Here is a 54,897-nt window from a genome sequence, read left to right on the forward strand (position 1 = left end):
TCTGGACGAGCGCCGGGCGGCCATCGAGGGCGGCATGGAGAAGGCCGAGGCCGCCCAGGCCGAGGCTCAGCAGGTCCTTGAGGACTACCGGGCTCAGCTGGCCGACGCACGCCACGAGGCTGCGCGTCTGCGCCAGGAGGCTCAGGAGCAGGGCGTCGCGCTGATCGCCGAGATGCGGTCTGAGGGTCAGCGGCAGCGTGAGGAGATCATCGCTGCCGGCCACGCTCAGATCGAGGCCGACCGCAAGGCCGCCTCGGCCACCCTGCGTCAGGACGTGGGCCAGCTGGCCATCGACCTGGCCGGCCGGATCGTCGGCGAGTCCCTCGCGGACTCGGCCCGGCAGAGCCGGACCATCGACCGCTTCCTCGACGCCCTTGAGGAGAAGTCGGTGGACGTGACGAAGGCCGAGGCGACCCGATGAGCCTGGCGAGCCGGGAGGCCCTGGCCTCCGCACGTGAGAGCCTCGACGCGCTGGCGGACAACACGTCCGTGGACGCGGCGAAGCTCGCCGGCGAGCTCGCGGCCGTCACCGCGCTGCTCGACCGTGAGGTGTCGCTGCGTCGGGTCCTCACCGACCCGGCGCAGTCCGGCGAGGCCAAGGCCGAGCTGGCACGACGCCTGCTGGGCGGCCAGGTCGGCGGCGAGTGCGCCGACCTGATCGCGGGCATGGTCCGCTCCCGCTGGTCGAGCTCGCGCGACCTGGTCGACGCGACCGAGGAGCTGGCGGCCGGTGCCGACCTGGTCGCGGCCGAGCGCGCCGGCGACCTGGACGACGTCGAGGACGAGCTGTTCCGCTTCGGCCGGATCGTCACCTCGAACCCGGAGCTGCGCGCCGCGCTGACCGACAAGGTCGCGGACCGGTCCGCCAAGGCGGCCCTGCTGCGCGAGCTGCTGGGCGGCCGGGCCAACCCGGTCACCGAGCGCCTCGTCGCCCGGCTGGTGACCGCGCCGCGTGGACGTAGCCTGGAAGGCGGGCTGAACGCCCTCTCCAAGCTGGCGGCCGACCGCCGCGACCGCATGGTCGCCGAGGTCGTCTCCGCGGTGCCGCTGAACGAGCAGCAGAAGCAGCGCCTCGGTGACGCGCTGGCCAAGCTGTACGGACGGCGCGTCCACCTCAACCTGGACGTCGACCCCGAGGTCCTCGGCGGCATCCAGGTGCGGATCGGCGACGAGGTCATCAACGGGACCATCGCGGACCGGCTCGCCGAGGCGGGCCGCCGGATGGCCGGCTGACAGCCACCAACTCAAGAGCATGTACTGACGGCCCGAGTTGGGTCGACGGTGTCCTCTGGGGGCCCAGAGCAGCGCGGCTGCTGTGGGAGCAAGTCCCCAGACCCCCAGAATTACTTCGGGCCCAACAAGGAGAGCAGGGAACCCAGATGGCGGAGCTCACGATCCGGCCGGAGGAGATCCGGGACGCACTGGAGAACTTTGTCCAGGCGTACAAGCCGGACGCGGCCTCGCGCGAGGAGGTCGGTACGGTCAGCGTTGCCGGCGACGGCATCGCGAAGGTCGAGGGTCTTCCCTCGGCCATGGCGAACGAGCTGCTGCGGTTCGAGGACGGAACCCTCGGTCTCGCCCTCAACCTCGAGGAGCGCGAGATCGGTGCGGTCGTCCTCGGCGAGTTCAGCGGCATCGAGGAGGGCCAGCCGGTGCAGCGCACCGGTGAGGTGCTCTCCGTCGCGGTCGGCGAGGGCTACCTCGGCCGCGTCGTCGACCCGCTGGGCAACCCGATCGACGGCCTCGGCGAGATCGCGACCGAGGGCCGCCGCGCCCTCGAACTGCAGGCCCCCGGCGTCATGGTCCGCAAGTCGGTCCACGAGCCGATGGAGACCGGCTACAAGGCCGTCGACGCGATGACCCCGGTCGGCCGTGGCCAGCGTCAGCTGATCATCGGTGACCGTCAGACCGGCAAGACCGCGCTGGCCGTCGACACGATCATCAACCAGCGCGACAACTGGCGCTCCGGCGACCCGAAGAAGCAGGTCCGCTGCATCTACGTCGCCATCGGCCAGAAGGGCTCCACCATCGCGTCCGTGCGCGGCGCCCTGGAGGAGGCCGGCGCCCTGGAGTACACGACGATCGTCGCGGCTCCGGCGTCCGACCCGGCCGGCTTCAAGTACCTCGCGCCGTACACCGGCTCGGCCATCGGCCAGCACTGGATGTACCAGGGCAAGCACGTCCTGATCGTCTTCGACGACCTGTCGAAGCAGGCCGACGCCTACCGCGCCGTCTCCCTGCTGCTCCGCCGCCCGCCGGGCCGCGAGGCCTACCCGGGTGACGTCTTCTACCTGCACTCCCGCCTGCTGGAGCGCTGCGCCAAGCTCTCCGACGAGATGGGCGCGGGTTCGATGACCGGTCTGCCGATCGTCGAGACCAAGGCGAACGACGTGTCGGCGTTCATCCCGACCAACGTCATCTCCATCACCGACGGCCAGTGCTTCCTGGAGTCGGACCTCTTCAACGCCGGTCAGCGCCCCGCGCTGAACGTCGGTATCTCGGTCTCCCGTGTCGGTGGCTCCGCCCAGCACAAGGCCATGAAGCAGGTCTCCGGCCGCCTCCGCGTGGACCTCGCCCAGTACCGCGAGCTGGAGGCGTTCGCCGCCTTCGGTTCCGACCTGGACGCCGCCTCCAAGGCTTCGCTGGAGCGCGGTAAGCGCATGGTCGAGCTGCTGAAGCAGTCGCAGTACGCGCCGTACGCCACCGAGGACCAGGTCGTCTCGATCTGGGCCGGCACCACCGGCAAGATGGACGACGTCCCGGTCGAGGACATCCGCCGCTTCGAGCGCGAGCTGCTGGACTACCTGCACCGCGAGCACAAGGGTCTGATGGACAGCATCCGCGAGGGCGGCAAGATGTCCGACGACACGCTGCAGTCCGTGGCCGACGCGATCACGTCCTTCAAGCAGCAGTTCGAGACCTCGGACGGCAAGCTGCTGGGCGAGGGCTGAGCATGGGTTCCCAGCTCCGGGTCTACAAGCGACGGATCAAGTCCGTCACTGCGACCAAGAAGATCACCAAGGCGATGGAGATGATCTCCGCCTCGCGCATCGTCAAGGCACAGCGCAAGGTGGCCGCGTCCACTCCGTACGCCAGTGAGCTCACCCGGGCAGTGACCGCGGTTGCCACCGGCTCCCACACCAAGCACGCCCTGACCACCGAGGTCGAGAACCCCGCCCGGGCCGCGGTCCTGCTCGTCACGAGCGACCGCGGTCTGGCCGGCGGCTACTCCTCCAACGCGATCAAGGCCGCCGACCAGCTCACCAACCGCCTGAAGGCGGAGGGCAAGGACGTCGTCACGTACATCGTCGGCCGCAAGGGCGTCGCGTACTACGGCTTCCGTGAGCGCCCGGTCGTCGACTCGTGGACGGGCTTCACCGACAGCCCGACCTACGCCGACGCCAAGAAGGTCGCCGGCCCGCTGATCGAGGCCGTCGTCACGGACACGGCCGAGGGCGGCGTGGACGAGCTGCACATCGTCTTCACGGAGTTCGTGTCGATGATGACGCAGACGCCGGTGGAGAAGCGGTTGCTGCCGCTGAGCCTCGAAGCGACGGCCGAGGAGTCGGAGGCGGTCAAGGACAAGATCCTGCCGCTGTTCGACTTCGAGCCGTCGGACGAGGGTGTGCTCGACGCACTGCTGCCGCGGTATGTCGAGTCCCGGATCTACAACGCCCTGCTGCAGGCCGCCGCTTCCGAGCACGCGGCCCGCCGCCGGGCGATGAAGTCGGCGACCGACAACGCCGAAGATCTCATCAAGTCGTTCACGCGGCTTGCCAACGCGGCCCGACAGGCCGACATCACCCAGGAAATCAGCGAGATCGTCGGTGGCGCGAGCGCCCTGGCCGACGCGACCGCGGGGAGTGACCGATAAATGACCACCACTGTTGAGACGGCCGCCGCGACGGGCCGCGTCGCCCGGGTCATCGGCCCGGTCGTCGACGTGGAGTTCCCCGTCGACGCGATGCCGGAGATCTACAACGCCCTGACCGTCGAGGTCTCCGACCCGGCCGAGGCCGGCAAGAAGAAGACCCTGACGCTTGAGGTCGCGCAGCACCTGGGCGAGGGCCTGGTGCGCTCCATCGCCATGGAGCCCACCGACGGCCTGGTCCGCCAGGCCCCGGTGACCGACACCGGCGACGGCATCACCGTGCCCGTCGGCGACGTCACCAAGGGCCGGGTGTTCAACACCCTCGGCAAGATCCTGAACGACCCCGAGGCCGAGTCCGAGGTCACCGAGCGCTGGTCCATCCACCGCAAGGCCCCGGCGTTCGACCAGCTCGAGTCGAAGACCGAGATGTTCGAGACGGGTCTGAAGGTCGTCGACCTCCTCACCCCGTACGTCAAGGGCGGCAAGATCGGTCTGTTCGGTGGTGCCGGTGTCGGCAAGACCGTTCTGATCCAGGAAATGATCATGCGTGTGGCCAAGCTGCACGAGGGCGTTTCCGTCTTCGCCGGCGTCGGTGAGCGCACCCGTGAGGGCAACGACCTCATCCACGAGATGGCGGACTCCGGCGTTCTGGACAAGACCGCGCTGGTCTTCGGCCAGATGGACGAGCCCCCGGGCACCCGTCTGCGCGTGGCCCTGGCCGGTCTGACCATGGCGGAGTACTTCCGCGATGTGCAGAAGCAGGACGTGCTGTTCTTCATCGACAACATCTTCCGCTTCACCCAGGCCGGTTCCGAGGTCTCGACCCTGCTCGGCCGCATGCCGTCCGCGGTGGGTTACCAGCCGAACCTGGCCGACGAGATGGGCCTCCTGCAGGAGCGCATCACCTCGACCCGTGGTCACTCGATCACCTCGATGCAGGCGATCTACGTCCCCGCGGACGACCTGACCGACCCGGCCCCGGCGACGACCTTCGCCCACCTGGACGCCACGACCGTTCTGTCGCGTCCGATCTCGGAGAAGGGCATCTACCCGGCGGTCGACCCGCTGGACTCGACGTCCCGCATCCTGGACCCGCGCTACATCGCGCAGGACCACTACGACGCCGCCATGCGCGTCAAGGGCATCCTGCAGAAGTACAAGGACCTCCAGGACATCATCGCGATCCTCGGTATCGACGAGCTCGGCGAAGAGGACAAGCTGGTCGTCCACCGCGCCCGCCGTATCGAGCGCTTCCTGTCGCAGAACACCCACGCCGCGAAGCAGTTCACCGGCGTCGACGGCTCCGACGTGCCGCTGGACGAGTCCATCGCCGCGTTCAACGCCATCGCCGACGGTGAGTTCGACCACTTCCCGGAGCAGGCCTTCTTCATGTGTGGTGGTCTCGAGGACCTCAAGAAGAACGCCAAGGAGCTGGGCGTCTCCTGATCCACGGGCCCGCAAGGGCCCTGCGATCGGCTGTCCGGGGGCGGGGCACTCCCGCCCCCGGACCGCACGTCCCCTATTCTTTGACCCAACGCCCGCCGCGCCCGGCGGGTGGAGACCCGAGGAGCCACGTTGGCTGCTGAGCTGCACGTCGAGCTGGTCGCGGCGGACCGAAGCGTCTGGTCCGGCGAGGCCACCCTGGTCATCGCGCGTACCACATCGGGTGACATCGGCGTCATGCCCGGGCACCAGCCGCTTCTCGGTGTGCTGCAGTCCGGCCCGGTGACCATCAAGACCACCGACGGAACCACCGTCGTCGCGGCGGTGCACGGCGGGTTCATCTCGTTCGCCGACGACAAGCTCTCGCTGCTCGCCGAGATCGCGGAGCTTGCCGACGAGATCGACGTCGAGCGTGCCGAGCGGGCGCTGGAGCGTGCGAAGGCGGAGGCCGACGCCGCCGCCGAGCGCCGCGCGGACGTCCGGCTGATGGCGGTCACGGGCGTTCGCTAGCCCGACCCGCTTCGAGTACGTCCCTCAGCCGCGGACCGGCCTGGAACAATTCCAGGGCGGTCCGCGGCTGAGGCAATAACGCAGGTGTCGCAGGTGCGGTTGCTCTAGATGATGCGAGGAGGTCGGTGGAGATGGTCCTCGCTCTGCTCGTGAGCGGCATCGCCGTGCTGCTGGTGCTGGTGGGGCTCTTCGTCTTCGGGCTGCGCAGACGGCTGATCCAGCGGTCCGGCGGCACGTTCGACTGCAGCCTGCGCTGGAACGTTCCCGAGGACGACCCCGAGCCGGCCGGCAAGGGCTGGGTGTACGGCGTCGCCCGCTACAACGGTGACCGGATCGAGTGGTTCCGGGTGTTCTCGTACGCGTACCGGCCCCGCCGGACGCTGGACCGGGACTCCATCGAGGTGCTGCAGCGCCGGACGCCGCAGGGCGAGGAGGAGCTGGCGCTGCTGTCCGACGCCGTCATCCTGGCCTGCCTGCACCGTGGCACGCGCCTGGAACTGGCGATGAGCGAGGACGCCCTGACCGGCTTCCTGGCCTGGCTGGAGGCGGCCCCGCCCGGGCAGAGGGTCAACGTCGCGTGAGCGGTTGCTCCGTGGTCTCCTGTTCGGTTTTCCGTGCGGCCTCGGGCTTGGGCTGCTTGGGCCAGATCGTGTAGCTCAGCGCGATGACGACGTTGATGCCGATCACCCACAGCATCTTCGACTGCCACATCCGCAGCGAGCTGACGTCGCCCGACCCGCCGATGTACATGATCGCGGCCTGCAGCAGCCCCATGGCGACCGCGGCGGCCAGCACCCACTTCCCCGCCGTCTTCCACTCGTGCACCGTGCGGGCCGTGCCGTACTTCGGCGGCTTCACCGGCGGCGGGCCCCCGGCGAAGCGGTGGGCGAAGCGCTGGTCGGCCCACTTGATGGTGGAGTGGCCGAGTCCGACCGAGAAGCCGAGGTAGACCGCGGCCAGGCCGTGCTTCCAGTCGGCCGTGGCGCCGTTGCGCAGGTCCACCGCGGTGGCGATCAGCAGCACCAGCTCCAGCACGGGCTCCATCAGCAGCACGGCGATCCCCGCCCGGGGCATCCGCGCCAGGTAGCGCAGGCTCAGTCCACCGGCCAGCAGCACCCAGAATCCCACTTCACAGACGACGATCAACGTGACGATCACGGGTCTCTCCCTTCCCTCACCACCAGCGTCACGGCCGTGACCGGCCATTTCGTCGTCGGGCGCGACGATTGGGGACTGCATCCTTCGATGTACCGGGCGCACGGGCCGACGGGCCGCCCGGTGGACGGCCGCGCCCCGTGCGCCGTGCTGTGATGAACCCATGCCGGTCCGCTTCCTCAGCCCTCCCCAGCGCGTCGACGCCCTCATCGCCCTCTCCGGGCTGCTCGGCGGTCTGCTGCTGTGGTTCCTGGGGCTGTACTACGGCAAGCCGGTCGCGGGGCTCCCGACGTCGCTCGCCCTCGTCGCCCTGGTGGTGATGTCCGGCACCGAACTGCTGCGCCGCCGCGCCCCGCTGACGGCTCTGGCGATCGGCACGGCGGCGGTGACGCTGGACCTGTGCACGGGAACGCTCCTGGCCACCGTGGTGATGTACACGGACCTGGTCTACGCGGCCGTCCTGTACGGCCCGCCGTCCGCGGTCCGCCGCATCCCCCGGGCCTGCGAGATCGGCACGGTGGTGGCGACGCTGCTGGCGCTGGCCCTGATACGGGAGCCGGCGGCGCTGCTGCTGGGCGTCACCTTCGCGCTGATCACGGTGGCGCCCGCCTGGACCGGGGTGGGCATCCGGGTGCACCGGGACCGTGCCGACGCCGCACAGCTGGCCGCCGAACGGACGGCGCTGCTCGCCGAGCTGGACCGGCGCGAGGCCGTCGGCGCCGAGCGCGCCCGCATGGCCCGCGAGCTGCACGACATGGTGGCCGGTCACCTGTCCGCCATCGCCATACACTCCTCGGCCGCGCTGTCGATCGACGAGCCGGGGGCGTCCCGGGAGGCGCTCGGGGTGATCCGGGAGAACAGCGTCCAGGGCCTGGCCGAGATGCGCCGGCTGATCGGGCTGCTGCGCGAGCAGACGGGGGAGGCGGACGAGCCCGCCCCCACCCCGACGCTGGCCGGCCTCGACGCGCTGCTCGACCGGGCCCGTACGACCGTGCACGACGACCGCTTCTCCTTCGTGCTGCGCGACGGGCGGGGGGCCGGTGCGCTGCCGGCTCCGGTGGAACTGGCGGCGTACCGCATCGTGCAGGAGTCGCTGACCAACGCGGTCAAGCACGCGGCGCCGGGCGAGGTGGGCGTGGAGCTGGGCCGGGACGACGGGGCACTGGTGGTGCGGGTGCGGAGCGTGCTGGGCGACCGGCCCGGACCGCGCGCCCCCGGCGCCGGGGCGGGGCTCGCGGGCATGCGCGAGCGCGTGGCCCTGCTGGGCGGCCGGCTGTCGGCCGGACCCGTGGCGGGGGACGGGAAGACCTGGGAGGTACGGGCGTCGTTGCCCGTGGACGAGGAGGAGTGGCGATGATCCGGGTAGTGGTGGCCGAGGACCAGGCCGCGGTGCGGTCCGGGCTCGTGCTCATCCTGCGGTCGGCGGCCGGCATCGAGGTCGTCGGCGAGGCCGGCGACGGCGAGGAGGCCGTGCGGCTGGCCCGCGAGCTGCGGCCGGACCTGGTGCTGATGGACGTCCAGATGCCGCGCCTGGACGGGGTGTCCGCCACCGCGCGCATCACCGCCGAGCACCTCGCCGACGTGCTGGTCCTGACCACCTTCGACCTGGACGAGTACGTCTTCGGCGCGCTCAGGGCGGGCGCCGCCGGTTTCCTGCTGAAGGACAGCGAGGCGGCGGACCTGGTCACGGCCGTCCGCACGGTGGCGCGGGGGGAGGGGCTGATCTCCCCGGCGGTGACGCGCCGCCTCATCGCGGAGTTCGCGCGCCCGACGCCCGTGCGGTCCCCGAACGCCCCGGATCCGGCCGTGCTCGACGTGCTCACCCGGCGGGAGAGGGAGGTGCTGGCCTGTGTGGGGGAGGGGCTGTCGAACGCGGAGGTCGCCGTGCGGCTGGGCATGGCGGAGGCGACGGTGAAGACGCACGTGAGCCGGCTGCTGGGGAAGCTGGAGCTGCGCAGCAGGGTCCAGGCGGCGGTACTGGCCCAGGAGTTGGGTCTGGTCCAGACCTCTTGACCCTTGGTACGGACCTTTCTACGCTCCCCTCACAACGCGCACCCCCCACCCTGTCCGGACTCACTCGGGGAGATCCCCATGAGCACAGGAACCTCGGGACGACGCAGACACCTCATACGCCCGCGCAGCAGAGCCGTGACGGCCGCCCTCGCCGCCCTGCTGCTCCCCCTCGCCGCCCTGGTGGGCCTGGCCACCCCGGCCCACGCCGCGCCCTCGGCGACGGCGACATTCGTCAAGACCTCCGAATGGGGGACCGGATTCCAGGGCCAGTGGACGGTGAAGAACACCGGGACCTCGCCGCTGGCCGGGTGGACCGTGGAGTGGGACCTCCCCTCCGGCACGGCCATCGGCTCGTACTGGGACGCGCTGGTCACCACCTCCGGTGCGCACCACACGGCGAAGAACCGCGAGTACAACGGCACCGTCGCCCCCGGTGCGAGCGTCACCTTCGGCTTCGTCGCCACCGGCGACGGCGCCCCCACCGGCTGCAGGCTCGACGGCGGCCCCTGTGACGGCTCGTCGGCCGACGCCCCGCCGAGCGCACCGGGCACGCCGGTCGCGACGGGCGTGAGCGCGGACTCCGTCTCCCTGAAGTGGGCCGCGGCCACCGACGACAAGGGCGTCAAGGACTACGACGTCTACCGGGGGACGACGAAGGTCGCGACGGTGACGAAGCTCGCCCACACCGACACCGGCCTGAGCGCCGGGACCGACTACACGTACACGGTCGTCGCCCGCGACACCGCCGGCCAGACGGGGCCCGCCAGCGCCGGGCTGACCGTCCGTACCACCGGCGGGGGCGGCCAGCCGTCCGGCTACGCCAGGGTCGGCTACTTCGTGCAGTGGGGCATCTACGGCCGGGGCTACACCGTGAAGTCCCTGGACACCACGGGGGCCGCCGCCCGGCTCACCCACCTCAACTACTCCTTCTCCAACATCGACCCGGTCAACCTGACCTGCCTCAACGGCGTCACCAAGGCGACCACGCCCAACCCCCAGGACCCCGGCCAGGGCGACGGGGCCGGCGACTCCTGGGCCGACTACGAGAAGGGCTTCGGCGCCGGCGAGTCCGTCGACGGCGTGGGCGACACCTGGGACCAGCCCCTGGCCGGCAACTTCAACCAACTGAAGAAGCTCAAGGCCAAGTACCCCAAGCTGAAGATCAACATTTCGGTCGGCGGCTGGACGTACAGCAAGTACTTCTCGGACGTGGCCAGGACGGACGCCTCGCGGCAGAAGTTCGTGAAGTCCTGCATCGACATGTACATCAAGGGCAACCTGCCCACCACGAACGGGCGCGGCGGCACCGGCGTCGCGGCCGGCATCTTCGACGGCTTCGACATCGACTGGGAGTGGCCCGGCTCCGAGGGGCACGCCGGCAACCACGTCTCGAAGGACGACAAGGCCAACAACACGCTCCTGTTCGCGGAGTTCCGCCGGCAGCTGGACGCGCTGAGCGGCACGACCGGGAAGAAGTACCTGCTCACGGCCTTCACCCCGGCCGACCCGGCGAAGATCGAGGCGGGCTGGGACATCACCACCAAGGACGGCACGCCCAGCGTCCTGGACTCCATGGACTTCGCGAACGTCCAGGGCTACGACTTCCACGGTTCGGGCAGCGACAACAGCTGGGAGCCGAACCGCACGGGCCACCAGGGCAACCTCTATCCCGACCCCAAGGACCCGTACACGACGAAGTTCAGCGTGGAGAAGACCGTCCAGACCTACCTGGACGCCGGCGCCGACCCCCGCAAGGTCGTCCTCGGCCTGGCCTTCTACGGCCGCGGCTGGCAGCAGGTCGCGGACGGCGGCGAGCACGGCGTCTGGCAGAGCGCGGGCGGCGCGGCACCGGGACAGTTCCCGGAGGAGTCGGGGACGCGTGGCTACGACAACCTGCGCGCGTCCGTCGCCAACCTGACCGTGTATCACGACGAGCAGACCGTCGCGACGTACGGCTACACGGGCGGGGGCGGCCAGTGGTGGACGTTCGACGACGCCTGGTCCATCGGCAAGAAGACCGCCTGGCTGCGCACGAAGGGGCTCGGCGGCGTGATGATCTGGGAGATGTCCGGTGACAGCGGCACGCTGATGAAGGCCGTGGACGACGGCTTGCGGTGACGCCGGCGCTGCGAACCGGGGCTGCGCCCGGAACCCCCTTGTCCGCGCTGACGCGCGTCGTCCTCAGGCGCCGGACGGGCTGCCCATGCAGCCCGTCCGGCGCCAGAGGACCGTGCGCTAACGGTTCTCGCCCGGGACCCACAGGATGTCGCCGAGCTCCTTGTTGGCCGTCCGGGCCAGGATGAACAGCAGGTCCGACAGCCGGTTCAGGTACGTCGCCGTCAGGTGGTTCATGATGTCGCCGTGCACTTCGAGCGCCGCCCACGTCGAGCGCTCCGCCCGTCGCGTCACCGTGCACGCCTGGTGCAGCAGCGCCGCCCCCGGCGTACCGCCGGGCAGGATGAAGCTGCGGAGTTTCTCCAGGTCCGCGAGGAAGCGGTCGCAGTCCGCCTCCAGCTTGTCGATGTAGGACTGCTCGACCCGCAGCGGCGGGTACTTCGGGTCCTCGACGACGGGTGTGGCCAGATCCGCCCCCACGTCGAAGAGGTCGTTCTGCACCCGGACGAGCACCTTGACGACCTCGGCCGGCAGCTGCCCCAGGGCGATGGCCACCCCGATCGCGGCGTTCGCCTCGTTGGCGTCGGCGTACGCCGCGATGCGGGTGTCGGTCTTCACGGTGCGGCTCATGTCGCCGAGGGCGGTCGTGCCGTCGTCACCGGTGCGGGTGTAGATGCGCGTCAGATTGACCATGGTCCGAGCGTAGTCACGCCCCGGCCCGGCGGAAGTACCGCGTGCCCGCCGCCACCGAGACGGCCATGAGCGCGATCGCCGTCACCGTGCCGTACAGCAGGGCGGGGGCGGTGTAGTCGCCGGTGAAGGCGGCGCGCACGGCGTCCACCAGATAGCGCAGCGGAACCACGTGCGAGAGCACGTCGAGCCAGGTGGGCGCCAGCGACATCGGCAGCAGCAGGCCGGACAGCAGCATCAGGGGCATGGTGACGGCGTTGACGACGGGGGCGAACGCCTGCGGCACGGCGGTGGTCATGGCCAGGGCGTAGGACAGGGACGCCAGCGACAGGGACAGCGCCCCGGTGAAGGCGAGGCCGATGAGGATGCCGGCCAGCGGTGCCCGCAGGCCCATCGCCAGGGCCACCGCGACCAGCAGCACGGCCTGGACGACCAGCAGGGTGGCGTCCTTCAGGACCCGTCCCAGCAGCAGGGCCGGCCGGCTCACCGGCGTCACCCGCATCCGTTCGACCACCCCCTGCTGCTTCTCGACGATGAGTCCGAGGCCGGCGAACGTGGAGCCGAAGAGGGCCAGTTGGAGCAGCAGGCCGGGCACCAGGACCTGCCAGGAGCTGCCGGAGCGGCCGAGCGGCACGTCGGTCAGCAGGGGGCCGTAGAACACGAGGTAGAGCGCGGGCATGAGCGCGCCGAAGAGCATGGCGGCCTTGGAGCGCAGGGTCTGGCGCGCGTAGCGGCCGTAGACGACGGCGATGTCGGAAAGGAGAAGGCGCATGGGATCGGCTCCTAGACGGCGAGAGGGGCGGCGTCCCGGGCCGCGGCGCCGCGCCCGGTGATCGCGAGGAAGGCGTCCTGCAGCGTGGCCGTGGGCGAGCCGGCGTGCCGGGTCTTGAGCTCGGCCGGGGTGCCCTCGGCGGCGACGGCGCCCTTGTCGACGACGACCAGCCGGTCGGCGAGCGCGTCCGCCTCGTCCAGGTAGTGCGTGGTGAGGAAGACGGTCGTGCCCCACGCGGAGCGGATGCGGCGGACGAGGTCCCAGAGGTCGGCGCGGCTGCCGGGGTCCAGCCCGGTGGTCGGCTCGTCGAGGAAGAGGATCTCCGGCCGGTGGGTGAGGGCCATGGCGATGTCGAGCCGCCGCCGCTGTCCTCCGGACAGTGCGCCGCAGGGCCGCTCCAGCAGCCCGTCCAGGCCCAGTTCGGCCGCCAGTTCCTCCGCGCGGGCCTGCGCGTCCGGCGTGCGCAGCCGGTAGAAGCGGCCCTGGGTGACCAGCTCCTCCCGCACGGACACCGTCGGGTCCACGCCGCCGGACTGGGCGACGTAGCCGATCCGTCGGCGTACCCCCGCGGGGTCGCGGGCGAGGTCGTGACCGGCGATGGTCGCGGTGCCGCCGGTGGGCGCGAGCAGGGTGGTGAGCATGCGCAGCGTGGTGGTCTTGCCCGCTCCGTTGGGGCCGAGGAAGCCGAGGATCTCCCCCTGCCGGACGGCGAGGTCGATGCCGCGCACGGCGTCGACGGGCCCGCGCGGGGTCGTGAAGGTCCGGGCGAGTCCGCAGGTGCGGATGCTGAGGGTGTGCGGTGCGTCCATGACCGCAAGAAAAGCAGAGTCTCTTAAAGTTTGCAATGACTCCAAGTTTTCAGGGAGTGCAGCAAAGCTACGATGGGGCCATGACCGAAGGACTGAGGGAGCGGAAGAAGCGGCAGACCAGGCAGCACATCTCGGACGTGGCGACCGGCCTGTTCCTGGAGCGCGGCTTCGACGCCGTGACGATCGCGGAGGTGGCGGCGGCCGCCGAGGTCTCCGTCAACACCGTCTACAACTACTTCTCCACCAAGGAAGCGCTCTTCCTCGACCGCGAGGACGACGCCGTGCAGTGGCTGGCCACGGTCGTCCGCGGGCGGCCCGCCGGGGAATCGGCGGCCGACGCGGTGCTGCGCGCCCTGCGGGCCGAAGCGGTCGCGGTCTCCCCGCGGCTCGGGCTCATCGACGGCTACGACCGCTTCCTGCGCGTCATCGCCCAGTCGCAGGCGCTGCGCTCCCGGCTGCTCGACATGCGCCACCGGGCCGTCGAGGCGCTGGCCGTCGTGCTCGCCGAGGAGGCCGGCGCGGGGGCAGGGACGATGCCCGCCCTGGTGGCCAGTCAGCTGGGGTGGATCCAGGGCCACGTCGTCGAGTTCATCCAGCGCGAGCTGACGGAGGGGCGCACCGCGGCGCAGACCTCGCGGGCGGCGCTCGGCCTGCTGGACGAGATCGAGTCCCTGCTCGGCGAGCGGCTCCTCGGCTACGCCCGCCGGCCCGCTGTGTGATCAATGAGGCCCAAGTGGCCCATCTGCACCGTGAGGTCACAGGCCCGGCCGTCTCAGTGTGATGTCCGTCATTCGGGACGTGACGCGCATCTCTTACTGCCCAACCGTGCGCCCCCGGGCGCTAATCTCCGGGCGGAGAGCCGTAAATGAACAGGTACATGCACAGGGAGTAAGGGGACAGCCGTGGCCAAGAAGCTCGCCGTCATCGGGGCCGGACTGATGGGCTCCGGGATTGCGCAGGTCTCTGCGCAGGCCGGTTGGGACGTCGTGCTGCGGGACGTCACGGACGCGGCGCTCACCCGCGGAACGGACGGCATCAGGGCCTCGTACGAGAAGTTCGTCTCCAAGGGGAAGCTGGAGGCTGCGGCCGCCGAGCAGGCGCTGGCGCGGATCACCACGACCACCGACCTCGACGCGGCCGCCGACGCCGACATCGTCGTCGAGGCGGTCTTCGAGGACATCGACACCAAGCGGGACATCTTCCGCACCCTGGACGGGCTGGTGAAGGACGAGACGGTGCTGGCCTCCAACACCTCCGCCATCCCGATCACCAAGATCGCGGCCGCCACGTCGCGCCCCGAGCGCGTGGTCGGCACCCACTTCTTCTCCCCGGTGCCCATGATGCAGCTGTGCGAGCTGGTGCGGGGTTACAAGACGAGCGACGAAACGCTCGCCAGGGCGCGTGAGTTCGCCGAGGGCGTCGGCAAGACCTGCATCGTCGTCAACCGCGACGTGGCCGGCTTCGTCACCACGCGCCTGATCTCCGCGCTCGTCGTCGAGGCGGCCAAGCTGTACGAATCGGGCGTGGCCACCGCCGAGGACATCGACGTCGCCTGCAAGCTGGGCTTCGGGCACGCCATGGGCCCGCTCGCGACCGCGGACCTGACGGGCATCGACATCCTGATGCACGCCACGGGGAACATCTACACCGAGTGCCAGGACGAGAAGTTCGCCCCGCCGGAGATCATGCGCCGCATGGTCGACGCGGGCGACCTCGGCCGGAAGAGCGGTCAGGGCTTTTACCAGCACTGAGCTGGGGCCGTCCACCGGGCTTCACCCCGTGGGGTGAATTCGGTGTCGGTTCGCTTACAGGCGGCAACTTTGTCGTGTGAGAGGCAGTCAGTTCTTTAGAGCCACAACCACATCAGGCACCACTCCCGGGAGCGCATATGCATATCAGGGGCGACCACGCCGAACTGGTCGTCGGGGGGCGCCTCGACGTCCGCAACGCGGCGGACGCCCGAACGGTCCTGCACTCCGCGCTCGACGCCGGGCGGGGCGACCTCGTCCTCGACCTGACCGAGCTGGACTCCTGGGACGCCACCGGACTGGGCGTCATCATGGGCGCCCACCGCCGCGCCGGGCGCACCGGCCGGCGGCTCGTCCTGCGCGGAGTGCCGGACCGCATGCAGCGCCTCCTGGTGGCCACCCGGCTGCACCGCATCCTCGCGATCGAGGGCGGCGGCGTCGCCGCCGCCGCCCCGCAGTCCCTGCCGCACGTCTGAGCCCGTTGCGACCAGGGGCGCCGGGCGGGCCCGGTGAGCCCCCTGCGCCACGAGTACCCCGATCCTCATGAGACTGTGACGTCCCGTGGCGACGTGGCACCCTCCCCGTCGTAGATACTGTGCCAAGGTCTGTTCGGTTTCCCGCCGCCCACGACAGCCCACGGCGGGCACCGGACCGGTACCGACGGCCCGCGCAGCACGGCCGGAGGTCGAAGGAGTGCGGACAGGCCGGAGGGCACGACGGCACGCCACGCATCTTGGGGGCTCTGAACCATGGACCCGACGAACCGGGGATCCGAGGAATTCCACGACGACGAGCACACTCCGGCCGAGGACGGCGGCACGCGGCGCCCGCCCCGCGAGCCCGCGCCGGGCCCGGAAGCGGGCTCCGGCGGCCAGGGGCCGGTCCGCGTCGTCCAGCTCGTCTCCGGTGACTACCTCCTCACCGTCAACCCGGTCGACGGCAGCGAAATAGAGCCCTGCCCGCCCGGCGCCCTTCCGGGCCGTCCCGAGCGCCACGGCCCCGAGCAGCGCGCCGAACTGCGCCGCGCCTCCACGCCCCCGCTGCCCGCCCGCCAGGCGGGGCCCCAGCTGCCCCTGCTCCACCGCGACGAGGAGCGCGAGAGACTGGGCCGCCTGCTCTCCCGCGGCCGGTCCGTGCGCCTGACCGGCCCCTCCGGCTCCGGCCGCAGCGTCCTGCTGGACGCCGTCGCCGAGGACTGCGCGGACCTCGCCCCCGACGGCGTCGTCCGGCTCAGCGGCTACCACCGCACCCCGAACGACCTGTTGCACGAGCTGTTCGCGGCCGTCCACCACGCACCCCTGCACCGCCTGGACCGCACCGAGTTGCTGGCCGCCGTCCACGAGATCGGCGCCGTCGTCGTCGTGGACGACCTCGAATTCGGCGGCGGCGCGCTCGACGAGCTCCTCGACGCCACGCCCGAGTGCGCCTTCCTGCTCGCCGCCACCCCCGACGTGGCCGCACCCTCCGCCGACTCGCACCTGGAAGAGGTCTTCCTCGGCGGACTGGACCGCACCGGCTGCCTGGAGCTGCTGGAGCTGGCCGTGGACCGGCCGCTCACCGACGAGGAGGCCGGCTGGGCGGCCGACCTGTGGTTCGAGTCCGAGGGCCTGCCGCTGCGCTTCGTCCAGGCCGGCGCCCTGCTGCGGCAGCGGGACGCCCGCGCCGCCGGCCCGGCGGCCGTCGAGGAGTTCGGCGTCTTCGCCGAGCGGCCCCACGCCACCGCCGGCGGCGAGGTCACCGACACCGACGCCGTACCGCTGCCCAGCCTCGCCCAGGCCGCCGCGCCCGCCGCCCTGCTCGCCTCCCGGCTCGGCGAGGCCGCCCGCGAGACCCTGCGGTTCGCGGTCGCCCTCGGCGGCGAGCTGCCCCACCAGGCCCACCTGCCCGCACTGGCCGGCGACACCCACGCGGACGCCGCCGTCGGCGAGCTGCTGGCCTGCGGGCTGATCGGCACCGTCGCCACCCACTACCGCCTCGCCGCCGGCGTCGCCGACCAGCTGATCGCCGAGGGCTACGGCGACGACACGGCCGACAAGGCGCACACCGCCGCCCAGCACTACGCCTGGTGGGCCGGCCACCCGTCCGTGACCCCCGAGCGGATCGCCGTCGAGGCCGACGCGATCCTGGCCACCCTGGGCGCCCTGGTCGGCGCCGAGGAGGCCGGCCAGCGCGCCGCCGCCGTCCTGCTGGCCCGCACGGCCGCACCCGCCTTCGCGGCGGCCCTGCACTGGGGCGCCTGGGAGCGCAGCCTGCGCTACGGACAGGAAGCCGCGCGGCTCGCGGGCGAGGTCGGCGAAGAAGCGTATTTCCACCACGAGTTGGGCGTCCTCGCCCTGTGCAGCGGCAACCTCGACCGGGCCCGCGCCGAACTGGAGGCGTCCATCGGCCTGCGTGGCGTCCTCGCCGACAAGCGTGGCGCCGTCGCCGGCCGCCGTGCCCTGGCGCTGGTCGCCGACCGCACCGGCCTGGCCATGGGTGCCCGGCCCGTGCCCGGAGGCGCCCCGGGGCGCAGTGGCTCCGCGGCCGTGCCGCCCCTGCCGCCGCTGCCCACCCCCGTCGGCGCCCGCCCGGCCGCCGGCACGGACAGCCGCACGCCGCCCGGCGAGGAGGTCCCGGACGCGCGCAGCGAGGAGTCGGCCGCCCCGCCCGCCACGGTGCCCTCCGGCCGGCACCCGGACAACGTGATGACCACGGTCATGACCCCGGTCGTCACCGCGGGCGCCGTGCCCCGGCCCCCCGCCGCACCGCCGCGCCGGCCGGCGGCCGGGCACTCGTGGGCGCAGAAGCTCATGTCCGGCGGCAACCGGCGCAACCTCGTCGCGGCGGGCGCCGGCGCCCTGCTCGCGGCCGTGCTCGGCACCGTCGTCACCCTCGGCGCCACCACCGGCGGCACGGACGGCCCGTCGTCGGACACGGTGCGGCCGGGCCAGTCCGCCTCCCAGCAGGACGGCGACGGCGGGCTGAGCGCCGACGAGCCGGCCGCCGGGGAGCCCGGCGCCCCGCAGGTGCAGGACCGGCCGGGCCGCCCCGGCCGCAGCCCCGGCCCGGGCGGCCCGGCCCCCGGCACCCCCGGCCCCTCCGGCAGCTCCTCACCGTCCGCACCGCCGGCCAGCGGCGACCCGGCGCCCCGGCCCCCGACCACGCCGGGCCGGCCCTCGCAGAGCCCCAGCCGCACGCCCGGCGGGGAGACCCCGAAGCCGCCGACGACGCCGACGCAGCCCACGCCGGACAAGCCGACCAAGCCCGCCGACCCGCCGACGACCCCGGCCCAGCCCACCGCCGGCGGCAGCTCCAACGCGGCGAGCGGACCGGCGACGGGCAAGCCCACCGCCGGCAGCCCGGGCGGCACCCCGGTCGCCTAGGGCGGGTCCCAGGGCCTGCCCCGGCAACGGGCGAGGGCCCGTACGCCACCGGCGTACGGGCCCTCGCGCAAGCAGGGGGGCGGATCAGAACAGCCGCAGCTTGTCGTCCTCGATGCCGCGCATCGCGTCGTAGTCCAGGACGACGCAGCCGATGCCGCGGTCCGTGGCCAGCACCCGCGCCTGGGGCTTGATCTCCTGCGCGGCGAAGACGCCGCGCACGGGCGCGAGGTGCGGGTCGCGGTTGAGCAGCTCCAGGTAGCGCGTGAGCTGCTCCACGCCGTCGATCTCGCCGCGCCGCTTGAGCTCCACGGCCACCGTCGCGCCGTCGGCGTCACGGCAGAGGATGTCCACCGGGCCGATCGCCGTCGGGTACTCGCGGCGGATGAGGGTGTAGCCCTCGCCGAGGATCTCGATGCGGTCCGCGAGCAGCTCCTGCAGGTGCGCCTCGACGCCGTCCTTGATCAGGCCGGGGTCGACGCCGAGCTCGTGCGAGGAGTCGTGCAGCACCTCTTCCATGGTGATGATGAGCTTCTCGCCCGCCTTGTTGATCACCGTCCACACGGCGATGCCGTCCTGGTCCTCCTCCTTGAGGGTGCACGGCGGAGACATCCAGTTCAGGGGCTTGTAGGCCCGGTCGTCCGCGTGGATGCTGACGCTGCCGTCCGCCTTGACCAGGATCAGACGGGGGGCGGAGGGCAGGTGGGCGGTGAGCCGGCCCGCGTAATCCACGGAGCAACGGGCGATGACGAGACGCATGGTGAGCCACGCTACTCGACTCCTGCCACTTCACGCGATTCGCCCGGGAAGGGCCCTGCGGGCTTTGGCCAGTTGTCGGTGTTCTCCTGGTGGGGCAGCAGTGGCCGGATTACCGTTGAAGCGGGCGGTCGTCGTACGGGCACAGGGCGTCGTCGTCCGCTCGCCCATCCCCAAGACCCCGTCCGCGGGGTCGCGAGAGGAGAACCCATGTCGCTCGACGTCTCACCGGCCCTCCTCGAACAGGCCGAGCGAGGCGAGGTCGACGAAGCGGATTTCGTCGACTGCGTCCGGACCTCCCTGCCCTACGCGTGGGAGATGATCAGCTCTCTGGTGGACCGGCTCCAGGTCGAAGGCGGGGAGTTCGCCGACAACCGGACGCCGCCGCCGGACGAGCAGGCACGCGGCCAGCTGCTGCGCGCCCTGGCGAGTGACGCGATCCGTGGTGCGCTGCAGCGGCACTTCGGTGTCCGGCTGGCGTTCCAGAATTGCCACCGGGTGGCGGTCTTCCCCGTCGACCGCTCGGTGGACGGGCGTCTGGCCCGCTTCACCTCGGTGCGGGGCCAGCTGCTGAACCAGTCACCGGAGCTGCGTGACTGCTGATGCCGTTCGTGCTGCCGCTCCGGGACCGGGGGAGGTGCACAGAGAGCGGGGGCGGCAGCTCCGCCGGGAGACGGGGGCGCGGGGGACGAAAGGCGTGGGGGTGGGGGGTCAGTCGAGCAGGGGCAGCACGTCCGAGCCGAGCCGGCGCAGGTTCTCCTCGGTGGCCGCGAGGTCGCCCGAGCCCTCGGCGAGCAGGGCGAAGCGGTGGATGCCCGTGCGTTCCGCGGTGGCCGACAGCCGGTCCGCGCACAGCCGGGGCGGGCCGACGGGATGCAGCTCGCACAGCAGCTCCGTGTAGGCGAGCGGGTCGCGCATCCGGCGGGCCCTGCCGTCGACCGTCACATGCGCCGTGAGCCCGTGGTGGAACCACCCCGGCATCACCTTCAGCAGTGTCTCCGCCGCCTCCGGGCGCCGGTCCCCGATCTGTACGACGCCCGCCGCCACATGACCGGCGGCCGCCACCGCCTCCGGTGAACTCCCGGCCTCCAGGGCGCACTTGCGCCACAGGGCCACCATCTCCGCCTTCTCCTCGTCCGTGCTGTGCATGCCGAGCAGCATCGGCAGCCCGTGGGCCGCCGCCAGTCGCACGCTCGCGGGCGAGGTGCACGCGACGATCACGCCGGGGCCGGGGTCCTCCAACGGGTCGTCGGGGCGCGGGACGACCGGGACCTCCCGGAAGGCGAACCGCTCGCCGCTGCTGCCGACCCGGGGTTCCCGCAGCCACCGCATCAGCAATTCGAGCGACTCGGGGAACCCCTCTTCGTACGCCCCGAGGCCCGAGTTGAACACTTCCAGGTCGACCCACGGCCCGCCGCGGCCCACCCCCAGGGTGAACCTCCCGCCCGACGTCAGGTGCAGCAGCGCCGCCTGCTCGCCCAGCGCCACGGGGTGCGTGGTGGGCAGCACGCTCACGGCCGTACCGACCCCGAGGGTGCGGGTGCGGCCGAGGAGCAGGGCCGCCAGGGTCACCGCGGACGGGCACACGCCGTACGGGACGAAGTGGTGCTCCGCCAGCCAGACGGCGTCCAGCCCCGCCTCCTCGGCGACCTCCGCCGAGCGGACGGCTCTGTACAACGCCTCCTCGTGGCCCTGGCCCGGGAATTGGGCGGCCACGACAAACGCTCCAACGCGCATCGCTCTTGTTCCTCCTAGCGACCGACGCGGCACCCCCCTGGAGGCAATAACGGCCGACACGTGCCAAAGGTACGGCCGAGCGTGAAGTTTTCATGATGATCGGTGCGCAGGCGCCATAGGCCCGTGCGGACGGCGGACCGTGGGTACGGCCGTGCCGCGTAGGCTGGTCCGCGACCCGTAGCCCCAGACCTCCCGAGGTGCCCCGTGTCCCCGCGCCGAAACCGCCCGCGAGGCGGCGCCGACAAACACGCCCCCCTCCCGCGCGACGAGAGCGGCGAACGGTACGGCCTGGAGCGCACGGAGAGTTGGCAGGGCGAGGACTGGGCCGTGCGCATGATCGGCGGCGGTGCCGCCGCGAAGCACTACCGCTGCCCCGGCTGCGACCAGGAGATCCCGCCGGGCGTCCCGCACGTCGTCGCCTGGCCGCGGTACGGCGCCGGCGTCGACGACCGGCGGCACTGGCACAAGGCGTGCTGGAACGCGAAGGACCGCCGGAGCGCAAGGCTCCAGCGGTCCCGTAACGCGCCGCGGTACTGACGCGGACAACCGGTCGGCGGCCGACCGGTCAGGCGTCCCGCTTGACCAGCGAGGCGTACGCGCCGCCCAGGACCGCGGCCGCGACGCCGGCCATGATCCACAGCGGGGTCCAGCCGCCCGGTCCCGAGACGGGGTCGGCGGAGGTGGCGTAGAACGCCGCCAGCTGGTTGGGGATCGAGTACTCGAAGAACGCCTGACGGATGTCGCTGAGCGCGTCCGTCGCCATGAACATCGCCAGGACCAGCGGGAGCAGCACCACGCCCAGCATGACCGTGATGGCCCCGGCGGAGTGCCGCAGCAGGGTGCCCACACCGAGGGCCACCAGGCCCAGGGTGGCGGTGTAGAGGCTCACGCCCACCGTCGCCCGGAGCCACACGTCGGCCGACGGGTCGACCGAGGACTGGTCCTCCAGCAGCGTCCAGGCGGCCATCGACACCAGCACGGTGCAGAGCAGCATGATCGTGAACGTCAGCAGGAAGAAGACGACCGCCTTGGCCGTCAGCACGCGCCCGCGGTTCGGGCAGGCGGTCAAGGTCGTGCGGATCAGGCCCGTGCCGTACTCGGACGAGATCGTCAGGACCCCGAGGGTGATCACGCAGAGGATGCCCAGCAGGAGGCCGAAGAAGCCGACGAACAGCGGCGAGCCGTTCTGCATCGAATCGCCCGTGCTGTCGAAGCCCACGGCGACCAGCAGGCCGATGCCGACGAAGAGCAGGACCATGACGCCCAGCGTCCACACCGTCGACCGGACCGAACGGATCTTGGTCCACTCGGAGAGCAGGGCGTCGGCGAGCGTGGCCCGGCGGATCGGGATGGGCGAGACGTAGCCGCCGCCGGGCGCCTGTCCCGGCCAGTAACCGGCCTGCGGGCCCGGGGCCTGCTGGGCCTGGTGGGCGTGGTGGGCGTAGGCGGGAGCGCCCGCGGGCGGCTGGGGCGCCTGCTGCGGCGCGTGCTGCGGGGGCGCGGGGTGCTGGGGGGTGGTCATCGGGCGTCCTCGCTGTCGCGCTTGGTCAGGTCGGCCGGGGCGCCGTGCGGCGCGGGGGCGGCGGGCGGGGGAGCGGGCGTGTCACCGGCCGGGGCCGCCGGCGCGGGCGCCGCCTGGGGCGCCTGCGGGGCCCCGGGGGCGGCCTGCGGCGCCTGGGGTGCCTGCGGGGCGGCGGAGCCTGCCTGCGGCGCCTGGGGCGCGGGCGCGGCCTGGTACGGGTGCGGTGCCGCGGCCGGTGCGCCCGGTGCCGGCTGCTGCGGCGCGGCGGCGTAGGGGTTCGGCTGCTCGCCCGGCAGGACGGGGTACGCCTGCTCCGGCCAGCCCTGGGGGAGCGCGGCGGGCTGCTGCCAGCCCGTGGGGGCGGGGGCGGGCGCCTGCAGGCCCGCGCGCTGGTCCGCCGTCGAGCGGTAGTCGACCGCGCCCTGCGTCATGCGCATGTACGCCTCCTCCAGCGACGCCTGGTGCGGGGAGAGCTCCCACAGGCGGACGTCCTCGCCGTGCGCGAGGTCGCTGATGCGCGGCAGCGGCAGACCGGTCACGCGCAGGGCGCCGTCCGGCTCGGGGAGGACCTGGGCGCCGGCCCCGACCAGCGCCGCCGTGAGCTTCTCGCGCCCTTCCGGCTCGCCCTCGGGCGTCCGGACGCGGGCGAAGTCCGCGGAGTTCGCGGAGATGAAGTCCTTGACGCTCATGTCGGCCATGAGCTGCCCGCGCCCGATGACGATCAGATGGTCGGCGGTCAGCGCCATCTCGCTCATCAGGTGGGAGGAGACGAAGACCGTACGGCCCTCCGCCGCCAGCCGCTTCATGAGGTTGCGGACCCAGAGGATGCCCTCGGGGTCGAGGCCGTTGACCGGCTCGTCGAACAGCAGCACCTGCGGGTCGCCCAGCAGCGCGGCGGCGATGCCCAGGCGCTGGCCCATGCCGAGGGAGAAGCCCTTGGAGCGTCTGCGCGCCACGTCCTGGAGGCCGACGACGCCGAGGACCTCGTCGACGCGGCGGGCGGGGATGCCGGAGAGCTGGGCCAGGGAGAGCAGGTGCTGACGGGCGCTCCGGCCGCCGTGCACGGCCTTGGCGTCGAGCAGGGCGCCGACCTGGCGCGGGGCGTTCGGCAGCTTGTGGAAGGGCTGCCCGGCGATCGTGACCCGGCCGGCCGAAGGCATGTCCAGGCCGAGGATCATGCGCATGGTGGTCGACTTGCCGGAGCCGTTGGGCCCCAGGAAGCCGGTCACGGCACCCGGCCGGACCTGGAACGTCAGGTTGTGCACGGCCGTCTTGGCGCCGTAGCGCTTCGTCAGACCGACTGCCTCGATCATTCATCGCCCCTAGCGAGCTCGGTCAGGGCGAACGCCCCCGTAAGGGTTAGGAGGATAGACGAGGGGTTGACGGTTCCCGATATGCACGGGTTGTGACCGACGCCGCGCAACGAAAGGGGCGGCCTCAGGGGGGTCTCGCAGGCATCCTCTGGTCCTGCCCGGGGCGGCCCGCGGTCAGGCGTCCCGCCTCCTGAGCAGCGCGTATCCGCCGATCAGCGCCGCCACCACCCACAGGACCATGATCGCGAACCCGCCCCAGGGCCCGTAGGGCGCGTCGTCGCCGAACGTGACGACCTGCATCACCTTCTGTCCGGCCTGGTCGGGCAGGTACTGCCCCACCTTCCTGGTGGCCGGGACATTGCCGAGGATGGCCGAAATGAGGAAGAAGAACGGCATGAGAATGCCGAGCGAGAGCATGGGGCTGCGCAGCATCGTGGCGACGCCCATCGAGAACACCGTGATCGCCGTCATGTAGAGCCCGCCGCCGATCACCGCGCGCAGCACCCCCGGATCCCCGAGGTGCGCCTTGTGGCTGCCGAGCATCGCCTGGCCGACGAAGAACGCCACAAAGCTCGTGAGCATGCCGACGACGAATGCGAGCAGCGTGGCAATGGTGATCTTGCTGAAGAGAAAGGTGCCGCGCTGGGGAACGGCCGCCAGGGAAGTCCGGATCATTCCGGTGCTGTATTCGTTGGAAACGACCAGCACCCCGAAAACGATCAACGCCAGCTGGCCGAGACCCATCCCCGCGAAGCTGATGAACGTCGGATCAAATTGGATCTTGTCTTTCGGGGAGAGATTGTCGAAGTCCCTCTTGCTCAGGGCGCTGATCAGCGCGCCGAGCGCCACGGTCACCACCACAGCGATCCCGAGCGTCCACACCGTGGAACGCACCGATTTGATCTTCGTCCACTCCGACCGGAGGACCTGCGTCACCACCGCCATCGCTCAGGCCCCCTTCTTCTTCCGCGGGCTCTTGCGCCAGTCGGTGCCCCAGGCGGCCCCGGGCGCGGCGGCCGCCGGCGGCTGATGGTCGTCGTGCGCGTGGTACTCCACCGCCCCGGCGGTGAGCCGCATGAACGCCTCCTCCAGCGACGCCTGCTGCGGGCTCAGCTCATGCAGCACGATCCGGTGCCGGGCCGCGAGCTCCCCCAGGTGCTCGGCGTCCTCGCCCTCGACCTCCAGTGCCCCGTCGCTGCGGGGCACGAAGTCGATGCCGGCGCCGTGCAGCACGTCCCGCAGCCGTTCGTGACCGGGGGAGCGCATCCGCACGAAGGACCGGGAGTTCTCCCTGATGAAACCGGCCATGCTCGTGTCGGCGAGCAGCCGGCCCTGGCCGATGACCACCAGGTGGTCGGCGGTCAGCGCCATCTCGCTCATCAGGTGGGAGGAGACGAAGACCGTACGGCCCTGGGCGGCCAGGTTCTTCATGAGGTTGCGGATCCAGTGGATGCCCTCGGGGTCGAGGCCGTTGACCGGCTCGTCGAACATGAGGATCTGCGGGTCGCCCAGCAGGGCCCCCGCGATGCCCAGGCGCTGCCCCATGCCGAGCGAGAAGCCCTTCGAACGCTTCCCGGCCACCGACGTCAGCCCCACGGTGTCCAGCACCTCGCGCACCCGCGCGCGCGGGATGCCGTTGCTCTGCGCCAGGCACAGCAGGTGGTTGAAGGCGCTGCGACCGCCGTGCATCGCCTTGGCGTCCAGCAGGGCGCCGACGGTCTTCAGCGGGTCCTGCAAGCGGCGGTAGTGCCTGCCGTCGATGCGGACCGTGCCACTGGTCGGATGGTCCAGGCCGAGCATCATCCGCATCGTGGTGGACTTGCCGGCGCCGTTGGGCCCGAGGAAGCCGGTGACGATGCCGGGGCGCACGGTGAACGTGAGGTGGTCCACGGCGCGCACGTCGCCGTAGTCCTTGGTCAGATCCGCCAGCTCGATCATTACGCCACGGTAAGGGCGGCTCCGGCCGCCCGCCACCGGTGGCGCAGGCTCCGGACCAGGGGCGGAAAGCACTCGGCGCGCCGCCGGCCACAGGAGGTGGCGCGCGGCGCGCCGGGCACAGGATCCCCCGAACGAGCGGCGTACGGACCGCGCCGCGTCAGCGGCTCTGCTGGGCCGGGACGCCGCGCGTGATCGGCTCGTCGTCACCCGGCACCCCGGCCGCGGCCACGGCCGCACCGGTCAGCGTGGCCAGCATCTCGCGGACGTTGGTCAGCTGGGCGTTGATGCTGTCGCGGCGGTTGGTGAGCGCCGCCAGCTCCCGCTCGGACTCGCTGCGGATGCGGTCCGCCTTGGCGTTGGCGTCGGCCACGATGTCCTCGGCCTGGCGCTGCGCGGTCTCCACCGTCTGCCGGGCCCGGCGCTCCGCGTCCGTACGCAGCTTCTCCGCCTCCAGGCGCAGCTGCTCGGCGCGGTGCTCGATCTCCGCCAGCCGCTTCTCGGCCTTGGCCTGGCGGGAGGCCAGGTCACGCTCGGACTGCTCGCGGCGCTTGGCCAGGTTGGTCTCGAAGTCGGCCGCGGCCTGGGCGGCCTTGGCGCGGGTCTCCTCGAAGAGGGCGTCCGCCTCCTCGCGCTTGGACTGCGCGTCCTTCTGCGCCTCGGCACGCAGCGTGGCCGCGTCCCCCTTGGCCTTCTCGACGATCCGCGCGCCCTCGTCCTCCGCCTTGGCCTTGCGGTCGGCCGCGAACGACTCGGCGTCGTTGCGCACCTGCTGCGCGGCCGACTCGGCCAGCTCACGGTGCTGCTCGGCGGCGCGCCGGGCCTCTTCCCGCAGGTCCTTGGCCTCTTCCTCGGCGAGCCGGAGAATCTTTTCCACGCGCGCGCCGAGCCCCGCGTAGGACGGCTCCGCGTCATTGATCTGTGCCTGAGCGTTCTGCGTTTCGAGGTGGAGCTCCTCGATGCGCTTTTCCAGCGAAGTGATCCGCGCCAGTGCACTGTCACGGTCCGCTACGAGCTTGGTAATGCGGTCGTCCACCTGGCCGCGGTCGTATCCACGCCGCACCAACTCGAAGCCGAAGGGGGAGGAAGTGTCGCTCATGGGGTTCCTGTCATAAGAGACCGGTGAGGTGATAGAGGAATCCTAGGGGCGTGAGCGGCGTCTCATCGAGCAGATGGAAGTAGACAGTTGGGGAATCCGGAAACCGGCCCCTCGATTGAGTGTTACTTCTGTGACTGCTTGCCACCCGATCGAGTTGCGCCGGCGCCGGCCGCCGCCTTCACCCCGCCCTCCTTGGAGCCGCCTGCCCCGGGGGCCTCAAATGATTCCAACGCCTCCAGCACGTCCTGGACACGGGAAATCTCGGCCTGAATGTCCTCGCGGCGGCGGACCAGCACCTCCAACTCCCGCTTCCCCTCCTCCAGAAGACGCGCAGACTCCTCACGAGCCTCGGTGCGCAGGCGCTCGGCCTCGCGTACGGCGGTGGACTTCTTCTGCTCCGCCTCCTTGATCAGCGCATCCGCCTTCTTCACGGCCGTGATCCGCACCTTGCTGGCCTCGCTCTGGGCGTCCGAGACCAGCTTCTCCGCCTTCTCCTCGGCGTTCGTCAGCTGCTCGGTGGCCGCCGCGACGAGCTTGTCGCAGCGCTCGCCCGCGGACTGCATCGCCTCGGCCGCCTCCCGGCGGGCCCGCTCGTGCAGCTCCTCGACCTCGCCCTCCAGCCGGGAGCGCAGCTCCTCGGCCCGGTCCCTTATGGCGGTGGCGTCCCCACGGGCCTCGGCCAGCAGGGTGTTGGCGTCCGTACGGGCCCGCTCCACCACCGCGTTGCCCTCGCCGGTGGCCTCCTTGACGATCCGGTCGGCCTCCTTGCGGGCCGCGCCCACCATGGCGTCGGCCTGCTCCTCGGCCGCCGTGGCGGCCCGGACGGCCTCCTCCTGCGCCTTGGCGATCAGCGCGTCCGCCTGCTCGGCGGCGTCCGCCAGCCGCTTGGCGCCGGCGTCCCGCGCCTCGTCCACGGTCCGCTCGGCCTCGGCGCGGGCCTCGGCCCGCGTCCGCTCCGCCTCCAGGACGGCGTCGGCCTTGATCTTCGCGGAGTCGGCCCGGGTGCTGTTGGCGTTCTCCTGGGCGGCCGCGAGGGCCTCGGCGGCCTCGGTGGCCATCCGGTCGGCCTCCGCCGTCACCTCGGCGACGAGGGTGTCCGCCTGCTCGGCGGCCTCCGCACGGCGGGCGTTCGCCGCCTCACGGGCCTCGTCGGTGAGCCGCTCCGCCTCCTCGCGGGCGTTCTCCAGGGCCGCGTCGGCATCGCCCCGCAGCCGCTCCGCCTCCGCCGTCGCCTCGGCCAGCGTCCGCTCGGCCTGCGCGGTGGCCTCCGCCCGGTGGGCGTCGGCGGCCTCGCGGGCCTCCTCGACCGTGCGGGCGGCCTCGGCCGCCATCTTCTCGGCCTCGGCCGTCGCCTTCGCGATCAGCTTGTCCGCCTGCTCGGCGGCCTCGGCCCGGCGGGCGTTCGCCGCCTCACGGGCCTTGTCCACGATGCGGTCGGCGTCGTCCTGCGCCGAGGACGTCAGCTCGGCCGCCTCATTGACGATGCGGTCGGCCTCCGCCCGGCCCTCGCCACGGATCTTGTTCGCGTCCTCGCGGGCCTCGGCCCGCGTGCGCGCCGCGTCCTGCTCCGCCGACGCCAGCGCGTCGGAGGCGTCCGTGCGCATCTGCTGCGCCTTGGCGGACGCGTCCGCCACCATCCGCTCGGCCTCGGCCGTCGCCTTGGCGAGCACGGCGTCCGCCTGCTCGTCGGCCGTGGCCTTCTTCTCGGCGGCCGCGGCCCGCAGCCGCTCCGCCTCCTCGCCGGCCTCGGCCAGCAGGCGCCCGGCCGTCGCCTCGGCCTCCGCCCGGTGGGCGTCGGCGGCCTCGCGGGCCTCGGCCACCGTGCGGGCGGCCTCGGCCGCCATCTTCCCGGCCTCGGCCGTCGCCTCGGTGATCAGCTCGTCGGCCTGCTGGGCCGCCTCCGCACGCCGTGCGTTCGCCGACTCGCGCGCCTCGTCGACCGTGCGCGCCGCCTCGGCCCGCAGCCGCTCGGCGTCCGCCTCGGCCTCCGCCCGGTGGCCGTCGGCCGCCGCACGTGCCTGCTCCTCGAAACGGGCCGCCTCCGCCCGGGCGGCCTCGACCATCTCGGCCGCCTCGGCGATCAGCCGGTCTGCGTCCGCCGACGCCTCGGCCCGGTGACCGTCCGCGGCCTCGCGGGCCTCGGCCACCGTGCGGGCGGCCTCGGCCGCCATCTTCTCCGCCTCGGCCGTCGCCTCGGTGATCAGCTCGTCGGCCTGCTGGGCCGCCTCCGCACGCCGCGTGCCCGCGTCCTCGCGCGCCTCGTCCAGCACCCGGGCCGCCTCGGCCCGCAGCCGCTCGGCGTCCGCCTCGGCCTCCGCACGACGGGCGTCGGCGGCCTCGCGGGCCTCCTCGACCGTCCGGGCGGCCTCGGCCCGCAGCCGCTCCGCCTCCTTGGTGCCCTCGGCGATCAGCTCGTCGGCCTGACCGGCCGCCTCCGCACGGCGGGCGTTGGCCGCCTCACGGGCCTCGTCCAGCACGCGGGCCGCCTCGGCCTCGACGCCCTCCGCCTCGGAGATCGCCTCCGCGACCGTACGCTCCGCCAGCTCCTGGGCGGCGTCCGTCGCGGCCTTCGCCTCCGACCGGAGCCGGGCGGCGTCCTCCTCGGCCCGCTCGCGCTCGGCGTAGGCGTCGGCGCGGACGCGGTCCGCCTCGATCTGGGCGTCGGTGACCGTGCGCTCGGCGTTGTGCTCGGCGGCCGAACGCAGCCCCGCGATCTCCTCCTCGGCCTGCTCGTGCAGGCCCGCGACGGCGTCCCGCACCTGCTGCGCGGTCTGCTCGGCGGCGGCCACGAGCTCGCTCGCCCGCTGCTCCGCCTCCTCGACCAGGCGCCGGCCTTCCTCCTGCGCCTCCGCGACCCGCTTGCGCGCCGACGCCAGCAGCTCCTCGCTCTGCTCGCGCGCCGCCTCGCGCTCGGCCTGCGCCTCCGTACGGGCGTCACCGAGCAGCTCCTCGGCCTCACGGCGGCGCCGTGCGGCCTCCTCCTGCGCGGCGGCCAGCGCCTCGGCGGCCTCGGCGGCCGTCCGCTCGGCGGCGGCGTTCGCCTCCGCCCGCACCCGGTCGGCGCTCTCCTGCGCCTCCGTGCGCAGCCGCTCGGCCTCCTCCTCGGCCTCGCCCAGCAGCCGCGCCAGCATGGCCTCGCCCTCGGCACGCGCCGCGGACGCCTCCGCGGCCGCCTCGGTGCGCAGCCGCTCGGCCTCCTCCTCGGCCGCGGCCTGCAGTGTGCGGACCCGCTCGGCGGACTCCGTGCGCTGCCGCTCGCTCTCCTCGGCCGCCTCGCGGCGCAGCCGCTCGGCCTCCGCACGCGCCTCGCGCAGCGCCGTCTCGGCGGCCTCCACGCGCTGCCCGGCCTCGCTCCGCAGCCGCTGCAGCTCCGCCGCGGCCTCCTCGGTGCGCGCCTCGGCGGCCCGCTCGGCCTCCTCGCGCAGCGCACGGGCCGCTTCGGCGGCCTCCGTACGGACGCGCTCCGCGTGGTCCTCGGCCTCCTCGGCCATCTCCTCGGCCTCGGTACGGGCCCGCTCCAGGGCCTCCTCGGCCTGCTTGCGCAGCGTCGCCGCGCGCTCGGCGGCCTCCGCCCGGAGGCGCTCGCTCTCCGCGCTCGCGCCGCTACGGGTCTCCTCGGCGTCGGCCTTGGCCTTGGCCAGGAGCTCCTCGGCGGTGCTGGCCGCCTCCTCGATCTGCTGGACCGCCTCCCGACGGGCCTCGCCGCGGATCCGCTCGCCCTCGGCGACGGCCTCCGCCCGCAGCTGCTCGGCCTCGCCGCGCAGCCGCCGCGCCTCCTCCTGGAGCTCGACGGTCTTCGCGCGGTACTCCGCGGTGTCGTCCTTGGCCTCGCCCTTGAGCTGCTCGGCGGTGTCCGCCGCCTGCGCCCGCAGCCGCTCGGCCTCCGCCTCGGCCTCCCGGCGGATGCGCTCCGCCTCGGCGGCGGCGGCCTTCGTGGTGGCCTGGGCGTCCTCCGACGCCTTGGCCAGCACCTCCTCGGCCGTACGGGCGGCCTTGGCGAGGGCGGCGGCGGAGTCCTCGGCGACGGCGCTGCGCGCCTCCGCGGCCGCCTCGGCCCGCAGCCGCTCGGCCTCGGCGACGGCGTCGGCCCGCAGCTGCTCGGCCTCGGCCCGCAGCGCCTCGGCCTCCTTGGTGGCCTCGCTCACCAGCCGGGCGATCTCCGCCCTGGCCGTACGGGTGCGCTGCTCGTTGTCCGACTCGGCGGCGGTCAGCCGCCGCGTGGCGGCCTCCTTCGCCTCGACGACCAGCTTCTCCGCCTCGGCCCGCGCCTCGCGCAGGGCCGCATCGGCCTCCTGCATGCGCGCCTCGGCGGTGCGCGTCATCTCGGCGGCGGCCGTACGGGCCTGGTCGGACTCGGCACTGGTGGCCGAGCGCAGCTGCTCGGCGTGGTCGGTGGCCTCCTGCGCCTGCGTGGAGGCGGCGGTCAGCAGCCGCTCGGCGTCCGTGCGCGCCCGGCGCAGGATCGCTTCGGCTTCCGCACGGGCCTCCTCGGCGGCGGCCCCGAGCCGGCCGCTGGCCTGCTCGGTCAGCCGCTGGGCCTCCGCACGCGCGGCGGCCAGGGCCTGCTCGGCCTCGGCCCGCGACTCCTCCAGCAGCCGGCGGGCCTGGGACTCCGTGCGCGCCCGCAGCTGCTCGGCCCAGGCGACGTTCTCGTTGACGTGCGACTCGACGGTGCGGCGGCGCTCGTTGAGCTCCTCGTCCAGCCGCTGCCGGCGGGCCACCGCCTCGGCGTGCAGCTCCGCCTCCATGCGGGCCTGCTGCTCCGCCTGCTCCTGCAGCAGCCGCTGCGTCTGGGCGCGCGCCTCGCGCACCTCGCGCTCGGCGTCGCTGCGCAGCTGTTCTGCCTGGATCTGGGCATTGCGGAGGAGTTGTTCCGCCTGGTACCCGATGTCCGCCGAGTCATAGGCGGGACGGTGGGCGAGGGTGCGGCGCGCCTCGTGGAGCTTGGCGCGCAACACCTCGACCTGGTAGCCGAGGTCGTCGGCGTGCTGGACAGCCTTTTCCCGCTCGGTCTTCAGCCGCTTCATCTCGGCCTCGAACTTCGAGAGGTGGTCGGCTTCCTCCAGCTGACTCTCCTGGCGCTCGTAGCCCCGCACAGCGCGGTCCATCCGTCCCCTGGTCGCGTCGGCGGCCGGCCCCGTACTGCGTCGGTGGTGGAACCCGGAGCCCGCCCTTCCGAAGAAATGGTGTCAGATCATCGGTACAGCCCGGTCCCGGGGCCACCCGGTACCCCGGCCGAACCTGCACTCTACCGGCCGGGGGAGGGGTGGGTCAGTGCTCCGCCGTCCCATCGGGCGCGGAGGTGACCAGTTCCGTCAGTACGCCGTGACAGTCCTTCGGGTGCAGGAAGGTGATGCGCGAGCCCATGGAACCGCGCCGCGGCTCGTCGTAGAGCACCCGCACGCCCTTCTCCCGGACGGCCTCGGCGTCACCGTCGACGTCGGCCGTACCGAACGCGATGTGGTGAACGCCCTCGCCGTTCTTCGCCAGCCACTTGCCCACCGCGGAGTCCTCGCGGGTGGGCTCCAGCAGCTGCAGGTAGGACGCCCCGCCGTCGGAGGTCCCGTTGATCCTCAGCATGGCCTCGCGGACGCCCTGCTCCTCGTTGACCTCGGTGTGGAACACCTCGAATCCGTACGTGGCACGGTAGAACTCGACAGTCCGGTCGAGGTCGAAGCAGGCGATCCCGATGTGGTCGATGCGCGTCAGCATGGCTCCAGTGCACCGCTGCACGGGGTGGTTACGCAACGTGCGCGCGATCACACCGTCGGCCCGGTGACCGGGTGCCGTACCGCTCAGTACATTGACGGGAACCGTCGTTAACATCCCTCTGCTCGAAGGGGCCGCGCCCATGTCTGGTACGAACGGGAACAACCGCCGCACTTCCGTCATCGTCGCGGGCGCCCGTACGCCCATGGGCCGCCTGCTGGGCTCGTTGCGCACCTTCTCCGGGGCCGACCTGGGCGGCGTGGCCATCAAGGCGGCGCTGGACCGGGCCGGCATCGGCGGCGACCAGGTGCAGTACGTGATCATGGGTCAGGTCCTGCAGGCCGGCGCCGGGCAGATCCCCGCCCGTCAGGCCGCGGTCAAGGCCGGCATCCCCATGAACGTCCCGGCGCTGACCGTCAACAAGGTCTGCCTGTCCGGCCTCGACGCCATCGCCCTGGCCGACCAGCTCATCCGCGCGGGTGAGTTCGACGTCGTGGTGGCCGGCGGCCAGGAGTCGATGACCAACGCCCCGCACCTGCTGCCCAAGTCCCGCGAGGGCTTCAAGTACGGCGCGATCGGGATGCTCGACTCCATGGCGCACGACGGCCTGACGGACGCCTTCGAGAACATCGCGATGGGCGAGTCCACCGAGAAGCACAACACCCGCCTGGGCATCCGCCGCCCCGAGCAGGACGAGATCGCCGCCCTCTCCCACCAGCGGGCCGCCGCCGCCCAGAAGAACGGCCTGTTCGAGGCCGAGATCACCCCCGTGGAGATCCCGCAGCGCAAGGGCGAGCCGGTCGTCTTCAGCAAGGACGAGGGCATCCGCGCCGAGACCACGGTGGAGAGCCTGGGCAAGCTGCGGCCCGCGTTCGCCAAGGACGGCACGATCACGGCGGGCACGTCCTCGCAGATCTCCGACGGCGCCGCCGCGGTGGTCGTGATGAGCAAGGCCAAGGCCGAGGAGCTGGGCCTCGCCTGGATCGCCGAGATCGGCGCCCACGGCAACGTGGCCGGCCCCGACAACTCCCTGCAGTCCCAGCCGTCCAACGCCATACGGCACGCGCTGGGCAAGGAGGGGCTGGGCGTCGAGGACCTCGACCTGATCGAGATCAACGAGGCATTCGCCGCCGTTTCGGTGCAGTCAATGAAGGATCTGGGCGTATCGCCGGAAAAGGTGAACGTCAACGGCGGTGCCATCGCGCTCGGTCACCCCATCGGCATGTCCGGCGCCCGCATCGTGCTGCACCTGGCCCTGGAGCTGAAGCGGCGCGGCGGCGGCGTCGGCGCGGCCGCCCTGTGCGGCGGCGGCGGCCAGGGCGACGCCCTGATCATCCGGGTCCCGGGCAACTGACCCCGGACGGGACCTTTCGGAACGCATCGGATCGCATCGGAGCAGCCATGACGGACGTCCCCTCTCTGGTCGAGCAGGCGCGGGCGGGCCGGCCGCGTGCCGTGGCCCGGCTGATCTCACTGGTGGAGGGGGCGTCCCCGCAGCTGCGCGAGGTGATGGCCGCACTCGCCCCGCTGACGGGCAATGCGTACGTCGTAGGGCTCACGGGCTCGCCGGGCGTCGGCAAGTCCACGTCGACCTCGCAGCTGGTGAGCGCGTACCGCCGCGCGGGCAAGCGGGTGGGTGTGCTCGCCGTCGACCCGTCCTCGCCGTTCTCCGGGGGCGCGCTGCTCGGTGACCGGGTGCGGATGTCCGAGCACGCGTCGGACCCGGGCGTCTACATCCGTTCCATGGCCACCCGCGGCCACCTGGGCGGCCTGGCCTGGGCGGCCCCGCAGGCGATCCGGGTGCTGGACGCGGCGGGCTGCGACGTGGTGCTGGTGGAGACGGTCGGCGTCGGGCAGTCGGAGGTGGAGATCGCCTCCCAGGCCGACACGAGCGTGGTGCTGCTCGCCCCCGGAATGGGCGACGGCATCCAGGCCGCCAAGGCCGGAATCCTGGAGATCGGCGACGTCTACGTGGTGAACAAGGCCGACCGCGACGGCGCGGACGCCACGGCCCGCGAGCTCAACCACATGCTGGGCCTGGGCGAGGCCCGTGGCCCCGGCGACTGGCGGCCCCCGATCGTGAAGACGGTGGCGGCGCGCGGCGAGGGCACGGACGAGGTCGTCGAGGCGCTGGAGAAGCACCGGGCGTGGATGGAGGAGCGGGGCGTTCTGGCGGAGCGGCGCCGCAGCCGCGCGGCCCGCGAGGTGGAGACGATCGCCGTCACGGCTTTGCGGGAGCGCATCGGCGATCTGCGGGGCGACCGGCGGCTGGCCGCGCTGGCGGAGCGGGTCGTGGGCGGTTCGCTGGATCCGTACGCCGCGGCGGACGAATTGGTTGCGGGCTTGACGGAACGGGTATGAGAAAAGGCGATGAGCCCGGCGAATGACGGTCGCCGGGCTCATTTCCTGCGTGGTGCACAGGCCCCTACTTGATGTAGAGACCCCAGGTCTGGGCGGCCCTGCCCGAGCCCTTGGCCTCGATCGTCACGGCCCGGTCGATGCCGTGCGCCTGGAGCACCTCGCCCCGGAACTTCCGGCTCTCGATGACGGTGTTGTCCGACCGCGTGTCCAGCAGCCAGCGCTGGGCGAGGTTCCCGCTGTTGCAGGGGCTCTGGGTGATCTTCTGGCCGCGGCCGGTGGCGGCCAGGCACCTGCCGAAGTGGGTGCCGCGGATCGTGTAGGAGCCGTCGTCCAGCTGGGTCAGCTGGAACGTCTGCCAGGCATGCCGGGCGTCCCGGGTCAGCACGTCGTAGCCGTTGTACTCGTCGAGGTTGGTGTCGTCGCTGTACACCTGGATCGACGTGGTGATCGGTGCCTGCACCGCCGTGTCGGCCGCCGCGGGCACGGCCGCGACCCCCGTCAGGGCGCCGGCGGCCACGAGGGTGAGCGCGAGCTTTCTGGTTCTCGCCATGGTGTTTTCCTTTCCGATCGTCGGGCTTTTCGACGATCGGAAAGCTATGTGCTGGGCGGGGCGGCGAACCAGGGGGGTTCGGGTCATATGCCGAGTAAAAGGTAAGGAATTCAACCCGCCTGCCATTCGCGCAGAAGCGGCCTCTTCGCAAGCAGTCGAAACAGCCGCATGCCGACTGGCGGCAATGCGGCGGTGCGGCCTGGGGCGTTGCCGGCCGGGGGTCCGCCACGCCGTGCGGGACCCATGGGTTACGGACATTGCGGCTGCGAACTGTGGTGGGCCGTGCGGCCCGATCGCGCCGGGGTGCGGTGTGGCCGGATACCGGGAGTGAAGCCGGGGATGGAGCCGGGGGCCGGGAGTGAAAAACGGGAGGTTCGCGCTGGTGCAGCGCGAACCTCCCGGTGCGGGAACGCGGCGGGTCAGGCGCGACCCCGCGTCGTGCGCAGGTGCTTGGCCACGGGGGCCAGGGATTCGTGGAGGGCCTTGAGGTCCTCCACGGACAGCAGGTCGATGAAGTGCTCGCGCACCGAGGCCACATGGTGCGGGGCGACCTTGCGCATGGTCTCCCAGCCCTGCTCGGTCAGGACCGCGAAGAGGCCGCGACGGTCGGACTCGCAGTTCTCCCGGCGGACGAGCCCGGCGTTCTCCATGCGCGTGATCTGGTGCGACAGACGGCTCTTGGACTGCAGGGTGGCGGTGGCGAGGTCGCTCATCCGCATGCGGTGCTCGTCCGACTCCGAGAGGTTGACGAGGATCTCGTAGTCGTTGTTGGTGAGGCCGAACGGCTGGAGGTCCCGTTCGAGCTGGTGCATCAGCAGTCGGCTCACCTCCAGATGTGCGCGCCAGGTGGCCTGTTCCTCGTCGCTGAGCCAGCGAGTGCCGTTCTCGGTGTCCATGAATGGATTCTACCTAAGAAGTTGAAATGTTAACTAATGACGGACGGGCTGGAGGTAAGGAGAGGTCATGCGTTCGACGTCACACTCTGCAGGGTACCGCTCACAGCCCGAAGCGGCGCTGGAGGTCGCCGAGCTGGCCGGACAGACGGGGCGTCATTGGCTGATTTCCGGCGCTACCCTGCGGAACACCCGCCTCCTGGGGCGGGCCCTCGCCCGTGGCGATCTCCGCCATCAGCTGCTCGGTGGACTGCAGCAGCACCGTCCCGGCCCCGACGAACTCGAACTGGTGCTCCTCGCCGGACGCGCCGCCCAGACCCGTCAGCCTCCGCACGCCGCCCATGACGCCGCGCAGGTACTGGTGGTCGTAGTGGTGGCAGGGCGACGGGCAGTCCGCCCAGCCCACCAGCGCCTGCGGGTCCACGCGGATGGGCGGCTCGACGAAGACGACCGGCCCGTTCGAGGCGGCCACGAACTTGCCCGTGCCGATCAGCGTCAGGAAGCCCGGAATGATCGACTGCTTGAGCGAGAGCGACGGTTCGAAGGCCAGCAGATTACCCGAACGTACCGTCAGGTTGCCGTCCTCCAGGTCGTAGGAGTTGACGTCGAAGGAGCGGTCCGCGAGCAGCATCTTGCCCTGCCCCTCGGCCACCACCCAGTCCGCGGCATGCAGCGGGGAGTGGAAGCTGCCGGAGATCAGCCGGTCGAGGGGCCCGTGGCCGATGCCGTGGAAGTCGATCCGCCCGTAGTAGGCGATCATCTTCCCCTTCTGCAGGAACCACTGGCCCTTGAGGTCCACGCTGAACGCGTACGGGTTGACGTTGTCGTTGCTCGGGAGCGTGGTCGCGTCATGGGTGACCGGGCCGTTCACAGCTTCTCCTCCGACGCCTGTACGTACACCGTGCCGGTGCCCGAGAGTTCGAGACGGAACGCCTCGCCGCTGCCGCGGCCGACGACCTCGCGCCAGCCGATGGCGGCCGTCAGCTTGTTGCGTACGTCGCCCCGGTGGGCGACGTACGCCTGCGGGTCGACGGTGACGGGCCGCTGCGGGGTGATCGGCAGCTCGATGAAGCCGCCGTGCGCCATCACGGCCACCGCGCCGTGCCCCTTGAGGGTCGTCGTGAACAGCCCCTGGCCGGTGACCTGGCCGCGCACCATGCCCATCACGCCGCCCTGGGAGCCCATGAACATCGTCCCCTGCTGCAGCGTTCCGTCGAACGCCAGCAGCCGGTCGGCCTCCACGTACAGCGTGTCGCCCGACAGCTCGATCACATGGACGTGATGGCCGCCGTGGCCGAACATCACCGTGCCGCTGCCCTCCACGGTCATCAGCGGCGTGGCCTCGTTGGCGATCCGCCGGCCGATCATCCCCATGACGCCGCCCTGCCCGCCCGTGATGCTCGGCGTGAAGGAGACGTCGCCCTTGTAGGCGAGCATCGCCCCGCGCTGACTGAACAGCCGCTGCCCCGGAACCACCTGGGCCTCGACCATGCGCGAGTTCAGAAGCCGGAACGGCATCAGACCTCACCCCCGATGGTGTTGCGCTCACTCGGCTGCACGTACACGAGCCCCTCGCCCTCGAAGCGGATCTGGAACGCCTCGCCCGAGCCCTCGCCGATGAACGTCCGGAAGTTCACCCCCGACTGGAAGTGCTGCTTGAGCCGCCCGGTGTGCGCGATGTACGCGCCCGGGTCCACCTGCAGCGGCATCTGCGGGGTCACCCGCAGCACGATCGCCGTGCCGTCCGAGAGGATCGCGGCCTGGCCGGAGCCCTCGACGGTGGTGGTGAACAGGCCGTTCCCCTGGGAGGCGCCGCGCAGTCCCGTGAAGGTGGTGCCGGTGCGCAGCGCCGAGTCCGTGCACAGCAGGTTGCTGGCCTCCACGTACAGCGTCTCGCCGCGCAGCGTGACCAGGTTGACCTCGCTCGCCCGGTCGGCGAAGTAGCAGGTGCCGTGCCCCTTCACCTCCATCATCTCCATCTGTTCGCCGGTGAGCCGGCGCGTGACCATGCCCCGCAGCCCGTCACCGCCGCCGGTCATCTTCTTGAATGCCATCTCGCCCTCGTACGCGACCATCGACCCGTTCTTGGCCTTGACCGCGTCGCCCGTCATGTCGACGGCGAGGACTTTGCTCCCGTGGAGCCGAAACTGAGCCACGCCCCGACGCTAGCGGGCTGGCCCACACCTCCGACAGGCCCCATGGCCCCGGAAACATTCCGGGACAGACCCGGAGCAGGGCATCGGGGACGGGGCTGCGACAATGGGGAAGCTTGTGAATGCCATCACAAGCTGTGACCGTCCCACCACTCGACCGAAGGTGTGCCCCACCGTGGACCTCAAGACCGCCTCCGCCCTGCGCCGGCTCCGCCTGGTCTCCGCCCCGGAGGCCGTTTCCTTCCTCCTGCTGATGGTCTGCTCCGTTCTCAAGCGGACCACCGACTTCAACGCGGTGCCCGCGATGGGCGCGATCCACGGCATCCTCTTCATCATCTACGTGATCTTCTGGATCGACGCGTGGACGACCGCCAAGTGGCAGCTGAAGACCGCCGCCCTCTACTTCGTCCTCTCCGTCCTGCCCACCGGCGGCTTCTTCGCCGACCGCATGCTGCGCCGCGAGGCCGAGGCCCACGTCATCGCCGCCCGGGCCCGCAAGGAGAGCGTGGTCAACGCATGATCGTCGCGTTCTCGGTCTCCCCGGTCGGCGTCGGTGAGGACGTCGGCGAGTACGTCGCCGACGCCGTGCGCGTCGTCCGCGAGTCCGGCCTGCCGAACCGCACGGACGCGATGTTCACCTCCGTCGAGGGCGAGTGGGACGAGGTCATGGACGTCGTCAAGCGAGCCGTCGCCGCCGTCGAGGCCCGCTGCGGCCGCGTCTCCCTCGTGCTGAAGGCCGACATCCGTGCGGGCGTCACGGACGGCCTGACCTCCAAGGTCGAGACAGTCGAACGCCACCTCGCGCAGGGATAGGGCTTCCTTTCCCCGAGGGATCTTCCCCGACGTGCCCCTGATGCCTGCTCCCGGCCACCGCCGGGGCAGGCATCAGGGCTACTGCCCCCTGCGCGTCCCCGTCGCGGCTCCGGGCCCGTCGGGACGCTCGCCGTGCGGGCCCCCGCCCGCGAGGTCGTACGATCGCGATGATCAACAACCGGCTGATCGACGCACCAGGGAGAGCCACGGAATGTTCGGCGCGGGCAGGAAGAACACGGACCACCAGCTGATCGTGCTGCGCGACTCGCAGGCGGTGGCCGACGCCCTCCGCGAGGCGCTCGCCGGCGCGAGCGCGGAGGAGCGGCCGGGGCTGGCACGCGCCGCCGAGCTGGTCGCCCTGCATGCGGCCCGGCCCGAGCGCGAGGTGCGCGCGGAGTGGACGCGCGGCGTCCTCGCGGCGTCGGGCTTCGACCCCCGCACCCAGGAACTGCACGCCATCCGCGCCCTGCGCAAGGCCGAGCCGGGGCTGAGCCTCAAGACGGCGGTGCTGCTCGTGCGGGAGGCCGCGGAGGAGCCCGCGGAGCGCTAGCCGGGCCCGCGGAGGGCCGGTCCGGGGGGTGGTTCCGGCCCCGGTCCCGATATCCGAGATGGCCCCGGCCGCGATGTGGCCGACGGGTAGGCTCGTGGCGTGCCCAAGCCGCTCAGCCTCTCCTTCGACCCCATCGCCCGTGCCGACGAACTCTGGAAGCAGCGCTGGGGATCCGTGCCGTCCATGGCCGCGATCACCTCGATCATGCGCGCCCACCAGATCCTGCTCGGACAGGTCGACGCGGTCGTCAAGCCGTACGGGCTGACCTTCGCGCGGTACGAGGCGCTGGTGCTGCTGACCTTCTCCAAGGCGGGCGAGCTGCCGATGTCGAAGATCGGCGAGCGGCTGATGGTGCACCCCACGTCGGTCACCAACACGGTGGACCGGCTGGTCGCCTCGGGCCTGGTCGCCAAGCGCCCCAACCCCAACGACGGGCGGGGCACGCTGGCCTCGATCACGGACAAGGGCCGTGAGGTCGTCGAGTCGGCCACCCGCGACCTGATGGCGATGGACTTCGGGCTGAGCACGTACGACGCCGAGGAGTGCGGGGAGATCTTCCGGATGCTGCGGCCGCTGCGGGTGGCCGCGGCCGACTTCGCGGACGGGTCCGCCGACGCGTGAACGCCACGCCGGGGGCGGCGAAGATCGCCCCGGAACGTGCGGTTACGCTCGCTCCATGAAGAAGAGCGTGCTGACCCGCTACCGCGTCCTTGCGTACGTCACGGGCGTGCTGCTGGTCCTGCTGACCCTCGGCATGGTCGCCAAGTATCTGCTGGACGTCGACGGCGCTGCCGACTTCACCAAGGTCGTCAGCATCGCCCACGGCTGGCTGTATGTCGTCTACCTCGTCCTGGCCTTCGACCTGGGCTCCAAGGCCAAGTGGCCGTTCGGCAAGCTGGTGTGGGTGCTGATCGCGGGCACGATCCCGACCGCCGCCTTCTTCGTCGAGCGCAAGGTCACCCGCGAGATGGAGCCGCTGCTCGTGGACGAGGCCGCCCCCGTACGGGCCTGACCCGCTCGCCGGCGAGCCCGCCGGCCCCCGCGCGACACCGCCCCGGACACCCCTTGTGTCCGGGGCGTTCTTGCGCGAAAATTTAGTAGGACGTCCTAGTAAATTTTCTCGGCGCAACGGGGCACGGAGAGGCAGACGAGACCACCATGGACGCAGCATCCATCGAGGCGGGGCGCAACCGCTGGCAGGCCCGGTACGACAAGGCCCGCAAGCGCGACGCCGACTTCACCACCCTCTCCGGCGACGAGGTCGAGCCGCTCTACGGTCCCCGCCCCGGCGACACCTACGAGGGCTTCGAGCGCATCGGCTGGCCCGGCGAGTACCCCTTCACCCGCGGCCTGTATGCGACCGGCTACCGGGGCCGCACCTGGACCATCCGCCAGTTCGCGGGCTTCGGCAACGCCGAGCAGACCAACGAGCGCTACAAGATGATCCTCGCCAACGGCGGCGGCGGCCTCAGCGTGGCCTTCGACATGCCGACCCTCATGGGACGCGACTCCGACGACGGCCGCTCCCTCGGCGAGGTCGGCCACTGCGGCGTGGCCATCGACTCCGCCGCCGACATGGAGGTCCTCTTCAAGGACATCCCGCTCGGCGACGTCACCACCTCGATGACGATCAGCGGCCCGGCCGTCCCCGTCTTCTGCATGTACCTGGTGGCGGCCGAGCGCCAGGGCGTGGATCCCTCGGTCCTCAACGGCACGCTGCAGACCGACATCTTCAAGGAGTACATCGCCCAGAAGGAGTGGCTCTTCCCGCCCGAGCCCCACCTGCGCCTGATCGGCGACCTGATGGAGCACTGCGCGCGGTCCATCCCCGCCTACAAGCCGCTGTCCGTCTCCGGCTACCACATCCGCGAGGCCGGGGCGACGGCCGCGCAGGAGCTCGCCTACACGCTCGCCGACGGCTTCGGCTACGTGGAGCTGGGCCTGTCCCGCGGCCTGGACGTCGACGTCTTCGCGCCCGGCCTGTCCTTCTTCTTCGACGCGCACGTGGACTTCTTCGAGGAGATCGCCAAGTTCCGCGCGGCCCGCCGCATCTGGGCCCGCTGGATGAAGGAGGTCTACGGGGCGAAGACCGACAAGGCCCAGTGGCTGCGCTTCCACACCCAGACCGCCGGTGTCTCGCTCACCGCCCAGCAGCCGTACAACAACGTGGTCCGCACGGCCGTGGAGGCCCTGGCGGCCGTCCTGGGCGGCACCAACTCGCTCCACACCAACGCCCTCGACGAGACCCTCGCCCTCCCCAGCGAGCAGGCCGCCGAGATCGCCCTGCGCACGCAGCAGGTCCTGATGGAGGAGACGGGCGTCGCCAACGTCGCCGACCCGCTGGGCGGCTCCTGGTACGTCGAGCAGCTCACCGACCGGATCGAGGCCGACGCCGAGAAGATCTTCGAGCAGATCAAGGAACGCGGCCTACGGGCCCACCCCGACGGCAAGCACCCCATCGGCCCCGTCACCTCCGGCATCCTGCGCGGCATCGAGGACGGCTGGTTCACCGGCGAGATCGCCGAGAGCGCCTTCCGCTACCAGCAGTCCCTGGAGAAGGGCGCCAAGCGCGTCGTCGGCGTCAACTGCCACGAGGGCTCGGTGACGGGCGACCTGGAGATCCTCCGCGTCAGCCACGAGGTGGAACGCGAACAGGTCCGCGTCCTGGCCACCCGCAAGGCCGCCCGCGACGACGCGGCGGTACGGGCCGCCCTGGACGCCATGCTGACCGCCGCCCGCGACGGCTCCAACATGATCGCCCCCATGCTGGAAGCGGTCCGCGCGGAGGCCACCCTGGGCGAGATCTGCGACGCCCTGAGGGACGAGTGGGGTGTGTACACGGAGCCGGCGGGGTTCTGACGCCCGCTGTCACCACCTCGCGTCAGGGCAGTGGTACGAGCTTGACCACGGTGACGGTCACCACCGAAGGGCTGACGAGGTAAGTGATGAAGGCGATGTTGCCGACGGTGGCGTCGCGACGGTCGTGATCGCCGCGAACGGAGGTGGAGCCACAGCCATACGGTTTCAGCGCCAAGGCGGTCATGCCGTTCTCGAAGAGCTTGCGCCGTTCGGCGGTCAGGCTCCGACGCCCGGTGTCGGCGTCGTTGGTATAGGCGATGCGGTAGCTCAACCGGCGCTCCTGTATGTGTCGCCCGACTCGTCGTCGAAGTGGACGCCGGAGAAGTCCCCGGCCTTCAGACGCGCGATCAGAGCCTCCTCCTCCGGGTCGTGCGCCTGCGGCGTCCGGAGGGCCCAACGGGCAAGGACACCGGAGATCTCATCCGCACCTGCCTGCTCCGCTTCGCGCTCGAACTCTGCTCGCAGCGGGGCGGGCAGTGCCTCCCGGATGCTGTTGATGGTGCCCGGCAGCTCCACCGTCCGGCCGCCGATGGTCGTCGTGAAGGTCTTCGCCATGTCCTGCCCCTTCCTCGATACCCATGCCGCCGATACCGACGTGGTCCTTCGAACTATGCCTGCTGTGTGGCGCGGGTGATGAGCGAACACCCGGGAAGCGTCTCACCCACGGATGCGGCGGCGCATGCACCCTTCACCCGTAAGCGTGAATTTGTTCGAAGGCCGGTGTCGTGCTGTCATTTTCCGACTCGGACCTCACTCACATGTGCGACCGGACTTTCGAACCCGGCTCGTACGCGGCTTGCCCGCCCTAGCCTCCCTTGGTACCGACAGAGGTACGGAGAGGGGCGGGCGTCGTGACGAACGAGACCTCCCAGCCGCCGATGGCGTGGCGGCTGTGCGGGAACCAGGTCAAGCTGTGGCGGATGGACGCCGGCGTCAGCCGGGAGGCCCTCGGCCAGGAGGCCGGGTACGGGTACGAGACCGTCAAGTCGATGGAGCAGGGGCGGCGTCGGCCCAGCCAGCGGTTGCTGGAGGTGGCCGATGAGATGTGCGGGGCGAACGGGAAGTTGCTGGCTGCGCGCAACTACCTGCAGCCGGAGCGGTTCGTACCGCGTGTACGGGACTACATGGCTGCCGAAGCGGAAGCCATCGCAGTGCACTGGTACGAAACGGTGCTCATCCCGGGACTGTTGCAGACCGAGGAGTACGCACGGGTGCTGATGGCGCAGCACTGCCCGCCGGTCGACGACGAAACGGTCGAGGAACGCGTCGCGGCCCGGCTGGAGCGGCAGGGGCTCCTGGCGAAGACGACGGTCCTGTTCAGTTTCGTGCTCTACGAGGCGGCCCTGCGCACGCTGGTCGGCGGCCGCGAGGCGATGCGCAGGCAACTCGATCACCTGCTGGAGGTGGGGAACGCCCGGAACGTATCGCTTCAGGTTCTCCCTGCCCGCCATGGCGTTTACGCCGGGCTCGGAGGGCCCTTCGTGCTGCTGGAGAACGCCGAGCTTGAGCGCCACGCCTTTGAGGAAGGGCAAGAGACCGGCGTCCTGCACACGGACCCCGAGAGGATCAGCAACCTCACGAAGCGCCATGCCATGATCCGTATGCAGGCTCTCAGTGCTGAGGAATCGGCAGGGCTCATCAGGAAGTTGGCCGAGGAATGACGCTCCCTGAGCAGAGATGGTTCAAGTCCAGTCATAGCGGTAGCGAGGGCACCGCGTGCGTCGAAGTCGCCCTCACCCCCCGCACCGTCCACATACGTGACTCCAAACGCCGGGACGGCCCCCACCTGTCCATACCCGCCCCCGCCTGGGCGGGCTTCCTTCTCTACGCCGCCGGGGGCTGATCCCCCGCCGTCGCCACGGCCGCCAGGCCGCCCACCAGGAGGCCCGCGAAGCCCCGGGCCCACTCCGGGTCCACCGGCTCCGCGCTGACCAGGGTGCGGTGGACGACCGCGCCGGCGATCACGTCGAAGATGAGGTCCGCGGTGCGGGCGGCCGTGGTGGGGTCGTCCTCGTGGGGGAGTTCGCCCCGGAGCTGGGCGCGGGTGCGGCCCAGGAGGACGAGGGACTTCTGGCGGTCGACGATCGCCGAGCGGATGCGTTCGCGCAGTGCGTCGTCCCGCGTCGACTCCGCCACCACGGCCATCAGGGCCGTCTTCGTCTCCGGCCGCTCCAGGAGCGCCGCGAACTGCAGGACCACGCCCTCGATGTCGGCCTGCAGGCTGCCGCGGTCGGGGAGTTCCAGGTGTTCGTCGAAGAGCGCGGCGACCGCGTCCACGACCAGTTCGCTCTTGCCCGCCCAGCGGCGGTAGAGGGTGGTCTTGGCGACGCCGGCGCGCGCCGCCACGTCGCCCAGGGTCAGTTTTCCCCAGCCCAGCTCGACCAGCGCCTCGCGCGTCGCGCCGAGGATCGCCCGGTCGGCCTCGGCGCTGCGCGGCCGGCCCGTCCGGCGCGTGCGGCCGTCGCGCGGGCCGGGCGCGGGGGAGGGGGCTGCGGTCATGGACTGGACCTTACCGCCGGGTAGCGATACGGGTATGAGCCAGATCACCGGGAAGTCTTGCCCCGGGAGGGGGGCTTCCAGTTACGCTACGACCCGTAGCGTAAGAGCGACAACCACGGACGCCAGGTGGGGACCCGGCGTCAGAAGCCATCGCTGCATTTTTCCGGTTCGCCCGGCCGAGGGGGGAGGATAGGCCCATGCAGCCACGGAACATGTCCATGAGTGGAGTGGTCGACCTCGCCGCGGTGAAGGCGGCCGGCGAAGCGAAGCAGAAGGCGGAGCAGGCGCGCGCGGAAGCGGCGCGCCACGGCGGCGTGCCGGCCGCCGGTGCGGGCCGCCTCGTCTTCGACGTCGACGAAGCGGGTTTTGACCAGGAAGTCCTGCAGCGCTCCGCCGAGGTGCCGGTCGTCATCGACTTCTGGGCCGACTGGTGCGAGCCGTGCAAGCAGCTCGGCCCGCTGCTGGAGCGGCTGGCGCAGGAGTACGCGGGCCGGTTCGTCCTCGCCAAGGTCGACGTCGAGGCCAACCAGCTGCTGTTCCAGCAGTTCGGTGTGCAGTCCATTCCCGCCGTCTTCGCGGTGGTCGCCGGCCAGGCGCTGCCGCTCTTCCAGGGCGCGGCCCCCGAGGCGCAGATCCGCGAGGTGCTGGACCAGCTCGTCGCGGTGGCGGAGCAGCGCTTCGGCATCGTCGGCGCGCCCGTCGAGGGCGGCGAGGCGGCCGAGGTCGCGCCGCAGGCCCCGGCCGGCCCGTACGACTCGGTCCTGAGCGCCGCGCACGAGGCGCTCGACGCCGGTGACCTGGGCGGCGCCGTGCGCGCCTACGAGAACGTCCTGTCCGACGACCCGGCCAACGCCGAGGCCAAGCTGGGCCTCGCGCAGGCGCAGCTGCTGCGGCGCGTGCAGGACATGGACGCCCAGCAGGTGCGCAAGGCCGCCGCGGACGCGCCCGGCGACGTGCAGGCGCAGATCGCGGCAGCCGATCTCGACCTGGTCGGCGGGCACGTCGCGGACGCCTTCGGGCGACTGGTCGACGCCGTGAAGAAGTCGGCCGGCGAGGACCGTGACGCGGCCCGCGTGCGGCTGCTGGAGCTGTTCGAGGTGATCGGCCCCGACGACCCGCGGGTGGTGGCGGCGCGTACGGCGCTGTCGCGCGCGCTGTTCTGAGGGACCTCGTTCCACCTGGGTCCCAGGCGGAACAACCGCCGCGCTTTACCAAATCTTGGTAATCGCGGCCCCTGTTACTGCAAGTAAGAAGAGCCCGGGCGTTCGCCCGGGTTCTTCTTGTTTCCTCCACTTCTTCCCGGACACGCTGCGGCATCGTCCCGCGGGGGGCCGATGCGGACCGGCCACCCCATGGTTATCGGCCCGTTACTCGCCAGTAATCAACCTCTTGTGTCCCGGCCGTGAATGCATCACGATCGGCCCAGCCCGGTCCATTCCGCGTTCCGGCCACCCGGCCGGCACCGCGGTCATGGGTCCCCACCGGGCCGGCCGGCGCGCCTGCGCCGGCCTGTGGGACAGGGGGGTCCCCGCCGCCAACGGCGGGGCCTGTTCCGGCGGTTGCGCGAAGGCGTGGCCAGTGGTTGTCGCTCGGGGGTGAACGCCGGTGATGCATCGGGCGCGATTGGCGCCGCCGCATACGACGGCGCTCTCCTTCCCGAGGACGTAGCGCTTCTCCCATCCCGGGAGCGGGCCCCGGCCCCTCCCGGAGGTGTACGTCCGAGAAGGAGGAAAGTCGTGAAGTCCCAGACTCGTGGTGGGACCAGATGGCGGCGGTTCGCCGTGGTCATGGTGCCCAGCGTCGCGGCGACGGCCGCGATCGGCGTGGCCATCGCCCAGGGCGCCCTCGCGGCGTCGTTCAGCGTTTCGGGCCAGCAGTTCCAGGTGAAGGCCGAGAGCCTGCATGGCTGGGGATTCGTCCAGTACGGCGCGATCGACAAGACCAAGAAGGGTGACAAGCCCGTCGCGGTGGTCGGCATCAACACGGCGAAGATCACCAAGCTCTGTCAGGCCGTGACCGTCCCCACCCCGTTCGGCGAGGTGGGGATGAAGCTGGAGGCCGGCAGCGACAAGCAGGTCGAGGCGACCAAGCTCTACATCGACGCCGACGACCTCAAGGCCAACGCCAAGTTCACCAACGTCGACATCGGCGTCTCGGTCAGCGACACGTCCAAGGGCCCCGGTCCCGCCAAGCCGGGCGAGGACAACCGGGGCGCGTACGTGCCCGGCTCCTTCGCCCAGCAGGCGGACGAGGTGGAGTTCACCGACGTCGACCAGCGTGCCTGGGCGACCTCGGCCGGAACGTTCACGCTCCCCGGTCTGCACATGGGCGTCAGCATGGGCGCCGCCAAGTGCTGACGTCCCCGATGCGCTGAACGGCCGGGCGCGGGGCGGCACTTGGCGTCCCCGTGCCCGTACCGTTCGTCGCTCACGTACCACCGATTCGCCAGTCCCGAGGAGCTGTACACCATGAGCGCCGACACGCGACCACGGCTGATCGTCAACTTCGGCCGCACCCGCCGTTCGTTCTGGGACTGGCGGGGCCGACGCCCGTTCTGGGGCGGACTGCTCTGCATCCTGGCCGGCGTCCCGATCATGTACATCCCGTACCAGACCATGACCCTGGGCGACCTGCACATCCGCATGGCCACGACGGCCGGCGCCGGCTCGCTGATCATCGGCGTGCTGCTCGTCGTGCTCGGCCTGACCCTGTGGTTCCAGCCGCAGTCGAGGGTCTTCGCCGGCGTCGCCGCGATCCTGCTCGCCCTGGTCTCCCTGGTCGTCTCGAACTTCGGCGCCTTCCTCGTCGGCTTCCTCCTCGCCCTCATCGGCGGGGCCCTCGGCGTCTCCTGGGCGCCGGGCCGGCCGGCCGTCGCCGCCGTGCCGTCCGGCGCGGGTACCCCCGCCGCCGGGCCGAGTCCGGTCAAGGACATCGACGGGGGCAGCCGTGCCGACTGAGGAAGAACCCACCACCCGTGCGAGATGCGGCCCGCGCCACGCGGCGCCCCGCAAGCCCCTGCTGGCCCGCCTGCAGATGCCGGCCGGCACGGCGATCGCCCTGGTCGCGATGCCGAGTGCCGTCCTCATGGGGATGGGCCTGACGCCGACGCTGGCCGAGGCCAAGCCGGTGGTGCCGCCGGGCCCGTTCGGCGACGCGCAGTGCGCGACCGCGCCGGACGCGGCCGCGGGCGCCGACGCCACGGAGAAGCCGGAGCCCGGGGCGGACGACGCGAGCCCCGGCGCCGGCCCCGCGCCGCGGGGCGGACCCTCGCCGGCCCCGTCGGGCACGGCGGGGGAGAGCAAGGGCAGCGCTGCGAGCCGGGGTCGCGAGCCCGCCGGCTCGCCGTCCGCGCTGCCCCTGCCCGTCCCGCTGCCGAAGGCCGAGCCGACGACCGGGCCCGCGCCCGTCGTCCCGCCGCCCGCCGCGCCGTCGGCGTCCCCCTCGCCGTCGCCCACGCGGGCGAAGAACCCGCTGGACCCCCTGGGCCTCGGGGACAAGCTGAGCGATCTCCTGAACGGCGGACGGAAGGTTTCTTCTGCCCCGTCGACTGCCCCGTCGACGCCCGCCGGGTCGTCCCCGGCCGCGTCGCCGTCGTCCGGTGCGTCAGCGGGTGCGTCGTCCGGTGCGGCCAAGGGCAAGGCCGGCGCCGCCGTGCCTGCGCCCGGCGCCACGCCGTCCCCCGGGGCGTCCGCCAAGGAGCCCGGCGCGCCGGGCGCAACGCCCCCGGCCGGGCCGTCCGGCACCCCGTCGCCGGGTGCCACCGCAAGCCCCGGCGCGGACCCGGACAAGCCGCCGCTGTGCCCGCCCTCGCGCGTCCTGGACGAGAACGAGAAGCGCGCCTTCCCCAACCAGCCCTGGTACCTGGAGGCGAGCAAGCTCACCCTCAAGGGCCTGACCTACGAGGGCGTCAAGCGGATCACGATGGTGAACGGCCAGCAGAAGCCCGTGCTGAAGTTCACCGCGGACGCCCTGGAGATCAAGGACCTGCACCAGATCGTCAACAACCAGGGGAAGCAGTACCACGTCACCGGCACGGGAACGACGTCCACGGTCTCGGCCGGGAAGATCACCATGTACACCGAGGAGCTGAAGGGCAAGCTCCTGGGCGTCCTGCCGTCGACGCAGTCGCCCTCCAGCCTTCCCCCGCTGATCCCGGGTGTGAAGCTGCCGATCCCGATCTTCTTCACGGACGTCAAGATCCGCCAGGCGGGCCAGTACGGCGGGACGCTGCACATCCCGAACCTCCACCAGTACCTGACGGAGGGCACGTACTCCTGATCAGGGGGCGGCCGGCAGGAGTCCCACGAACTGCCGGCCGTCCGCCCGGCAGGGCTTCGGGAAGGTCAGCTTGAGGCCCTCGGTCTGGCCGGCCAGGGCCAGTTCGGTGATCAGCGTGAGGCCGAGCATGCCCTTGCGCGCCTGTCCCGCCGCCACGTACGGGCGCGACAGCTCTATCAGGAGCTTGCCCGGCTTCCCGGTCGCGGTCGCGGCGTCGAAGAACAGCAGGCGCCGGTCCGTGAGGACGAGGTACATCTGCCGCGGCCGGACCGACGCCATCATGGTGCCGCCGCTGATCACGCCGACGAGCGCGGCGGTCGCGACCTGCCGGCGCACCGAGACGGTGCCGACGTTGGCGCAGGTGATGAGGTCGACCCGTTCGCCGGGGGCCAGCATCGGGGTCGCGGCTTCGAAGGTCTGTCTCCGGCGGCGGTCCATGAGGGACACGGGTGCTCCTTGGGTGGTGCGTGATTCAGGGAGCGAACGGTATGGCATGCCGCTCCCGGGCCCGCGGGCGGGGGCAGCCGTTGCGATCACCTCGGCCCCGGGGACGTCCCGGAGAACCGGAGACGCCCCGGAAACGGCGAGGGCCGCCACCCCCGCAGGGGTGGCGGCCGTCGTGCTGCGCGAACCTAGCGGTTCTCGCCCAGGTGGTGCACCCGGACCATGTTGGTGGTGCCGGGGATGCCGGGCGGGGAGCCGGCCGTGATGATCATGGTGTCGCCCTCGTTGTAGCGCTTGAGCTTCAGCAGCTCGGCGTCCACGAGGTCGACCATGGCGTCGGTGTTGTCGACGTGCGGCACGACGTAGGTTTCCACGCCCCAGCTCAGCGCCAGCTGGTTGCGGGTCGAGGCGTCCGTGGTGAAGGCCAGGATCGGCTGGGCCGTGCGGTAGCGGGACAGGCGGCGGGCCGTGTCACCGGACTTGGTGAAGGCGACCAGCGACTTCGCGCCCAGGAAGTCCGCGATCTCGCAGGCCGCGCGGGCGACCGAGCCGCCCTGCGTGCGCGGCTTCTTGCCCGGGACCAGCGGCTGCAGGCCCTTGGAGAGCAGCTCCTGCTCGGCGGCCTCGACGATGCGGGACATCGTCTTGACCGTCTCGATCGGGTAGGCGCCGACCGAGGACTCGGCCGAGAGCATGACCGCGTCCGCGCCGTCCAGGATCGCGTTCGCGACGTCGGACGCCTCGGCGCGGGTCGGGCGCGAGTTGGTGATCATCGACTCCATCATCTGGGTCGCGACGATCACCGGCTTGGCGTTGCGGCGGCACATCTCGATGAGGCGCTTCTGCACCATCGGGACGCGCTCCAGCGGGTACTCCACCGCCAGGTCGCCACGGGCCACCATCACACCGTCGAAGGCCATGACGACCTCGGCCATGTTCTCGACGGCCTGGGGCTTCTCGACCTTGGCGATCACCGGCACCCGGCGGCCGACCTCGTCCATGACGCGGTGGACGTCGTTGACGTCCTTGGCGTCGCGGACGAAGGACAGCGCGACCATGTCGCAGCCCATCGCGAGCGCGAACTTCAGGTCCTCGATGTCCTTCTCGGACAGCGCCGGGACGTTCACGGCCGCGCCGGGCAGGTTGATGCCCTTGTGGTCGGAGATGACGCCGCCCTCGATGACGATCGTCTTCACGCGGGGGCCGTCGACCTCGGTCACGCGCAGCTCGACGTTGCCGTCGTTGATCAGGACCTGGTCGCCCTTGGTGACGTCACCGGGCAGGCCCTTGTAGGTGGTGCCGCAGATGGTGCGGTCGCCGGGGACGTCCTCGGTGGTGATGGTGAACTCGTCACCGCGCACCAGCTCCACGGGGCCGTCCGCGAAGGTCTCCAGGCGGATCTTCGGGCCCTGCAGGTCGGCCAGGACGCCGACCGCGCGGCCGGTCTCCTCCGCGGCCTTGCGGAGGCGGATGTACCGCTCCTCGTGCTCCGCGTGGGTCCCGTGGCTCATGTTGAAACGGGCCACGTTCATGCCGGCCTCGATCAGCGTCTTCAGCTGATCGAAGGAGTCGACGGCGGGGCCCAGGGTGCAGACGATTTTGGAACGGCGCATGGGGCAGATCCTATCGGTTTGTTTCGGAGCGGAATATTCGAGCTGTGGGAACGACCAAGGAACGATCGTCGATCAAGAGCTGACCAGCGCGTACGTCTGAGTGGCGATCTCCAGCTCCTCGTCGGTGGGCACCACGGCCACCGCGACCCGGGCGTACTCGGGGGAGATCAGGCGCGCCTCGCCGGAGCGGATGGCGTTGAGGCCGGCGTCCACGACCAGGCCCAGCTCCTCCAGGCCGGCCACGGCCGCCTCGCGCACCGGGGCGGCGTTCTCGCCGACGCCCGCCGTGAAGGCCACGGCGTCGACCCGGCCGAGGACCGCGTAGTAGGCGCCGATGTACTTCTTCAGCCGGTGCACGTAGATGTCGAAGGCGAGCGCCGCCTGCTCGTCGCCCTCGTCGATGCGCCGGCGGATCTCGCGCATGTCGTTGTCGCCGCACAGTCCGATCAGACCGCTCTTCTTGTTCAGGAGCGAGTCGATCTCGTCGACGGACATCCCGGCGTTGCGGGAGAGGTGAAGGATGACCGCCGGGTCGAGGTCACCGGAACGGGTGCCCATGACCAGGCCCTCCAGCGGGGTCAGGCCCATGGAGGTGTCGACGCAGCGGCCGCCGCGGACGGCGGAGGCGGAGGCGCCGTTGCCCAGGTGCAGCACGATGACGTTGACCTCGGACGGGTCCTTGTCCAGCAGCCGGGCGGTCTCGCGGGAGACGAAGGCGTGCGAGGTGCCGTGGAAGCCGTAGCGGCGGATGCGGTGGGCGTCGGCGGTCTCGACGTCGATCGCGTAGCGCGCGGCGGACTCCGGCATCGTCGTGTGGAAGGCGGTGTCGAAGACCGCGACCTGCGGCAGGTCGGGGCGGAGCGCCTGCGCGGTGCGGATGCCGGTGATGTTGGCCGGGTTGTGCAGCGGGGCCACCGGGATCAGCCGCTCGATCTCCGCCAGCACCTCGTCGGTGATCACGGTCGGCTCGGTGAACTTCTGGCCGCCGTGCACCACGCGGTGGCCGATCGCGGCCAGCTCCGGCGAGTCCAGGCCCAGCCCGTCGGCGCCCAGCTCCTGCGCGACGGCCTGCAGCGCGGCGTCGTGGTCGGCGATGGCCTCCTCGCGCTCGCGCTTGGTGCCGCCCGTCGCGAGCGGGGTGTGCGCCAGCCGCGAGGTCTCCTCGCCGATGCGCTCGACCAGCCCGACGGCCAGCCGGGCGCCGTCGGCCATGTCGAGGAGCTGGTACTTGAGCGAGGACGAGCCGGAGTTGAGGACGAGGACTCGGGTGGCGTTGGCAGTCATCAGGGCTTTCCGGGTTGTGGAGCGTGGGGGGGTGTGGGGCGTGCCGGGTGCCGCGCGGGGACCGCGGGGCCCGGCGTCCGGCCCCTGCGGCCGTACGGGACCGGCGGGCGCGCTGCCCGCCGGATGCCCGTACGGCCGTACGGACGCCGGACCGGACGGTCAGGGTTCCGTGCGCTCGCTGCGCTGCTCGCCCTGCGCCTGGATGGCGGTGATGGCGACGGTGTTGACGATGTCCTGCACCAGCGCACCGCGCGAGAGGTCGTTGACCGGCTTGCGCAGGCCCTGCAGGACCGGGCCGACCGCGACGGCGCCGGCCGACCGCTGCACGGCCTTGTAGGTGTTGTTCCCCGTGTTGAGGTCCGGGAAGACCAGCACCGTGGCCTTGCCCGCGACCTCGGAGCCGGGGAGCTTGGTCTTCGCCACGGCGGCGTCCACGGCGGCGTCGTACTGGATCGGGCCCTCGACCAGGAGGTCGGGGCGGCGCTCGCGCACCAGCTCGGTGGCCTTGCGGACCTTGTCGACGTCCGCGCCGGAGCCGGAGGTGCCGGTGGAGTACGACAGCATCGCGATCCGCGGCTCCACGCCGAACTGGGTGGCGGTCGCCGCGGACTGGATGGCGATGTCCGCGAGCTGCTCGGCGTTCGGGTCGGGGTTGACCGCGCAGTCGCCGTAGACCAGGACCCGGTCGGCCAGGCACATGAAGAAGACGGAGGAGACGATCTGGGCGCCCGGCGCCGTCTTGATGATCTCGAAGGCGGGGCGGATGGTGGCGGCGGTGGAGTGCACCGCGCCCGAGACCATGCCGTCGGCCAGGCCCTCCTGGACCATCAGGGTGCCGAAGTAGGAGACGTCGGCGACGACGTCGTGGGCCAGCTCGACGGTCATGCCCTTGTGGGCGCGCACCTTCGCGTAGAGCTCGGCGAAGCGCTCGCGCAGCGGCGAGGTCTGCGGGTCGATGAGCTGGGCGCCGGCCAGGTCGATGCTCAGCTCGGCGGCGCGCTTGCGGATCGCGTCCTCCTCGCCCAGCAGGATGAGGTCGCACACGTCGCGGCGCAGCAGCACGTCCGCGGCGCGCAGCACGCGCTCCTCGGTGCCCTCGGGCAGGACGACGCGTCGGCGGGCCGAGCGGGAGCGCTCGATCAGCTCGTGCTCGAACATCATCGGGGTCACGCGGCTGGAACGGGCCACGGAGATGCGGTCCGTCAGCTCGGAGGTGTCCACGTGGCGCTCGAACAGGCCCAGGGCGGTCTCGGCCTTGCGCGGCGAGGACGCCTCCAGCTTGCCCTCGACCGCGAACAGCTCGGCGGCGGTGGGGAAGGAGCCGCCCGGCACCGAGACGACCGGCGTGCCGGGGGCCAGCCGGCCGGCCAGCGCCAGGATGTCCGGGCCCGGCCGCTCGTCCAGGGTCAGCAGCACGCCCGCGATGGGCGGGGCGCCGGCGCTGTGCGCGGCGAGCGCGCCGACGATCAGGTCGACGCGGTCCCCGGGGGTGACCACCAGGCAGCCCTCGGTCAGCGCGGGCAGGAAGACCGGCAGCATGGCGCCGCCGAAGACGAAGTCCTTCGCGTCGCGCGAGAGCCCCGCGTCGTCGCCCAGGAGCACCTCGGCGCCCAGCTTCTGCACGATCTGCCGCACGGTCGGCGCGGAGAGCGAGCCGTCCTCGGGCAGTGCGTAGCAGGGCACCGGCAGGGTCGCGGACAGGTGCTCGGCGATGGCCTCGCGGTCGGCCGGGGCGACGCGGTTGACGACGAGGGAGACCACGTCGCAGCCCAGCGACCCGTAGGCGCGGTAGGCGTTGACGGCCTCGGCCCGTACGGACTCGGCCGACTGCTCCTGGCCGCCGACGACCGTGATCACGGACGCGGCGAACTCGTTGGCCAGCCGGGCGTTCAGGGCGAGCTCGTCGGGGAGGGTCGTGCCGGCGAAGTCGGTGCCGAGGACGAGCACGTACTCGTGGTCGCGGGCCACCGCGTGGAAGCGCTCGACGAGCCGGGAGACCAGCTCGTCCGTGCCGCGCTCGGCCTGCAGGGCGGCCGCCTCGTTG

55 protein-coding genes (2 of these 55 running past the window's edge) are annotated in these 54,897 nt (G+C 71.9%); 30 read left to right on the plus strand and 25 right to left on the minus strand.

Annotation, left to right across the window (positions count from 1 at the left end; all coding sequences use genetic code 11):
- The 7 genes from IE182_RS12325 to IE182_RS12355 all read left to right on the plus strand — a co-directional run.
- A protein-coding gene (locus IE182_RS12325) for a F0F1 ATP synthase subunit B (RefSeq protein WP_190109804.1) crosses the window boundary here: on the plus strand, window positions 1-421 show its 3' portion. Its footprint begins 143 nt before the window's first position; only the last 421 of its 564 coding nucleotides appear in the window; the start codon falls outside the window, past its left edge; the stop codon is at window positions 419-421.
- Entirely contained in the window at window positions 418-1,233 is an 816-nt protein-coding gene (locus tag IE182_RS12330; protein ID WP_190109805.1) for a F0F1 ATP synthase subunit delta, read from the plus strand. The genes IE182_RS12325 and IE182_RS12330 overlap by 4 nt, the downstream gene beginning before the upstream one ends.
- Window positions 1,234-1,379: 146 nt before the next feature.
- Window positions 1,380-2,951 (plus strand): F0F1 ATP synthase subunit alpha, encoded by a 1,572-nt coding sequence (atpA, locus tag IE182_RS12335; RefSeq protein ID WP_071964960.1) that lies wholly within the window; start codon window positions 1,380-1,382, stop codon window positions 2,949-2,951.
- Window positions 2,952-2,953: 2 nt separating this feature from the next.
- Window positions 2,954-3,874, plus strand: a complete 921-nt coding sequence (locus IE182_RS12340; protein WP_190109806.1) for a F0F1 ATP synthase subunit gamma — start codon at window positions 2,954-2,956, stop codon at window positions 3,872-3,874.
- On the plus strand, window positions 3,875-5,317 hold the full coding sequence (atpD, locus tag IE182_RS12345) for a F0F1 ATP synthase subunit beta (protein WP_190109807.1): 1,443 nt from the start codon (window positions 3,875-3,877) through the stop codon (window positions 5,315-5,317).
- A gap of 129 nt (window positions 5,318-5,446) precedes the next feature.
- Window positions 5,447-5,824, plus strand: a complete 378-nt coding sequence (locus IE182_RS12350; protein WP_190109808.1) for a F0F1 ATP synthase subunit epsilon — start codon at window positions 5,447-5,449, stop codon at window positions 5,822-5,824.
- Window positions 5,825-5,955: 131 nt separating this feature from the next.
- Window positions 5,956-6,405: a DUF2550 domain-containing protein gene (locus IE182_RS12355; RefSeq protein ID WP_190109809.1), complete on the plus strand. Its 450-nt coding sequence runs from the start codon at window positions 5,956-5,958 to the stop codon at window positions 6,403-6,405.
- Here IE182_RS12355 and IE182_RS12360 read toward each other — a convergent pair.
- On the minus strand, window positions 6,392-6,982 hold the full coding sequence (locus IE182_RS12360) for a hypothetical protein (protein ID WP_190109810.1): 591 nt from the start codon (window positions 6,980-6,982) through the stop codon (window positions 6,392-6,394). The genes IE182_RS12355 and IE182_RS12360 overlap by 14 nt on opposite strands.
- A gap of 160 nt (window positions 6,983-7,142) precedes the next feature.
- On the opposite strand from IE182_RS12360, the gene IE182_RS12365 reads away from it, so the two are divergent.
- From IE182_RS12365 to IE182_RS12375, 3 genes are all read left to right on the plus strand, one after another.
- On the plus strand, window positions 7,143-8,336 hold the full coding sequence (locus IE182_RS12365) for a sensor histidine kinase (RefSeq protein WP_190109811.1): 1,194 nt from the start codon (window positions 7,143-7,145) through the stop codon (window positions 8,334-8,336).
- Complete coding sequence (locus IE182_RS12370) at window positions 8,333-8,992, plus strand: response regulator (RefSeq protein WP_190109812.1); 660 nt, start codon at window positions 8,333-8,335, stop codon at window positions 8,990-8,992. Before IE182_RS12365 ends, IE182_RS12370 begins: the two co-directional genes overlap by 4 nt.
- 78 nt (window positions 8,993-9,070) lie before the next feature.
- The gene (locus tag IE182_RS12375) at window positions 9,071-11,110 is read left to right on the plus strand and encodes a glycoside hydrolase family 18 chitinase (RefSeq protein ID WP_190109813.1); all 2,040 of its coding nucleotides are present in this window, start codon (window positions 9,071-9,073) and stop codon (window positions 11,108-11,110) included.
- Between the two features lie 117 nt (window positions 11,111-11,227).
- Here the strand turns inward: IE182_RS12375 and IE182_RS12380 are convergent, their stop codons facing one another.
- The 3 genes from IE182_RS12380 to IE182_RS12390 are packed head-to-tail and all read right to left on the minus strand — an operon-like array spanning window position 11,228 to window position 13,378.
- Window positions 11,228-11,800 (minus strand): cob(I)yrinic acid a,c-diamide adenosyltransferase, encoded by a 573-nt coding sequence (locus IE182_RS12380; RefSeq protein WP_190109814.1) that lies wholly within the window; start codon window positions 11,798-11,800, stop codon window positions 11,228-11,230.
- Window positions 11,801-11,813: 13 nt separating this feature from the next.
- Window positions 11,814-12,569, minus strand: coding sequence for an ABC transporter permease (locus IE182_RS12385; RefSeq protein WP_190109815.1), 756 nt, complete (start codon window positions 12,567-12,569; stop codon window positions 11,814-11,816).
- An 11-nt stretch (window positions 12,570-12,580) separates the two neighbouring features.
- Window positions 12,581-13,378, minus strand: a complete 798-nt coding sequence (locus tag IE182_RS12390) for an ABC transporter ATP-binding protein (RefSeq protein WP_190109816.1) — start codon at window positions 13,376-13,378, stop codon at window positions 12,581-12,583.
- An 80-nt stretch (window positions 13,379-13,458) separates the two neighbouring features.
- Between IE182_RS12390 and IE182_RS12395 the strand changes: the two genes are divergently transcribed.
- The 4 genes from IE182_RS12395 to IE182_RS12410 all read left to right on the plus strand — a co-directional run bounded on the left by IE182_RS12395 (window position 13,459) and on the right by IE182_RS12410 (window position 18,488).
- Window positions 13,459-14,097 (plus strand): TetR/AcrR family transcriptional regulator, encoded by a 639-nt coding sequence (locus tag IE182_RS12395; RefSeq protein WP_190109817.1) that lies wholly within the window; start codon window positions 13,459-13,461, stop codon window positions 14,095-14,097.
- A 183-nt stretch (window positions 14,098-14,280) separates the two neighbouring features.
- On the plus strand, window positions 14,281-15,129 hold the full coding sequence (locus IE182_RS12400; protein ID WP_190109818.1) for a 3-hydroxyacyl-CoA dehydrogenase family protein: 849 nt from the start codon (window positions 14,281-14,283) through the stop codon (window positions 15,127-15,129).
- Window positions 15,130-15,266: 137 nt separating this feature from the next.
- Window positions 15,267-15,602 carry an STAS domain-containing protein gene (locus tag IE182_RS12405; RefSeq protein WP_190109819.1) on the plus strand — a complete coding sequence of 112 codons (336 nt, stop codon included), beginning with the start codon at window positions 15,267-15,269 and terminating at the stop codon, window positions 15,600-15,602.
- A 273-nt stretch (window positions 15,603-15,875) separates the two neighbouring features.
- A complete protein-coding gene (locus tag IE182_RS12410) occupies window positions 15,876-18,488 on the plus strand; it encodes an ATP-binding protein (RefSeq protein WP_190109820.1) in 2,613 nt (870 codons plus the stop codon).
- 84 nt (window positions 18,489-18,572) lie between these two features.
- Here the strand turns inward: IE182_RS12410 and nucS are convergent, their stop codons facing one another.
- Complete coding sequence (gene nucS / locus IE182_RS12415) at window positions 18,573-19,244, minus strand: endonuclease NucS (protein WP_190109821.1); 672 nt, start codon at window positions 19,242-19,244, stop codon at window positions 18,573-18,575.
- Between the two features lie 207 nt (window positions 19,245-19,451).
- On the opposite strand from nucS, the gene IE182_RS12420 reads away from it, so the two are divergent.
- Window positions 19,452-19,844 carry an SCO5389 family protein gene (locus tag IE182_RS12420; RefSeq protein WP_190109822.1) on the plus strand — a complete coding sequence of 131 codons (393 nt, stop codon included), beginning with the start codon at window positions 19,452-19,454 and terminating at the stop codon, window positions 19,842-19,844.
- 108 nt (window positions 19,845-19,952) lie between these two features.
- Here the strand turns inward: IE182_RS12420 and IE182_RS12425 are convergent, their stop codons facing one another.
- Complete coding sequence (locus IE182_RS12425) at window positions 19,953-20,978, minus strand: LLM class flavin-dependent oxidoreductase (protein ID WP_190109823.1); 1,026 nt, start codon at window positions 20,976-20,978, stop codon at window positions 19,953-19,955.
- A gap of 204 nt (window positions 20,979-21,182) precedes the next feature.
- On the opposite strand from IE182_RS12425, the gene IE182_RS12430 reads away from it, so the two are divergent.
- Window positions 21,183-21,515, plus strand: coding sequence for an Rv1322 family protein (locus tag IE182_RS12430; RefSeq protein ID WP_190109824.1), 333 nt, complete (start codon window positions 21,183-21,185; stop codon window positions 21,513-21,515).
- Window positions 21,516-21,543: 28 nt separating this feature from the next.
- Here the strand turns inward: IE182_RS12430 and IE182_RS12435 are convergent, their stop codons facing one another.
- From IE182_RS12435 to mce, 7 genes are all read right to left on the minus strand, one after another.
- Complete coding sequence (locus IE182_RS12435) at window positions 21,544-22,500, minus strand: ABC transporter permease subunit (RefSeq protein ID WP_190109825.1); 957 nt, start codon at window positions 22,498-22,500, stop codon at window positions 21,544-21,546.
- Complete coding sequence (locus IE182_RS12440) at window positions 22,497-23,813, minus strand: ABC transporter ATP-binding protein (RefSeq protein WP_190109826.1); 1,317 nt, start codon at window positions 23,811-23,813, stop codon at window positions 22,497-22,499. The genes IE182_RS12435 and IE182_RS12440 overlap by 4 nt, the downstream gene beginning before the upstream one ends.
- Window positions 23,814-23,987: 174 nt before the next feature.
- Entirely contained in the window at window positions 23,988-24,758 is a 771-nt protein-coding gene (locus IE182_RS12445; protein WP_190109827.1) for an ABC transporter permease, read from the minus strand.
- A gap of 3 nt (window positions 24,759-24,761) precedes the next feature.
- Window positions 24,762-25,751: an ATP-binding cassette domain-containing protein gene (locus IE182_RS12450; RefSeq protein WP_190109828.1), complete on the minus strand. Its 990-nt coding sequence runs from the start codon at window positions 25,749-25,751 to the stop codon at window positions 24,762-24,764.
- Between the two features lie 157 nt (window positions 25,752-25,908).
- Window positions 25,909-26,847: a coiled-coil domain-containing protein gene (locus IE182_RS12455; protein ID WP_190109829.1), complete on the minus strand. Its 939-nt coding sequence runs from the start codon at window positions 26,845-26,847 to the stop codon at window positions 25,909-25,911.
- A 122-nt stretch (window positions 26,848-26,969) separates the two neighbouring features.
- The gene (scy, locus tag IE182_RS12460) at window positions 26,970-31,955 is read right to left on the minus strand and encodes a polarized growth protein Scy (RefSeq protein WP_229844760.1); all 4,986 of its coding nucleotides are present in this window, start codon (window positions 31,953-31,955) and stop codon (window positions 26,970-26,972) included.
- Window positions 31,956-32,118: 163 nt separating this feature from the next.
- Window positions 32,119-32,559: a methylmalonyl-CoA epimerase gene (gene mce, locus IE182_RS12465; RefSeq protein ID WP_190109830.1), complete on the minus strand. Its 441-nt coding sequence runs from the start codon at window positions 32,557-32,559 to the stop codon at window positions 32,119-32,121.
- 139 nt (window positions 32,560-32,698) lie between these two features.
- On the opposite strand from mce, the gene IE182_RS12470 reads away from it, so the two are divergent.
- Both IE182_RS12470 and meaB read left to right on the plus strand, forming a co-directional pair.
- Window positions 32,699-33,910 carry an acetyl-CoA C-acetyltransferase gene (locus IE182_RS12470; protein WP_190109831.1) on the plus strand — a complete coding sequence of 404 codons (1,212 nt, stop codon included), beginning with the start codon at window positions 32,699-32,701 and terminating at the stop codon, window positions 33,908-33,910.
- 47 nt (window positions 33,911-33,957) lie between these two features.
- Window positions 33,958-34,917 carry a methylmalonyl Co-A mutase-associated GTPase MeaB gene (gene meaB / locus IE182_RS12475; RefSeq protein ID WP_190109832.1) on the plus strand — a complete coding sequence of 320 codons (960 nt, stop codon included), beginning with the start codon at window positions 33,958-33,960 and terminating at the stop codon, window positions 34,915-34,917.
- A 64-nt stretch (window positions 34,918-34,981) separates the two neighbouring features.
- Here the strand turns inward: meaB and IE182_RS12480 are convergent, their stop codons facing one another.
- The 5 genes from IE182_RS12480 to IE182_RS12500 all read right to left on the minus strand — a co-directional run bounded on the left by IE182_RS12480 (window position 34,982) and on the right by IE182_RS12500 (window position 38,516).
- Entirely contained in the window at window positions 34,982-35,467 is a 486-nt protein-coding gene (locus IE182_RS12480; protein WP_190109833.1) for an RICIN domain-containing protein, read from the minus strand.
- Window positions 35,468-35,886: 419 nt separating this feature from the next.
- Window positions 35,887-36,363 (minus strand): MarR family winged helix-turn-helix transcriptional regulator, encoded by a 477-nt coding sequence (locus IE182_RS12485; protein ID WP_190109834.1) that lies wholly within the window; start codon window positions 36,361-36,363, stop codon window positions 35,887-35,889.
- Window positions 36,364-36,463: 100 nt separating this feature from the next.
- On the minus strand, window positions 36,464-37,231 hold the full coding sequence (locus IE182_RS12490) for an AIM24 family protein (protein WP_190109835.1): 768 nt from the start codon (window positions 37,229-37,231) through the stop codon (window positions 36,464-36,466).
- The gene (locus tag IE182_RS12495) at window positions 37,228-37,878 is read right to left on the minus strand and encodes an AIM24 family protein (protein WP_190109836.1); all 651 of its coding nucleotides are present in this window, start codon (window positions 37,876-37,878) and stop codon (window positions 37,228-37,230) included. The genes IE182_RS12490 and IE182_RS12495 overlap by 4 nt, the downstream gene beginning before the upstream one ends.
- Window positions 37,878-38,516, minus strand: coding sequence for an AIM24 family protein (locus IE182_RS12500; protein ID WP_190109837.1), 639 nt, complete (start codon window positions 38,514-38,516; stop codon window positions 37,878-37,880). The genes IE182_RS12495 and IE182_RS12500 overlap by 1 nt, the downstream gene beginning before the upstream one ends.
- Window positions 38,517-38,688: 172 nt before the next feature.
- Between IE182_RS12500 and IE182_RS12505 the strand changes: the two genes are divergently transcribed.
- The 6 genes from IE182_RS12505 (at window position 38,689) to icmA (ending at window position 42,735) form a co-directional block, all read left to right on the plus strand.
- Window positions 38,689-39,033, plus strand: coding sequence for a DUF3817 domain-containing protein (locus IE182_RS12505; RefSeq protein ID WP_190109838.1), 345 nt, complete (start codon window positions 38,689-38,691; stop codon window positions 39,031-39,033).
- Window positions 39,030-39,326, plus strand: coding sequence for an MTH1187 family thiamine-binding protein (locus tag IE182_RS12510; protein WP_190109839.1), 297 nt, complete (start codon window positions 39,030-39,032; stop codon window positions 39,324-39,326). Before IE182_RS12505 ends, IE182_RS12510 begins: the two co-directional genes overlap by 4 nt.
- 211 nt (window positions 39,327-39,537) lie before the next feature.
- Complete coding sequence (locus IE182_RS12515; protein ID WP_190109840.1) at window positions 39,538-39,876, plus strand: hypothetical protein; 339 nt, start codon at window positions 39,538-39,540, stop codon at window positions 39,874-39,876.
- A 99-nt stretch (window positions 39,877-39,975) separates the two neighbouring features.
- On the plus strand, window positions 39,976-40,497 hold the full coding sequence (locus tag IE182_RS12520; protein WP_190109841.1) for a MarR family winged helix-turn-helix transcriptional regulator: 522 nt from the start codon (window positions 39,976-39,978) through the stop codon (window positions 40,495-40,497).
- A gap of 55 nt (window positions 40,498-40,552) precedes the next feature.
- The gene (locus IE182_RS12525) at window positions 40,553-40,888 is read left to right on the plus strand and encodes a DUF3817 domain-containing protein (RefSeq protein ID WP_190109842.1); all 336 of its coding nucleotides are present in this window, start codon (window positions 40,553-40,555) and stop codon (window positions 40,886-40,888) included.
- 146 nt (window positions 40,889-41,034) lie between these two features.
- The gene (gene icmA / locus IE182_RS12530) at window positions 41,035-42,735 is read left to right on the plus strand and encodes a coenzyme B12-dependent isobutyryl-CoA mutase large subunit (RefSeq protein WP_190109843.1); all 1,701 of its coding nucleotides are present in this window, start codon (window positions 41,035-41,037) and stop codon (window positions 42,733-42,735) included.
- A gap of 22 nt (window positions 42,736-42,757) precedes the next feature.
- Here icmA and IE182_RS12535 read toward each other — a convergent pair whose 3' ends face one another.
- Entirely contained in the window at window positions 42,758-43,006 is a 249-nt protein-coding gene (locus IE182_RS12535) for a hypothetical protein (protein ID WP_190109844.1), read from the minus strand.
- Window positions 43,003-43,290, minus strand: coding sequence for a hypothetical protein (locus IE182_RS12540; protein ID WP_190109845.1), 288 nt, complete (start codon window positions 43,288-43,290; stop codon window positions 43,003-43,005). The genes IE182_RS12535 and IE182_RS12540 overlap by 4 nt, the downstream gene beginning before the upstream one ends.
- Window positions 43,291-43,613: 323 nt before the next feature.
- Here IE182_RS12540 and IE182_RS12545 point away from each other — a divergent pair, with 323 nt between their 5' ends.
- Window positions 43,614-44,396 (plus strand): helix-turn-helix domain-containing protein, encoded by a 783-nt coding sequence (locus tag IE182_RS12545; protein WP_190110041.1) that lies wholly within the window; start codon window positions 43,614-43,616, stop codon window positions 44,394-44,396.
- Window positions 44,393-44,578 (plus strand): DUF397 domain-containing protein, encoded by a 186-nt coding sequence (locus IE182_RS12550; RefSeq protein WP_190109846.1) that lies wholly within the window; start codon window positions 44,393-44,395, stop codon window positions 44,576-44,578. Before IE182_RS12545 ends, IE182_RS12550 begins: the two co-directional genes overlap by 4 nt.
- Here the strand turns inward: IE182_RS12550 and IE182_RS12555 are convergent.
- Window positions 44,560-45,234, minus strand: coding sequence for a TetR/AcrR family transcriptional regulator (locus IE182_RS12555; protein WP_190109847.1), 675 nt, complete (start codon window positions 45,232-45,234; stop codon window positions 44,560-44,562). The genes IE182_RS12550 and IE182_RS12555 overlap by 19 nt on opposite strands.
- Window positions 45,235-45,431: 197 nt before the next feature.
- Here IE182_RS12555 and IE182_RS12560 point away from each other — a divergent pair, with 197 nt between their 5' ends.
- The 4 genes from IE182_RS12560 (at window position 45,432) to IE182_RS12575 (ending at window position 49,512) form a co-directional block, all read left to right on the plus strand.
- Window positions 45,432-46,397, plus strand: coding sequence for a tetratricopeptide repeat protein (locus tag IE182_RS12560; RefSeq protein ID WP_190109848.1), 966 nt, complete (start codon window positions 45,432-45,434; stop codon window positions 46,395-46,397).
- Window positions 46,398-46,970: 573 nt separating this feature from the next.
- Complete coding sequence (locus tag IE182_RS12565; RefSeq protein WP_190109849.1) at window positions 46,971-47,591, plus strand: DUF6230 family protein; 621 nt, start codon at window positions 46,971-46,973, stop codon at window positions 47,589-47,591.
- Window positions 47,592-47,702: 111 nt separating this feature from the next.
- Window positions 47,703-48,191, plus strand: a complete 489-nt coding sequence (locus tag IE182_RS12570) for a DUF6114 domain-containing protein (RefSeq protein ID WP_190109850.1) — start codon at window positions 47,703-47,705, stop codon at window positions 48,189-48,191.
- A complete protein-coding gene (locus IE182_RS12575; protein ID WP_190109851.1) occupies window positions 48,181-49,512 on the plus strand; it encodes a hypothetical protein in 1,332 nt (443 codons plus the stop codon). The genes IE182_RS12570 and IE182_RS12575 overlap by 11 nt, the downstream gene beginning before the upstream one ends.
- Here the strand turns inward: IE182_RS12575 and IE182_RS12580 are convergent, their stop codons facing one another.
- From IE182_RS12580 to pta, 4 genes are all read right to left on the minus strand, one after another.
- Window positions 49,513-49,950, minus strand: coding sequence for a hypothetical protein (locus tag IE182_RS12580; protein WP_229844787.1), 438 nt, complete (start codon window positions 49,948-49,950; stop codon window positions 49,513-49,515).
- A gap of 194 nt (window positions 49,951-50,144) precedes the next feature.
- Window positions 50,145-51,569: a pyruvate kinase gene (gene pyk, locus IE182_RS12585; protein WP_190109853.1), complete on the minus strand. Its 1,425-nt coding sequence runs from the start codon at window positions 51,567-51,569 to the stop codon at window positions 50,145-50,147.
- Between the two features lie 72 nt (window positions 51,570-51,641).
- Window positions 51,642-52,853, minus strand: a complete 1,212-nt coding sequence (locus IE182_RS12590; protein ID WP_190109854.1) for an acetate kinase — start codon at window positions 52,851-52,853, stop codon at window positions 51,642-51,644.
- A 159-nt stretch (window positions 52,854-53,012) separates the two neighbouring features.
- Window positions 53,013-54,897, minus strand: the 3' portion of a protein-coding gene (gene pta, locus IE182_RS12595) for a phosphate acetyltransferase (RefSeq protein ID WP_190109855.1). 212 nt of this gene lie beyond the right edge of the window; only the last 1,885 of its 2,097 coding nucleotides appear in the window; the start codon falls outside the window, past its right edge — the gene reads right to left on this strand; its stop codon occupies window positions 53,013-53,015.

This window comes from Streptomyces cinnamoneus, from assembly GCF_014650495.1.
GTDB lineage: Bacteria > Actinomycetota > Actinomycetes > Streptomycetales > Streptomycetaceae > Streptomyces > Streptomyces cinnamoneus.

What these genes read in the sequence shown, in the direction of transcription:
- IE182_RS12570 (WP_190109850.1), top strand. Translation starts at nt 47,703, where the DNA reads ATGAGCGCCGACACGCGACCACGGCTGATCGTCAACTTCGGCCGCACC.
- scy (WP_229844760.1), bottom strand. Translation starts at nt 31,955, where the DNA reads ATGGACCGCGCTGTGCGGGGCTACGAGCGCCAGGAGAGTCAGCTGGAG.
- IE182_RS12425 (WP_190109823.1), bottom strand. Translation starts at nt 20,978, where the DNA reads ATGCGCGTTGGAGCGTTTGTCGTGGCCGCCCAATTCCCGGGCCAGGGC.
- pyk (WP_190109853.1), bottom strand. Translation starts at nt 51,569, where the DNA reads ATGCGCCGTTCCAAAATCGTCTGCACCCTGGGCCCCGCCGTCGACTCC.
- IE182_RS12435 (WP_190109825.1), bottom strand. Translation starts at nt 22,500, where the DNA reads ATGACCACCCCCCAGCACCCCGCGCCCCCGCAGCACGCGCCGCAGCAG.
- IE182_RS12340 (WP_190109806.1), top strand. Translation starts at nt 2,954, where the DNA reads ATGGGTTCCCAGCTCCGGGTCTACAAGCGACGGATCAAGTCCGTCACT.
- nucS (WP_190109821.1), bottom strand. Translation starts at nt 19,244, where the DNA reads ATGCGTCTCGTCATCGCCCGTTGCTCCGTGGATTACGCGGGCCGGCTC.
- IE182_RS12440 (WP_190109826.1), bottom strand. Translation starts at nt 23,813, where the DNA reads ATGATCGAGGCAGTCGGTCTGACGAAGCGCTACGGCGCCAAGACGGCC.
- IE182_RS12495 (WP_190109836.1), bottom strand. Translation starts at nt 37,878, where the DNA reads ATGCCGTTCCGGCTTCTGAACTCGCGCATGGTCGAGGCCCAGGTGGTT.
- IE182_RS12525 (WP_190109842.1), top strand. Translation starts at nt 40,553, where the DNA reads ATGAAGAAGAGCGTGCTGACCCGCTACCGCGTCCTTGCGTACGTCACG.
- IE182_RS12380 (WP_190109814.1), bottom strand. Translation starts at nt 11,800, where the DNA reads ATGGTCAATCTGACGCGCATCTACACCCGCACCGGTGACGACGGCACG.
- atpD (WP_190109807.1), top strand. Translation starts at nt 3,875, where the DNA reads ATGACCACCACTGTTGAGACGGCCGCCGCGACGGGCCGCGTCGCCCGG.
- IE182_RS12590 (WP_190109854.1), bottom strand. Translation starts at nt 52,853, where the DNA reads ATGACTGCCAACGCCACCCGAGTCCTCGTCCTCAACTCCGGCTCGTCC.
- IE182_RS12540 (WP_190109845.1), bottom strand. Translation starts at nt 43,290, where the DNA reads ATGGCGAAGACCTTCACGACGACCATCGGCGGCCGGACGGTGGAGCTG.
- mce (WP_190109830.1), bottom strand. Translation starts at nt 32,559, where the DNA reads ATGCTGACGCGCATCGACCACATCGGGATCGCCTGCTTCGACCTCGAC.
- IE182_RS12485 (WP_190109834.1), bottom strand. Translation starts at nt 36,363, where the DNA reads ATGGACACCGAGAACGGCACTCGCTGGCTCAGCGACGAGGAACAGGCC.
- IE182_RS12470 (WP_190109831.1), top strand. Translation starts at nt 32,699, where the DNA reads ATGTCTGGTACGAACGGGAACAACCGCCGCACTTCCGTCATCGTCGCG.
- IE182_RS12370 (WP_190109812.1), top strand. Translation starts at nt 8,333, where the DNA reads ATGATCCGGGTAGTGGTGGCCGAGGACCAGGCCGCGGTGCGGTCCGGG.
- IE182_RS12450 (WP_190109828.1), bottom strand. Translation starts at nt 25,751, where the DNA reads ATGATCGAGCTGGCGGATCTGACCAAGGACTACGGCGACGTGCGCGCC.
- IE182_RS12580 (WP_229844787.1), bottom strand. Translation starts at nt 49,950, where the DNA reads ATGGACCGCCGCCGGAGACAGACCTTCGAAGCCGCGACCCCGATGCTG.
- IE182_RS12420 (WP_190109822.1), top strand. Translation starts at nt 19,452, where the DNA reads ATGTCGCTCGACGTCTCACCGGCCCTCCTCGAACAGGCCGAGCGAGGC.
- meaB (WP_190109832.1), top strand. Translation starts at nt 33,958, where the DNA reads ATGACGGACGTCCCCTCTCTGGTCGAGCAGGCGCGGGCGGGCCGGCCG.
- IE182_RS12515 (WP_190109840.1), top strand. Translation starts at nt 39,538, where the DNA reads ATGTTCGGCGCGGGCAGGAAGAACACGGACCACCAGCTGATCGTGCTG.
- IE182_RS12390 (WP_190109816.1), bottom strand. Translation starts at nt 13,378, where the DNA reads ATGGACGCACCGCACACCCTCAGCATCCGCACCTGCGGACTCGCCCGG.
- IE182_RS12560 (WP_190109848.1), top strand. Translation starts at nt 45,432, where the DNA reads ATGCAGCCACGGAACATGTCCATGAGTGGAGTGGTCGACCTCGCCGCG.
- IE182_RS12375 (WP_190109813.1), top strand. Translation starts at nt 9,071, where the DNA reads ATGAGCACAGGAACCTCGGGACGACGCAGACACCTCATACGCCCGCGC.
- IE182_RS12395 (WP_190109817.1), top strand. Translation starts at nt 13,459, where the DNA reads ATGACCGAAGGACTGAGGGAGCGGAAGAAGCGGCAGACCAGGCAGCAC.
- IE182_RS12455 (WP_190109829.1), bottom strand. Translation starts at nt 26,847, where the DNA reads ATGAGCGACACTTCCTCCCCCTTCGGCTTCGAGTTGGTGCGGCGTGGA.
- IE182_RS12510 (WP_190109839.1), top strand. Translation starts at nt 39,030, where the DNA reads ATGATCGTCGCGTTCTCGGTCTCCCCGGTCGGCGTCGGTGAGGACGTC.
- IE182_RS12550 (WP_190109846.1), top strand. Translation starts at nt 44,393, where the DNA reads ATGACGCTCCCTGAGCAGAGATGGTTCAAGTCCAGTCATAGCGGTAGC.
- IE182_RS12330 (WP_190109805.1), top strand. Translation starts at nt 418, where the DNA reads ATGAGCCTGGCGAGCCGGGAGGCCCTGGCCTCCGCACGTGAGAGCCTC.
- IE182_RS12555 (WP_190109847.1), bottom strand. Translation starts at nt 45,234, where the DNA reads ATGACCGCAGCCCCCTCCCCCGCGCCCGGCCCGCGCGACGGCCGCACG.
- IE182_RS12385 (WP_190109815.1), bottom strand. Translation starts at nt 12,569, where the DNA reads ATGCGCCTTCTCCTTTCCGACATCGCCGTCGTCTACGGCCGCTACGCG.
- IE182_RS12445 (WP_190109827.1), bottom strand. Translation starts at nt 24,758, where the DNA reads ATGGCGGTGGTGACGCAGGTCCTCCGGTCGGAGTGGACGAAGATCAAA.
- IE182_RS12545 (WP_190110041.1), top strand. Translation starts at nt 43,614, where the DNA reads ATGGCGTGGCGGCTGTGCGGGAACCAGGTCAAGCTGTGGCGGATGGAC.
- IE182_RS12410 (WP_190109820.1), top strand. Translation starts at nt 15,876, where the DNA reads ATGGACCCGACGAACCGGGGATCCGAGGAATTCCACGACGACGAGCAC.
- IE182_RS12405 (WP_190109819.1), top strand. Translation starts at nt 15,267, where the DNA reads ATGCATATCAGGGGCGACCACGCCGAACTGGTCGTCGGGGGGCGCCTC.
- IE182_RS12480 (WP_190109833.1), bottom strand. Translation starts at nt 35,467, where the DNA reads ATGGCGAGAACCAGAAAGCTCGCGCTCACCCTCGTGGCCGCCGGCGCC.
- IE182_RS12355 (WP_190109809.1), top strand. Translation starts at nt 5,956, where the DNA reads ATGGTCCTCGCTCTGCTCGTGAGCGGCATCGCCGTGCTGCTGGTGCTG.
- atpA (WP_071964960.1), top strand. Translation starts at nt 1,380, where the DNA reads ATGGCGGAGCTCACGATCCGGCCGGAGGAGATCCGGGACGCACTGGAG.
- icmA (WP_190109843.1), top strand. Translation starts at nt 41,035, where the DNA reads ATGGACGCAGCATCCATCGAGGCGGGGCGCAACCGCTGGCAGGCCCGG.
- IE182_RS12365 (WP_190109811.1), top strand. Translation starts at nt 7,143, where the DNA reads ATGCCGGTCCGCTTCCTCAGCCCTCCCCAGCGCGTCGACGCCCTCATC.